Source organism: Bradyrhizobium sp. CCBAU 051011, from assembly GCF_009930815.1.
GTDB lineage: Bacteria > Pseudomonadota > Alphaproteobacteria > Rhizobiales > Xanthobacteraceae > Bradyrhizobium.
Genome location: NZ_CP022222.1, coordinates 3,248,134 through 3,305,447 on the forward strand (window position 1 = coordinate 3,248,134; position 57,314 = coordinate 3,305,447).

The window sequence follows — 57,314 nt, forward strand, 5'->3', positions numbered from 1 at the left end:
GCGCGACCGCGCCGAAAAAACCAGATTTGGAATCATCCCGCCGAACAGCAACGGATGCTCCGCATAGCAGACGAATACGACTGGTTGGCTGAGCAGGCAGCAGAATGGCAGCGTTCGGCCGAAGTACTCAACCAGTCGATGAGACCGGAGAGATGAGTTCACTTGTCAGCTTCCTGTCGACCCTTTGGCCAATCGAAAGAACTAAAGCGCCCGCCGATCCTAGCTGGAGAAGTGACTCGCGATCATGCCCGCGTCGTGGATACCCTCACAGTGATGTTTTTCCTGACCTTCGACTGTGACTTGTTCTTACCCTATCAAAGCGAGCTGTAATAACGAGCGATGGATTCGGTCGTGATCTCTCGTGGTCTGGCGTCAATTGTTGAATCACTCCGTGGCTTAAAATCAAATAGGCTGCAAATCTCCGCATTGATAGTATTGTCGCTATACGCAGAGCAGTCATTGATTTGGGTCAACCGGCGACGCCGGCACCGCATTCGGCGCCGTCAGCTGCGTGCTGATGGTACGGTCCCAGATCGGGCCAGCCCGGCTCTTACCAGTTTGATTTACCGCAAGGCGCCCTCCGCAACGCATTGACATTAACTTGCCAAGCAGAGCGATTGCGGCACGGGGCATTTCAATGTTTCGTCATTTGAAGGAGGCGGCATTGATCGCCCACAGGGAGAGCAAAGTAACAATCGAGGCGCTGCAAACCTGCGAAGACTTTCGATCGACGAGTTTGGTCAAATCTTGGCGGCTTTACCATCCGACAATTGGCCGAATCTCACGAAACTCTTGCCCGGAAAGACGCCAGATTCGGTGCAAAAAGAGTGGACGGGATCATCCGGCGATACACTGCTCCGCCAAAGCAGCAATTTCATGAACTTTTTGACAGCCACTTTTGCGGCGTAAGGGGCAAGTCAATCCACAGAAAAATGTCCTCGATTTCGGCTGCGGTTGGGACGCTTGCTACGCCTGTCAGCTTTTTTCAATGACGCGCAGTTCAATCACAGTTGCGACGCATGGCCCGTTTCGCTTCAGCATAGGGCTCATCGTCCGCAAGCGCCGAGCCCGCGGCGAACCTCGCCCATTACAAACGCTTGCCGGTCAACTACCAACTTTAGCGATTGGTGGAGAAGACGGACACGTGGCACTCGTGATCCAGTTCCAATGATGAAAGTCCTGCCGGGCACGATAGCCCTCATCGCGACGCTGCGGGCTCTGTCGCTGATCTACCTGCGCGGCCCTACACCAAGGCGCCCACGATGGTCATTCGGATCCATGATTGGAGCGGTCCCACCTGGAAGGCTGGTCGAGCGCCTGGCCGTGATCATAAGAGGAACTGATGTCCAGAATTTTGGCTGTCGGGACGGCATTGCCGCCTTTCCGACTTTCGCAGTCTGACGCCAAGGTACTAGCGGGTCGCCTTTTCGGATCTAGAATAAAGACGCTTAAGAGATATCTTACAGTATTCGATCATGCGGTAGTCGATCAGCGTTTCTTTTGTGTCGCGCCCGAATGGTTTCTAAGCGAGCATCGCATAGGTGAGACAAATGAAACATACTTGGAGTGGGCCAAAGAGCTGGCATGCAAAGCAACACTTCTCTGTCTCGACAGAGCCGGCATGAAGCCCGAGCAAGTCGATCGAATTATATTCGTTTCGTCGAGTGGGATCGCTACGCCTAGTCTCGACGTGGATCTGATCTTGAAACTCGGATTGCGAACAGACGTAAGACGGACGCCGGTTTTTGGCCTTGGATGTGCTGGGGGAGCATCGGGAGTTGGTTTGGCAGCAACGATTTGCCGCGCAACGAACGAACGCATTCTACTCGTCGCTGTGGAGCTGAATTCGCTTACATTCCAGCGAAATGATCTCACCCCTAAGAATCTTGTCGCTACAAGCCTTTTTGGGGATGGCGCTGCCGCGATTCTAATTGGCCCAGCTGAAGGCGGCGCAGGCAAATTGGAAATTGTGAAAAGTACGAGTTTGCTTTACCCGGACACAAGTCCTCAAATGGGCTTGCATTTCGGCGACTTCGGATTTGAACTTGTATTCTCAGAGCGCGCTCCGTCGATCATAAGCGAATTGATGCCACTTGCGCTGCCACCGTTGCTAGCGGATGATAGCATTCATCTTAATCAGGTGAAGAGCTTAGTCTTTCATCCGGGCGGGAGAAGGGTATTGGAGGTTTTTGAGCGGAGTCTCGGGAGATCGTCTAAGGACTTCTTTTCCAGCTATGAGACTCTTCGACGTCATGGAAATATGTCCAGCGCAACTGTATTATTCGTTTTAGATCACGTGCTTGAGCATGAGAAGCAGGCGCCAGGATCATACGGAATATTGGCTGCGTTCGGACCAGGGTTCTCGGCCGAACTATCGCTATTGAGATGGGCTGAGGGCGAAGCGGCCGGTCTGTGTTAGCAGGTCGGGAGGGTGAGGCAGCATCGGAGGGGACGATGCGGCCGAAGAAGCACAAGACGACCGGATCGAACGATCTGTTCCGGGCGCGACTGTCGCCTGTTTACGGGAATCGAGCTGCTAATCTTCACGCAGTACCACGTCGTCTGCACCGATAGCGATCCTGATGTGCATTTCGGACAGCAGAAGACAAAGCAGATGCTGAACAAGCTGCGGAAAACATTTGGTCCTGCTGACTGGACAATTACGTCGAGCTTTTTAACGAATTGTTCTTTGTGAGAAATGCGTTTGCGCATTCATTCGTTGAGCTCGAGGACATCCGATATAAAGGTGTCACTCTGAGCAATTGCTTCGGTGAGACCTGCTTGGGCAGGAGCTACAGTTCGGACCAGGAAAGTCGATCATAAATTCACTGATGATGCCCGTTCGTTTGTTCAGCCGCTGGTCGAGGTCTTTAGTCGATTTCAGCTGAGCAAATTGACGACAAAAAACTATTTCGACTCTACAACTCTGTTCTCAAACGACGCAGCCTAACGTAGAGTAGGTGGGCCGAAAAGGCCAATGGCGAAGGTCTTCTCCGACGACAGGAAGTGGGCTGGTCGTCCGTGAAGAATTCCCAAGCCGTTGATTTGGAATCCGGAAACGGCATTTTGCAGTAATTGAATTTGCCGGAAAGCGGGCCTTTGGAGCGGGATTCCTTGCAAACTTGATTTGTGATTCACTCGCGCAGAACCGGCTTTGGCGAGAGATTCGATGCGGCCACGAGAGCGGAGCGAGACGGGGGAACAGGATCTTTTCCGCTCCCGGCTCGATCAGATCATCGACATGAAGCATCCGCTGGTGAGGCTGGGCCGCACGGTGGATTGGGGCTTTCTGGAAGGGCGGTTCGGCGAGGTTTACGATGATGATCCCGGCCGGCCGCCGCTGCCGACGCGCTTGATGGCGGGGCTTTCGATCCTCAAGCACACCTACGACCTGTCCGACGAGGTGCTGTGCGAGCGGTGGGTCGAGAACCCCTATTACCAATACTTCTGCGGCGAAGAATTCTTCCAGCACCGGTTGGTGTTCGATCGCTCGTCGCTGACGCGCTGGCGCAATCGCATGGGCGAGGAACGGCTGGCGGCGCTGATCCAGGAAAGCCTGTCGGTTGCCGTCAAGACCGAGGCAGTCAAGCCGTCCGAACTGTCGCGGGTGATCGTCGACACCACGGTTCAGCCCAAGAACGTGACGTTCCCCACCGACGCGAAGCTTCTAAACCGGGCGCGCGAGAAGCTGGTGCGGCTGGCGCAGCGCCATGGGGTGATTTTGCGTCAGTCCTATGCGCGGGTGGGCAAGTTCGCCCTGATCGAGCACCAGCGCTATGCCCACGCCAAGCAGTTCAAGCGCGCCAACCGGAAGCTCAAGACGCTGCGGACCTATCTGGGCCGCGTGATCCGCGACATCGGCCGCAAGATCGAGGGTAACAGCGGGCTCGAGGCGGCGTTCGCAAAGCTGCTGGCGCTGGCGCGGCGCGTGCGCGAGCAGCAGCAGCGTCAACGTGGGCCGAAGGTTTATTCCCTGCACGCGCCGGAGGTCGAGTGCATCGGCAAGGGCAAGGCCCACCGGCCTTACGAGTTCGGCGTCAAAGTCTCCGTCGCCACCACGATCGGCCACGCCAGGGGCGGCCAACTCGTCACCCATGTGAAGGCACTGCCCGGCAATCCCTATGACGGTCACACGCTGGCCACCGTGATCCCGGACATGGAGGCGCTCATCGGCAACATCATCGCGCGCCTCCTCGCCGACAAGGGATATCGCGGCCACAACGCCCCACCCGATTACAAGTTCAGGGTCTTCATCTCCGGCCAGAAGCGAGGAGTGACACCAAGGATCAAACGCCAATTGCGCCGCAGGGCCGCTGTCGAGCCCGTCATCGGCCATCTCAAAGCCGAGCACCGCATGGGCCGCAATTATCTCTGGTTCCGTCGCGGCGATGCAGCCAACGCCGTCCTCGCCGCCGCCGGCTACAACTTCCGCCGCCTCATCCGCTGGCTCAGGCTTTTGCTGCACCTCTTCCTGACCGCACTCTTCTCCGGCGGTCGGCTTAATCCAGCGTGAAATCAATCTTCTTCACGGACGACGGGCTGGTGTAGTGACGACGGGAGCGCCGACCACCGTGGACGTTCACCAGTTGCGAGAGCGCGCAGCAAACACCCCCAGCGCTACTCCTGCTCGGCTCGTCTATGTAATGCCACGACTGGCGCTGGGACGTCTGCGTAGACGTTTAGCGCGCTTGCTTGGCAAGCTTCTAGGAAGGATGCGCGGTGGAGGTACATTCCGTGGGCATGTTAGCAAGTGCCCACCAATTCTCATCCGAACGTCTCGAAGAGTTAAGACGCATATACAAGCGAGTTTTGGGGGGAGATCACTGCAGCAGAAGCCTCTGAGATAGCCCATCGCCCAATTGCGCTCTATAAGCTGCTTTCCTACCGTTTGCTTAGCGAGCACGAGACGCGATCTTCTTCGCCCCCACCTCCGGCTCAAAGCGCTCCCGAAGAAGTCTGATATTGTGCAAGATGCGCTGGCCATCTTCGGGTGTTTAGCTCGCGCCACAAATCTTGTGCCCACTCGGCACTTTTACCATCCAAAGTTCAACGTCCTCTTCGACTCCCCAGTGGCCGTCGAACTGACCCGACGGCGACTTAAGCACCGCCGTCGCGACTTGCTTCTAAATGATCTAGACTAGGACGCCGGCAGCGTAATTTGCACACTGATGCTGCCATTGTTATCGAAGTAGCCAATACAGCCATCCATCAATCGGATTGATTGTGACGTAGTTGTTAGATGTAGTCCCGCCGAGATACATCGACCGATTGACCTTGCCCCACGGGCTTAATCCAGCTTGAAGTTCGTTCTGGCCCACAACAAGGACCAGAGCATGAAGCGCAGCCGCTTTTCGGAAGAGCAGATCATCGGGATTTTGAAGGAGCATGAGGCCGGGGTTTCGGTTGCCGATCTGTGCCGCAAGCATGGCGTCAGCGACGCCAGCATCTACAAATGGAAGGCCAAGTTCGGTGGGATGGAGGTGTCGGAGGCCAAGCGGCTGAAGACGCTGGAGGACGAGAACACACGGCTGAAGCGGCTCTTGGCCGACGCCATGCTGGACAATGCTGCCTTGAAGGACCTGGTGGGAAAGAAATGGTGACGCCCGCGGCCAAGCGGAAAGCTGTCGCCCATCTCAGAGGCGCCTTCGGGATGAGCGAACGGCGGGCGTGTAAAACCATCGGCTGCTGCCGCATGACCATGAGATACCAGACGACCCGGGCCGACGAAGCCGGCCTTCGCCAGCGCATGCGGGCAATCGCCCAGGAACGTCGTCGTTTCGGCTATCGACGCCTGCACGTGCTGCTCAAGCGGGAGGGCTATCTGGTCAACCACAAGAAGCTGTTCCGGCTGTACCGGGAAGAGAGGCTCGCGGTGCGCCGCCGTGGCGGCCGCAAGCGGGCGATCGGGACCCGGGCGCCGATGACGGTGGCGAGGGCGCCGAACGACCGCTGGTCGCTCGACTTCGTGTCGGATCAGCTCACCGACGGCCGCCGCTTCCGTATCCTCACCGTTGTCGATGATTGCACGCGCGAGTGCCTGGCACTGGTGGCCGATACCTCGCTCTCCGGCACCCGTGTGGCGCGGGAGCTGGACCGGCTGGTGATCGAGCGCGGCAAGCCCAAGACGGTGGTCAGCGACAACGGCACCGAACTCACCAGCAACGCCATCCTGACATGGACTGATCAGAGCCGGGTCGCCTGGCACTACATTGCGCCGGGCAAGCCCATGCAGAATGCCTTCATCGAGAGCTTCAACGGCCGGCTGCGGGATGAATTGTTGAACGAGACGATGTTTACCTCGTCGTCCGTGAAGAAGATTGATTTCACGCTGGATTAAGCCGACCGCCGGAGAAGAGTGCGGTCAGGAAGAGGTGCAGCAAAAGCCTGAGCCAGCGGATGAGGCGGCGGAAGTTGTAGCCGGCGGCGGCGAGGACGGCGTTGGCTGCATCGCCGCGACGGAACCAGAGATAATTGCGGCCCATGCGGTGCTCGGCTTTGAGATGGCCGATGACGGGCTCGACAGCGGCCCTGCGGCGCAATTGGCGTTTGATCCTTGGTGTCACTCCTCGCTTCTGGCCGGAGATGAAGACCCTGAACTTGTAATCGGGTGGGGCGTTGTGGCCGCGATATCCCTTGTCGGCGAGGAGGCGCGCGATGATGTTGCCGATGAGCGCCTCCATGTCCGGGATCACGGTGGCCAGCGTGTGACCGTCATAGGGATTGCCGGGCAGTGCCTTCACATGGGTGACGAGTTGGCCGCCCCTGGCGTGGCCGATCGTGGTGGCGACGGAGACTTTGACGCCGAACTCGTAAGGCCGGTGGGCCTTGCCCTTGCCGATGCACTCGACCTCCGGCGCGTGCAGGGAATAAACCTTCGGCCCACGTTGACGCTGCTGCTGCTCGCGCACGCGCCGCGCCAGCGCCAGCAGCTTTGCGAACGCCGCCTCGAGCCCGCTGTTACCCTCGATCTTGCGGCCGATGTCGCGGATCACGCGGCCCAGATAGGTCCGCAGCGTCTTGAGCTTCCGGTTGGCGCGCTTGAACTGCTTGGCGTGGGCATAGCGCTGGTGCTCGATCAGGGCGAACTTGCCCACCCGCGCATAGGACTGACGCAAAATCACCCCATGGCGCTGCGCCAGCCGCACCAGCTTCTCGCGCGCCCGGTTTAGAAGCTTCGCGTCGGTGGGGAACGTCACGTTCTTGGGCTGAACCGTGGTGTCGACGATCACCCGCGACAGTTCGGACGGCTTGACTGCCTCGGTCTTGACGGCAACCGACAGGCTTTCCTGGATCAGCGCCGCCAGCCGTTCCTCGCCCATGCGATTGCGCCAGCGCGTCAGCGACGAGCGATCGAACACCAACCGGTGCTGGAAGAATTCTTCGCCGCAGAAGTATTGGTAATAGGGGTTCTCGACCCACCGCTCGCACAGCACCTCGTCGGACAGGTCGTAGGTGTGCTTGAGGATCGAAAGCCCCGCCATCAAGCGCGTCGGCAGCGGCGGCCGGCCGGGATCATCATCGTAAACCTCGCCGAACCGCCCTTCCAGAAAGCCCCAATCCACCGTGCGGCCCAGCCTCACCAGCGGATGCTTCATGTCGATGATCTGATCGAGCCGGGAGCGGAAAAGATCCTGTTCCCCCGTCTCGCTCCGCTCTCGTGGCCGCATCGAATCTCTCGCCAAAGCCGGTTCTGCGCGAGTGAATCACAAATCAAGTTTGCAAGGAATCCCGCTCCAAAGGCCCGCTTTCCGGCAAATTCAATTACTGCAAAATGCCGTTTCCGGATTCCAAATCAACGGCTTGGGAATTCTTCACGGACGACTACCTCGCTGGCCCAGGCCCGCGTCGCGCTCGGATGCTGGCGCGCCGATTACAACGATGCACGCCCACACTCGCGGCTCGGATGGAAGACGCCGTCCGAGTTCGCCTTCACCTGCCATCCGCGCCGGGATCTGGCGCTGCGCTATGCCGAGGGCTCCGCGCCAGCTCCCGTCGCTACCACCGCCCAACCGGGCAAATCCAATAGCCGGAGCGAACTCAGGATTGGATAAAACTTGGGGGCAAGGTCACGATAGTTGAATATTTGGTTCTCATCTCCCCAAGACAGCAAGTTATCTATCTTGCGATGGCTAACCCATTGGTGTGTTAGGACCGGCAGCGAGTGCTTGGTACGTACCTGAGCCGGTCGGCCCGTAGAAAGCCAATCCATTTCCATTCGTCCAGCCACGACTGTCACAAGGTGCCGCTATTTTGCTTGTGACGAAGACTTTCTGACCAGCCTTAACTGGAATTTTCACATAGGCTGATGCTGGTAGACAGCCGGCAAGAGTTACTTCGCTCACAGCCCCTGCAGGGCGGGCTTGTTCTTCGAGAGCCTTTTCCGGCACCTCACCAGCGAATGCCGGGGTTGCGAGGGTCAAGAACGCGAACGCGGCAAAACATCTTTTCATGAAATATCTCCCTATTTCAAACGAGGTTCGACAAAGGTGTGTCCTCCCGTTACGAACGTCGCAAACGTCTCCCAGAATATCGCTCAGCTACCTGAGGAATGCGAACAAATAACCTACTAAGTCTGGTAGCGTCGGCAGGTCCAGCCTCCTGCCATTCCGGCCGCTCGTGCTCACAATCAACATCAACTGGGGATACCTTCTCGCGGTACAACCGCTTCGGTCGAAGATGGAATCGTTGATTAATGACATCGGAATTGGACCGACCAAGCACTCGGCCCATTATTGGTAAACCTGGAGTTTCACATCGTCTCCTCGCGCTCTATGGACCCTCTCCCAGCCCTTGCCGAGCGAGATTGGGCAGCCTCCGCCACCACCTCCGACTCAAAGCGCTGCCAGAGACGTCTGATATTGTGCAGCATATGCTGGCCGTCCTCGGTTTGCATGTCGCGCAGGATTTCTTGTGCCCACACGCCTTTTACCATGCAAAGTTCGAACGTCCTCGTCGACTCCCATCCCAAGATTCATGAAGAGCTCATGATGGCGACGTTCACTTGCACTCCACTTCGTCCGTGATATCGCTAGTGAGCAGTTGGCTTCGGCCTCGCCCAGCGAGGGGTGAGAATATGGAACGGGCCATCAGAGCAATCTTCTGGCAGCCTTCGCATATCCTCGAACACATTCTTTCCAGGAGCCAATCTTTCTCTTCGAGACGAGTGTATTGATCATTCGCAACAGGGAAGGGTTCGCCAGAGCTTCGAGGCCGTCACGATGCCGATAGAACCCGAAGCGGACGATGTCGAGTGAATGTCCACTCGAGCGATGTCGAAGCCCTGCGAAGGGCGATTTCTCCTGGCAGATTCCGCGGCACAGTTGGTCGTTTTCCCTTCGGATATCAACTCTACAACATTTGGTAGTAGACGGTTCCAGCCATACGATGCTTCCATCACAATTACGAATCGTCGGCGGTAATTCGATTGCTGGCGCTGCCTGGGGCGTTACTCCTAAAACTGGGAGCCCACCTTGCGCCTGCCGAAATATTCAAGAGCTCTGGCCGAAAGCAGTATTTGCCTTCACACGGCGTGAACCATGTATAAAATCGACCGCGAGCGTTTTCTCGACCTTACCGAGAATCATGACATCCCGACAGTGCCGCAAGTCGAGGCAATACTGGAGGAAGCGGAGAGCGAGTCACTCAGCTACGCGAAGCTCAATTCACTCGTGAACGCGATCCACTCAACCGAGTTCCAGGCCATTCGCGACAAAGTTCTTGCAAAGTCCGAATTTGTCCGTCGCAAGATTTATGGCGGCTTGGTTGTTTCGATGGCACCGGTGGAAGTAACAAATCGCTGCGCGTCTGATTGTAATTTCTGTGGCTGGCGCTCCGACAACAATGAGATGCGCCGGCTAAGCCTGGACGAGCGGCTCATTGTTGTGCAGGTTGAGTACCTACTCGCGAAGGGATTCCAGCACATCGAACTTGTTGGTGGCGATGATGTAAAATTCGTAAGAGATCAGCTTCCCGTCCTTGTTCAACGAGTAAGGCAGATAATGGGCGGAAGTCTCGCAAACAGAGTACTGTTTTGCACGATGGCGCTGACGTCACGGCATTATAGAAGCCTGAAGAACGCCGGCGCTGACGGCATCATCATGTGGCAGGAGACTTATGACCATGAAGTCTATAACTCCCACATTACGAAGGGTCCCAAGGCTCGCGGCATCGATGACAGCTACAAGGTCGTGAAGAATGGTGATGGATACCGCTTCCGGCTGGAGAGCCAGGATCGCGCGCTACGAGAAGGCTTATCGGCTTCAGTTGGAGCGATGCTAGGCCTAAATCCAAATATCGGGTTCGAGATAATTGCAACCGTAGATCACGCCCGATATCTGGAAAGTTCGTACCAGCCCGCTGATCCTATTATCGTAGGCATGCCAACTTGGAACAACATTACTACGCCGCGCACCGACAAAAGACCAGCGCGCACTCTTCCGATCGACGGCTATTTTGCATTCTTCGCATCGATCTACTTTCTCGCATTGCATCGCTACCGCGCATGGATATTCCCGAATTGCAGGGTGAGCCTACCGATCCAGATCGACGCCGTTCGTGCGGCCGGTGTTTATACCTCAACTGAAGTAAAACTTGGGCCGGGTGGATATCTAAACTCGGCAATTTCCAAGCTTCCGGTCGAGCAACGAGCTGCCATCATGCAGATGCTGAAATCGACATTCAAAGGAGAGTTATCAGCAGAAAATTGGCATGATGAGCTCGACAACCTTGAGCAGTTCAAGCACGACTTTCACCATCACGAGACCTACGTAAAAGCGTTGACTGACGCCGGCTTATTCATTGGCAGCCAAACGGCGCCTAGTTCGGCGAACCATTGATCGGGAGCGTGTTGCTCACTCCAGGTCGATCATGTTCGCTACGAGTCGATCAACTGCACGTGCCGCGGTCCAAATCGCTCACGAATAAGCAGGTAGCCTTCTGGACGATCCGTTGCCATTCCGCTTCGGGCTTGAGCGTTCAGACTGGGCCCGCCCTTCGCAAAGCGCTCGCAAACGCGCTCGTGTTGCTTGACCATCACGGCGGTCAGCATTTTTATGGCTGCTCGTTCCGCTTCGAAGCCGCGCAACTTCGCAAAGGTGGAACGCAGTTGCTGCAACATCGAGGAATGGTCGCGAGCCCAAAGTCCTGTGAAGGCCTCATCCACGCCGAGCATCGGAACAACCACGTGTTTCTCGTAGTCGTTCCTGGACATATTGCCGGCAACCTTGAACGCGACTGCACACGCCCTGGTTATTGATGAGAGCCGCTGAAACTGACGAGCAGTGGCCACATGATTGTCGGCTGAAATAGCACGTTCCATTAGTTTGAGGCTGCGCTCGAGTTCGCGGCAGAGTACGAACAAGCCTTGATGACCAGTAATCCAGTTGGTGAGGGCTTCGCCGGCATGGGCCCTCCTAAGTTCCTCGTACTTCATAGGGCCATTCATGTTCGTTCTCCGTAGTTTTCTACAATCGATTGAACGGCCTCGCCCAGAATCGCCTCCTCAACATCTGTTAGGACGCTCTTGGAGCTTACAAGTGCGGCGCATCCACTCATAGTCCGAAGAAGCGCCACCAATCCGGCAAGGTCTGAATCTTTTTGGATACGCTGGACCAAGAAGAACCAGTCGTAGCGATCCATTTTGGAGCCTGAACTCGGCACCTTGTCCTCAAGAGCGACTGCGTTCACATCGGCGCCGAGAATGAGCCTCAAAGATTTCATTTGGCTTATGAGAGATGGCGAGGAGTTTCTAATGGTCTCGACTACCGCCTGCGCGCGATCTGGCGACAGATGCCTCATCAGGTCCGCCGATACCTCGATTGGAAGCATTAGATGTGGCATGGCCATAACTTAGCCTTTCTAGATCACTCCACGAGTTTCATCCAGCCTGCACAACTACACCAGAGCCGATTCAAACAAACCACGTCCGCAGACCAAGATCTTGGTTCCTGTCGCAAGCTCTGATCAAGACCAGCGGACTATGGAGCGAACTTTAATTTCAGTTTCTTGTCGACGAGCTGTTTAGTAGGCGGAGATGGCTCGATCCAAAATCGGGCAATTCTCTGGGACACTGGCAGAAAGCAAACCCGCTGCTCGTAGACGGTTGCTCGCCTTCGCAAGACCAAGAGCAAACACGGCTGGAATGCAGATCCAAGTCGACAAAACGGGACCCTCACAAGCATTGAACGCTTTGCGGTCTACACAACTAGGCGCACGCACCAACCGCCACAGCTCGGATCGGCAGGAAGACTGCGAGCCGTCGCCGGCAACGACACCGCGTTCACCGGCAGGAGCCTGGCAGATCAGCCGGGAGGCTGAAGGTTGTATCAGCGCTTAAACGGAGTGCTTTTAGTCTCATATAGCGGCTGCCTCGTCCAGCGGATCTGCCCCCAACTGATAACGCGGTTGCTGTCTGCGCGAATTTCGTCGCTCGCACGCTAGCCTCTCTGGCAGGCGAGACAGAAGCCGACGCCGCAACACAACCAGAGCACACGCCGTTCAGTCATATCTTTCCCACACAAGGGTCCCGGATTGTATCCCCGAAAAGACGAACAGGCGCCTACCAGGATTGGTCGGCCCATGAACGCCCCCCCCCGTCCCTGCCTCCTATGAAGGCGCAGGGTGGGCCGGTGATGCCGCCGCCTCCTGCGAAAGGCGGGGACGGCCCCTGGTCGGCGGAGAAGATTGCACTGTTCCAGAGTTGGATCGACGGCGGCTATCAGCCCTGAGCTGGGCGCCGTGCGCCGATTTTCTCGAGGAGCTTTCATGCAGAAGCTGACATCGATCTTCTGTTTCGTCACCTGTTCATCTTTATGCGGATCATTGGTCGCGGTCGCTCAACAGCCTCCGGTCGGTTACTTCGATATACCGCCAGGCTTCGATTATCCCGCAAACAAGCAGACACTCGAGCAATATCGGACATCGGCAAACGTTCCCGCGCAGCGCCTCCACGTCTGGAACGTGTTTGCGGGCATGACCCGGACGACGCCGGATGGGAAGTACCCGATCTTCGAAACATGGTTTTCGGAAGATGAGCTCTTTAAGGTCGGGCCGGAGCCGCAGGCACGCCGCATCGTGCGGCGCTTCAAGCAGCCCGCCCAGTTGTCGGCCATACCCGGAGAACTCGTGCCGCAAGCTGCGGGGACTGCTCTACTGTCGGAGGTGCTCTACAACTACGCGGGCTACAAGCACGTACGCACAAATCAGCTCTATCTCACCGTGGTGACCTGCCACTGAACTTTCATCCAGCGGCAGTTAGAGTCTCGGAGTGCATTCTCACCCGCCCGGCATCAGCCGCCGAGTTCGTCTACAAGTTCGCGACCGGACAGGATTCGACCCATCCGGTGAACATCCGGGCGCAGGAGGCGATCGACCGTATCCACGAGGCGACCAGCGGCCGGCTGGAGATCAGGCTCTTTCCGGCCAATCAGCTCGGCTCCGACACCGAGCTCCTGACCCAGGTTCGCAGCGGCGGTGTCGAATTCGCGGCCGACGAGGCTTCCGTCACGACGCCGGCCCTCGAGATCGTCAGTCCGGACCCGCTGCATCGAGTCAGGCGATCCGTCGAACCGCTTGTCCTTGCTCTGCATGGCGTCGGCGGCCACGCGGAGGCATACTCCAGAAACTTCGGCCCGCACGCAGAACACTTCTGGTTTGTGGCGATCGACATGCTCGGACATGGGTGGACAGCCAAGCCGGCCATCGACTACCAGGTGAAAGACTACGCAAATCATGTGCTCGCCGTCCTGAAGACGCTCGGCAGGGACAAGGCGATGATCAGCGGTGAATCGCTCGGCGGCTGGGTCGCGAACTATTTCGCCGTGCATCGTCCTGATGCTGTCGAGAAGCTCGTCCTCAACACGGCCGGTGGCTGGACAGCGCACCCTCAGTGATGGCGCGTCTGAAGACGCTGTCCAACCAGGCCGCCTCCGAGCCTTCTTGGGAGCGGATCAAGGCTCGTCTCGAATTCCTGATGTGCGACAAGAGCATGGTCTCGGACGATTTGATCGAGACACGCCGAGCGATCTATGCACAGCCGGGTTTTGCCGACACGATGAAGCGGATCATGTGTCTGCAGGAGATGGAAATCCGTGTCGGTCGCGGCGATGACGTTCGCCAACTGCAGGGCTAGATTGCGCGTGCCGCGCTGGACCGTGGTCGTATTGACGCCGACAGCATCGACGTAGAACAAGGGTCGATTGGTCGTCGTATTCGAGAGCGGCATGATCTTGAAGCCGATCGTCGCGAGCGCGTTCGGTGTCATTTTCGACATCGTCTCCGTGAAGCCCACGAAGGCGCGGCCGTGGCCTTCACTAAAACATACACCCCGGACGTATGCGTCGGAGTTCTGCGCGGTGATGTTCCAGAAGCTCGACATGTTGAGCATGGTCTTCTGGTCCACAATGTAGTCCCGATTAGGATGAGAAACTTGCGGCAGGGGATAGATGCCATCCACGCTGTGGGACGGCAAAGCCGTTGCGCGGGCATCGGGTCCAGGAGACAGGACCACGACTGGGAGGAGCCGGCGATGGCGCGGAGCGCGGGCGGCTCCCTTTGTTGCAGCGGCGCCACGAAAAAGGGCCGGCCTCGCGGACCGGCCGTCAGGTGGCTGTAGTGGAAGAGGCGTGGGGCCGAGGCCCCGCGCTGACAGTTAGTCCAACGCCGACATCTGCGCCTTGGCCGCTTTCCGGCCGACGGTGTCGGTCGTGTTGTCGACGGGACGCTCGAAAGGCTTCCAGGTCTCGCCGACGAGCTTTTCGTAAGCGGCGACGGCGCCTTCAGCGGCCATGCGAAGCGCGTGAGCCTGCACGCCCATGTCGGCGGCGAATCCACTCTTGCGCTGTGCCCGGCTATCGAAAGCTGACCGGGCCATAAAAGATCCTCATCGCGGCTGTCGTTGGCGAGCTTAGCGGTCGCATCTCGCGCTTCAGTGACTGCTCGGGTGTAGAAGCGGCGCCGTAGCGGATCCGACATAAGCACCGACGATCCGTTGAAGGTGGATCTGCATTGCGCGCCCACTCAGGTATCCTTGAGCGCGTCGGCAGTTTCGATGATAAGCCGCTCATGCAGATCGCGGATGCCGTCAGCGTCCAGGATCGCGAGCCCGAAGCTTTCGGAGATGCGCTGTGCCTGTGCCGAGTCTGGGCAGGCGAGCCGGGTGGTGACCTTGCGAAGCGGGATAACACGGGCACTGGCGCGATAACGAGCAGTTTTGGTCATGATGTCCTTTCTCGGTTTCACCCTCGGGAGCTTCAGCCCTCGCCGTCAATCCCTCGGGTGCGGTCGACAAGAACCGCCTGAGGCGGGCCGCTTCAGGGCTCGATAATGCGAAGCTGGCGCCGCGTGTCATGCTGCGCCGCCTTCATCCTCGCCAGCAGCAAGCGCGATGAGACGCTCAATCATGGGACCGCCTTTGCTGGCCAGGCCGGGAGGGGCGCACCGTACGAGCGCTTTTGGCAGCCAACCAATTTAGGTAGGTGTTCTGCGGGGCTCTTTGAATTTAGAGTTCAGTACCTCTATGCCAGCACGCTAGGGGCGGGCTGGTCAGCTTTGTGCCTTGAAGCTGACGACTGGAGTTAGCGGCGCGTGGCAGGGACAGCGCTGTACCGGTCCACCTCGAAGCGCCGAGTCACGTTGCCGCTAACTTCGATGATGAGTCGTAGCGCCAAAGAGACGAGCGAGCGAGCTTAATTCTCCGCGGTGTTCCCGCCCTCAACAAGGAAGGCAAGTCCAAAATCGGACAAAAGCACGAGGATGTCTGATGTCTAGTTCTGACCCTGACCCGGCCTTAGTCAGTGCTGTACGGGCACTGGCCACTGCAACCCTGACGGTAGCTCTTGTCGGGACTTCAGGCAAGCCCTGGTCGCCGCTGGAAGTGCTCGACGTCTATGAGGACTTTTATCACCTCCTCTATCCGAACGCGGGAAGCGGAGCCTATCAGGCGTGGAGGACCACTTCCGACGAACGCCTGAAGAAGGTTCGCGGCCCGAGTAGCTAATTATGACGTGGACATACGAAACGCATCCCGCGTCAGCCGGAATTATTATCGTCCAGGAGAATGCGCCTCCTGTTTGATGGTCGGGTTCTAGGCCAATTCATTTCCCCGGTTGTAGCCGCAGAAGAACTATCGAATCGCGGATGCCATTCTGGAGAGCCAACGAAGATGGGTATCCCTGAATATCTGTCGAGTGGCAATGCGTTCCGTACCTCGTTAACCACCGCCGCAGTCATTGACGAGCATGGAAACGCCGTGAAGCCTTCAGAGCCACCGATGCTAAACCGATACACGATCCGACGCGACGCTCTCGGATGGACTGTAGTTGATACCCTGACGGCCCTGGTAGCATGCGAGGGCAATGTCACGCTCACAGGGCTTTCGAATGAGGAGGCACACGGCTTGGCAATTGCACTCTCGTCGCTCCATCGCAAAGCCTCGCAGGACCATTGATAGCTCTAAACGGGTAGATGCCAAAAACGCGAAAAAAGGATAGTGGACTTCCCGTTGCCTTGTATTTATCGCTCAAGTACTTCCTGACTTTGGCCACCGATGATCCCAGGGCGCGAAGCGCGCCTGCTAATTGTTGACCGGACACGTTGAGCGCTTTCAGTATTCCTTTTTCCATTCCTCGTTAAGGTTGGTCCTGCTGCGGTCGGGATTACCCCGCTTTCGAGATCGTCAGCCATCGCAACTCCTGCTTGCTTGTCCCTGGCCTCCCGTTCTTCCTCTTCGCAAAATCAACGTACGTTGGGTGTCACCTTCTGCATTTGACGGGTGGGCGAAAGACGGCACCATGCTGGTACCTATCAGGCGCGGGGCGGCGTGCTGCGGGACATGCGCCTGATTGATCTTGCGTTCGAATTGAGGCGACGCGAGGGATTTCGAACCCGGGGGCAAGTGTGAGCCTAACGCGGCAACTAGCTTTTGCTCCGCCGCCTTCGTGTACCGCTCCACCTCTTCCAAGCTATCGTGGCCGTTGATGCTGGCAACAACCTTCAGCGAGAAGCCAAGCTCAGCCAGTCGACGAGCAGCGGCAAATCGCAGTGTGTGGGAGCTGCATTGCGTGGTTATAGTCGACAATAACGAGTTGCAGTCCTAGTTGGCATTTCAAGCGGCGCGCGGGCGGGTTGAGCGATAGAGATGGCGCCGGCTTTGCTCAATAAGTAGCGCCAGCCGGCGGATTTTCTGGCGGCAATCGAACCTTGCCAAACGTAGTCTCGTCGATGTCGCCACGCCTGATATCGTAGGAGGGGATCTCCGTCTGCTCCGAGATTACGCGAGCGGCAAGTTGCTCCGACGACATCTCCAAAGAGAAGAAAGCAACGATGCCACCAGCCACCGGTTTAGCCGAGCCATCGATTCTTTACCTCATCATCATCGCTGTTCGCCGTCAGGGCCTATGAGACAAATTGAAGGGTTATGCGGAGGGAGGATTTCTGGTTCATCGTAGCCACCAGGAGCGAAGATGAAGCAGAATCCGGACCGGGCAAAGCGACGGCAGAACAAGTGTTAAAGGACATTCGGCACCAGACACGCCGGCAGTATTCGGCGGAAGAGAAGATCCGTAGCGTGCTGGAAGGACTGCGGGGCGAGGAGAATATCGCCGAGCTGTGCCGGCGCGAGGGCATTGCCGCCTCAATGTACTATGGTGGTCCAAGGAGTTCCTCGAAGCCGTTAAACGTCGCCTGGGGGCGACACGGCGCGTGCGGCAAGCTCTGGCTAGATGAAGGATCTGCGTCGTGAGACGGCCGTCGTCTTCTCCTTGAACTCGTTCGCCGCCTGATCACCACTAGGCCGGGCTGGTGATGAGGTCATGCGCCTTGAGCAACCGATAGACCGACGCTTCGGAGACAAAATACTTCCGTTCGTCGGTGAACCGCACGGCCAGCTCACACGGCGACAGCTGCGGAGTTTCCAGCGCCAGGTGGATGATCTGAGCTCGCACATCGTCCGGAATGCGATTCCAGACCCGCTCCGGTCGAGATCGATGATCGGCCAGCGCGGCGCTGCCGCCCTCGCGGTAACGCTCATACCAGCGATAGAAGGTGGCCCGTGGGATGCCAGGCTTGTCCAGCGTGCGCTTGGCCGGAAGATGCGATTGCTCAACCAACTGGATGATCTCGGCCTTCTCGGTGCGTATTTCGCAAAAACGGTGTCATTCGGCCTGCAATATTGCCCCCCCCCCGTAAATTTGAACGCCGATTGACAATTGCCCCGCAGCTCCTCGATCGCGCGATTCAAGACCGCCCTGTTAGACACGCGATGTCACCCAGCTTATTGCATCTGCGATGGAGGGATGGGCTGGAGGCCGCCGGCCCGCTTCGCCAGCCGCGCGCTCAGTCGTCCTTTTCCGATGTCGGCGATCATCGCGAGAAGCTGCGTCGGATCGACCGGTGTTCCGCTTCTCCAGTCCTTGATCCGCTTCGAACGGGTCGATCCGAACCCCTTTCGTCCAAGATGTCGAGCAGGGGCTGCAGCAGTGCTGGCGTTGCGGCGATTGAGACCTCGAAGGTTCTATCGTTGAGAAAGACGCCGTAGTTCGCCGCAAAGGCCCAAACGCCGCGTAATCAAGTGTATCCCACTGCGCCCGCAGTGCGGGGTCAGCGGGCGGCTGCCCCGACGCCTTGGCTCATGGCCTCCCAAATGTCCAAGGTGCGGTTTCGCCCCAGTGGGGGTTTCGTGCCATCGAGCGGATCCCAGTCGGTGACGACGGCGAACGAAATGTTCAGCGCAGTGGCAAGCTTTACGTAAGGCCGGAAGTTGGTCCCAGCCACGTTGCAGACTGTGATGCCGAGTTCGTCGAGCCGAAAGCCCATCGTGGCGGCGAAGACGGGGACGAGCGCCTCCTCGGCGTCGCCCTCGACGAAGATCACGCCGCGGGCGAACATCAGCTACGCGCGGGTCGCGTCGAGGTACCCCTCTAGGTCGTCGATCTCCTCCGGAGAGACCGGCAGTTTTGCCAGCGAATACGCGGTCGTGATTCCGGTGCCTGATCTAAGGAATACGATCGAGCGGAGCGGCGCGACAGCCGCGAGAGTCGGCGAGTGACTCGTCACTATCATCGCCTGCGCGGGGTCCGACTTGCCGAAGAGCTTCGTGAAGACGGAGCGTTGAAGCTGGGGATGTAGGTGCGCTTCGGGCTCCTCTATGCAGAGCAGCGAATAGTTGCGCTCGTTCTTCCTCCGCCTCCAATCGAACTCGGCGAGCTTTAGGGCGATCAGGGCAACATTCGCCGAGCCGAGGCTCGCCTCGGCGATGCCGCGCTAGCCGCCGTCAATATACATCGCTATCGCGCGGAAGACTCGAAGCGGGTCAGACGGCGCAAAGCGGAGTCGAGCGTCGATATCGTGTGCTCTTCCCGCGAGAGCAAGAATGTCGGCCCTTAACGAGTCCTCGAGCATGCTAACCGAGGGGAAGGCCTCCAAGGTCTGGGCCGCGAAAGAAAGTTGCGCGGCGACGCTGTCCAGATCAGCCGCGCTGACGCTGGAAATGGCCTCCTCAAGCAGATGCCGCAGCGGCGAGCTTCGCCATGAGCCGAGCTGGCCCTCCGCGTCGCGTAGCGCATCGAGAATGTCAATCGCGATGCGGCGTCGCACGCTACTAGGAATCGTACGCGCCTCGTCCCCGCCACCGAAAACAAGAAACTCAAAGTCGGCGTCCGACTGCGGTGGCCTCCCGACGTCTTGCTTCTTGCGGAAGAGGTACGTAAGCCTCGCGACCATCGGGTCGTGTGGCGTGCGGAAGTCCGTCAGCAGAGCCGTGAGCGCCGGGTCGCCCGCGAACTCAGAGAGCTCGATTGAGACCTCGATAGGTCGATCGTAGTCCGGCCGACCGTTGTCCCAGAAGTCGGACAGGTGCAATTGTCGCGCCGCATCCGGCATCGTTGGATCGAGCACCAGCCTGAAAGCGAAGAGGAGATTGCTCTTTCCTGCTCGATTTTCGCCGAGCAGAACGATATCGCCGACAGCGGCACGTCTATCGACTGGAAATTCCGGAAATTGCTTATCGCAAGTCTGCTCAGATGCATCGAGTTTCTCCCGACGAATCGAGCGCAATGCACGCCGACCGCCGACGATCCCGGTTACCGCGAATCTTGGACAATGTACAACTGTAACGGAGTTAGCGGTTGTGCCCGAAGCTGTCTATTTCTCTCGCCGCCCAACCAATTCTGGTAGGTGCCTTGCGGATCTTCTCGGGGATACAGATCCTGCACGAGCAGAAAGGATCCAAAAACCAATCAAAGGACCAAACCAAAGTAGAACCTACGCGGAAAGGACCAACATTCATCGATGGTATTTGGGACGCGGTCAGCGTCTTTGCGGGTTTGATGGAGCGGAAACACATTGAGCACCGACGCTGCGAGTTTACGTTCTCATCGTCAGTCCCGTTTTAGTCTTTGCTGTTGCGCACGGGCGACAGCTCTCTGCATCGGAGCGCCGATCATGTCTGCACCACCCAAACTTGGCATCCTGGCCATCATCGGAACCGGAATCCAAGGAGGACGGCAGTTGACCAGAGAGGCGATCACGCGGATCAAGAGTGCCGACGTGATCATGTTCTGCGTGTCCGAGCCACTAACCCGTGACTGGCTGCTTGAGCTGCGCCCAGACGCCGAGGATCTCTCGCGCTTCTATGCGGATGGCAAGGATCGGCGCACCACCTACGAGGAGATGGTTGAGAGCATGCTCGAGCCGGTTCGCCAGGGCAAGTCCGTCGCGGCGGCGTTCTATGGCCATCCAGGCGTCTTTGTCTCGCCCTCACATGAGGCCGTCAAGCGCGCCCGGCGCGAGGGCTATCGCGCCTTCATGCAACCTGCCATCTCCGCGGAGGCTTGCCTTTACGCTGACCTTGGCATCGATCCGGCGGAGCACGGCTGCCTGTCCTTTGAGGCGAGCGAGTGGCTCGTTTTCGGCCACAGGCTTGATCCGAGCTGCGCCGTGATTCTATGGCAGGTCGATTGCGTCGGCGAGGCCAGCTATCAGAGCGAGGGCTACAACGTTGCGCATGTGCCGCTCCTCATCGAGAGCCTCCTACGCTATTATGACGCTGATCACATTGGATATCTCTACCATGCACCCGTCCTGCCGATCGGCCGCTCAAAGGTTTGGCCGGTGAAAATCCGTGAACTGCACGAGACATTGCGGCGGTACAGAACCGCCGGGACGCTGTTCATCCCACCGGCGGCAGAGCCGCCAGTCGACCTCGATATGGCGCGCCGCCTTGGCATATCTGCCGACGAACTTGAAAGGGATATTCACATGCCGCCCTGGGGTGTCGATCCGCGCTTCCAGGTTGTCATGGGCAACACGGCCGAGCCGGAGCCTCACCCGTGACCAGCGAGCCAGCGACGCCTGGCTGCGTACAGCGGAGAGTCAATTTCTCCACGGGTGCACTATGGGATGCCTTTATCAGCGTCCGCCCGGAGGTTTGGCGATTTGAGATTCCCTTGCCCCTCCTCGATCCCGCGCCTCTTGCGGAGGTCTCCGCTTACGACTGGGCAGCGATCGTCCGCTCCGATCTCGTGCTTGACGCCGAGGATGCGCAGGCGGGTTTCTTTGCAAGAGTTGAACAGGCGCTGGGGCAGGGGCCCGGTTTCGCGCTGCTCAGCCGCATCCCCGTCGAGACCCTTTCCTTCCGCGAGGCGCGCTTGCTCCACATCATAATGGCGAAGAGGTTTGGACGCTTGCGCCCGCAGGATGTCTCAGGATCCTACCTCTGCGACGTGGTCGACCCAGACATGCCCGGCCATATGCAGAGCGACGAGCAAGTTGCGCTCGGACGACGCTGGAACGACTTGCCCTGCCATACCGACCACGCCTTCGGCCGTGACCCTCCGCGCCGCCTCGCCTTCCTCTGCTTCCGCGCGGCGGAGGCGGGCGGCGCGGTACGGCTAGCTAGTGCGGCGACGCTGCTCGCACGTGTCGCGAAGATGGCGCCCAGCCTTGTTGAGGACCTGCGGCGCCCCGTTCCCTTTGACGTGACGCGACAGATTGACCCTGCCGACGAGGCGCTCGACGCTGTCGCGATCCTCGACTCCGATGCTGACGGCACTCGTTTGCGCTATCTCTATCACCAGATCGCTTACGCGCGCCTCGACCCGCGACAGCGCGCGGCGGTGGGAGCTTTGGAGATGGCTCTTGCCGAACCAGGGCTCATCGCCGAACTCATGCCCTCACCAGGTGACACGCTTTTGATCAACAACGGCATCGTCCTGCATGGCCGGGGCGCTTACCGCAATAGGCAGGTGCCACCTACTCCGCGCCATCCGCTACAATTGGCACCGGCCGCATGGCAGTAACGGTTCGATGCCACCGATCAGCAAACTCGCTCTAACTAGGAACAACCTGTTGAGGCTCCACAACTAGAGCCTTGCCATATCGGTCTTCATTGTTGCTTCCCTTCTCAATGAGAGGATCAATCAGTGATGGCGGTCGGCAGCTCCTGCCGCCGGGTAACGAGAGCGCTCAAGAGTCGTGCCAACCGCGGGCGAAGAGACCCCGAACAACCGTCCTACATTCTATTCAACAACTTAACTGCGAGCGCGGCAGCCTGTCGGTCGAATAGTCATGTCTCGCAGATGCGACAAACGACAAACCAAGCAATTGAGAGCAACGCAAGTCACGTCGGAAGAGCTACAGCCGGAAGCGGGGGGTGGCGTTAAACGCGAGCGATGTTCTTTCGCAGATTTCGGTAAGTCGCGCCACACCATTTCCGGAACGGGCGCTCTGGACTGCGGGTGATCAGCTCTCAACGGACTTGCTCCTCATGGCCCAGGCGTTACTTGCCGGGCTTCTTCGATACCTTCGCATTTCGGGGATGTGCTACATGCATCGTGGATGAAGACATGGGCATTGAAGCGGCAAGCTACGTTCAAAAGCCCGTCAGGATGAAGCGGCTGCAACATGACCGAGTTGCTAAAACTCGCTTCGGACTAAGGCCTCCCGTGGTCGAGCCCAAGCGTAATTACGCCATCGTCTGCAATACCAGAATGGACGCCAATTGGCGTCTCAGGAGCTTGGCGAGGCGACGCCGCTGAATCGGTCAAGCTGAAACGCCTTCGGCGCGATCAGTTTCGCATCGAGTGCCAGATCCGCGAGCATCGTACCGATCGCGCTGGCGAACTTCGCACCGTGGCCGGAGCAAGGCGATGCGACGACGATGCGTGGGTCGGCCGGAAGTCGATCGATGATGAATTCGTCGTCCGTGAAGAAGATTGATTTCACGCTGGATTAAGCCGACCGCCGGAGAAGAGTGCGGTCAGGAAGAGGTGCAGCAAAAGCCTGAGCCAGCGGATGAGGCGGCGGAAGTTGTAGCCGGCGGCGGCGAGGACGGCGTTGGCTGCATCGCCGCGACGGAACCAGAGATAATTGCGGCCCATGCGGTGCTCGGCTTTGAGATGGCCGATGACGGGCTCGACAGCGGCCCTGCGGCGCAATTGGCGTTTGATCCTTGGTGTCACTCCTCGCTTCTGGCCGGAGATGAAGACCCTGAACTTGTAATCGGGTGGGGCGTTGTGGCCGCGATATCCCTTGTCGGCGAGGAGGCGCGCGATGATGTTGCCGATGAGCGCCTCCATGTCCGGGATCACGGTGGCCAGCGTGTGACCGTCATAGGGATTGCCGGGCAGTGCCTTCACATGGGTGACGAGTTGGCCGCCCCTGGCGTGGCCGATCGTGGTGGCGACGGAGACTTTGACGCCGAACTCGTAAGGCCGGTGGGCCTTGCCCTTGCCGATGCACTCGACCTCCGGCGCGTGCAGGGAATAAACCTTCGGCCCACGTTGACGCTGCTGCTGCTCGCGCACGCGCCGCGCCAGCGCCAGCAGCTTTGCGAACGCCGCCTCGAGCCCGCTGTTACCCTCGATCTTGCGGCCGATGTCGCGGATCACGCGGCCCAGATAGGTCCGCAGCGTCTTGAGCTTCCGGTTGGCGCGCTTGAACTGCTTGGCGTGGGCATAGCGCTGGTGCTCGATCAGGGCGAACTTGCCCACCCGCGCATAGGACTGACGCAAAATCACCCCATGGCGCTGCGCCAGCCGCACCAGCTTCTCGCGCGCCCGGTTTAGAAGCTTCGCGTCGGTGGGGAACGTCACGTTCTTGGGCTGAACCGTGGTGTCGACGATCACCCGCGACAGTTCGGACGGCTTGACTGCCTCGGTCTTGACGGCAACCGACAGGCTTTCCTGGATCAGCGCCGCCAGCCGTTCCTCGCCCATGCGATTGCGCCAGCGCGTCAGCGACGAGCGATCGAACACCAACCGGTGCTGGAAGAATTCTTCGCCGCAGAAGTATTGGTAATAGGGGTTCTCGACCCACCGCTCGCACAGCACCTCGTCGGACAGGTCGTAGGTGTGCTTGAGGATCGAAAGCCCCGCCATCAAGCGCGTCGGCAGCGGCGGCCGGCCGGGATCATCATCGTAAACCTCGCCGAACCGCCCTTCCAGAAAGCCCCAATCCACCGTGCGGCCCAGCCTCACCAGCGGATGCTTCATGTCGATGATCTGATCGAGCCGGGAGCGGAAAAGATCCTGTTCCCCCGTCTCGCTCCGCTCTCGTGGCCGCATCGAATCTCTCGCCAAAGCCGGTTCTGCGCGAGTGAATCACAAATCAAGTTTGCAAGGAATCCCGCTCCAAAGGCCCGCTTTCCGGCAAATTCAATTACTGCAAAATGCCGTTTCCGGATTCCAAATCAACGGCTTGGGAATTCTTCACGGACGACGAATTCGTTGCCCTCGTCCGGTCGCAAGTCTGCTCGGAGCGTGTTCGTATAAAGACAGATATCGCGCTCGACGATTGGGCCCGCCGCACCGGGGACCAATTCGGCGAGCGTCAATCCCACAGTCTCCAGTTCTGTGTCGGTTGGCGGCGGGTGCCAGGCGTCTGCCCCCACGACTGGCCCATGGTCGTGCTGCGCAGCCTTTACGCCTCGTCCCTCGAAATCAGGAAAGCCGTATACCAGCCCTTTCTCCCCTTCGACAATAAACGCCGGAAATTCCCCGTAACGCACCAATTCGGGTTTAGCCGGCTTGAACCAACCGACCGTCTGTCGCGTGATCTTTAAATGTCGCGCGAGTCCCGGGAGTAGGCCGGCAATCCATGGTCCTGCAGCGACAATGGCCCTCTCGGCTAAGATTACCTCTTGGGGCGTTGAAATACGGATGCCGGCGGCCACCGGCCGTATTCGGGCCGGAGCCAGAATGATGCGGTGGTCGGCTCCCTAGCGAAACGCGCGGATCGCAGCTTCCGCCAACAGGATCCCGCCGCTTTCCTGGACGACTACATCCCATTCTTCAGGAAGCTGGAACGCCGGAAACGCGGCGTTTGCTTCCGCTCCCGTGGCCAAACCGGAAACGGCCTCCTTGAGTGCGCTGGCTCGGGAGTCGGCCACCATCTTCGATCCTGGAGGTCCTGCTTCGAGTACGCGAGTCGGCATGAGGATTGTCCGACCGCTGGCGGCCTCCAACATCCGCCATCCCTTGAAGGCAGCATCGCTAAGCTCCGTGTAAGTCGCGCTCTCGGAATTGAAGCGTCGGTACACTCGGCATGATCCATGCGATGAGCCGCGAGCCTCGCCCAACACAAGAGGGTCGAAGCCGAGCACGTCGGCCCCACGACGCGCCAGCGAATGGAACGCAGAGCTGCCAATCAGGCCGAGGCCGACGACGGCGATTTCACAAACACGCATCCCCGCTCCCTCTTCCGCCGTCTGGCACGCCCCATTGATCTGCCACGCCGCCGCCCTTCTGAGGACCCCGTACTTGGTGGACAAGCCGCAGCCGCGGCAGGAGCACAACAATCCCTGACACTCGCGCAGCATTCGCAATGCGCCTTGTCAGCCTTTTTCTTGTTATGGGTTTACGACCCGCCCGTGATCCAAACGGAGCGAGGGGCTCTACCAAGTAAGAGCGAGCGGGGCTTGCCCCCTGGGCGAAGTGCCGCTCGCGCCCGCGATCGCCAGCGTCTCGATACCTTAAGTCGTTGAGTTCGTCGCCTGCCAAACCTTGTAGGCTCACTCCAAATTGATTCAGCAAGCTGTGGGCGCGTGAGACGCTGACGCAGCGATAATCGCGCGTCACTCAGAATGCAGATGGCGCCAGGATTGCGCCGGATCATGATCCCGGCGGGCTCGCGATGACCTTCGGGCAAATCCTTCTCGTTGCGCCGCATGCGTGGGTTGGAAAAGGAACGGACAGGCGCGCACCGTGCACTCTCGCGCTAGTCAGCTTCTCGAAAGCCAACCTTCCTAGAATTCGAAGCCGGTCTCTAGATGACGATGCCGCCCACGACTGAACTGGTCACGAACCTAGGGTACCCGCTGGGCCGATCGGCAAGAGGCTTCGTTCCCATAAGAGCAAGGAGAGCATTATGGATTCCAATCGGATAAACGGTGCCGGCTCGCCAGAGTCCCCAATGGGGTACGTCTGCTCACAGGAGCATCATGATCTTTTTAGGCAGGCTGTGAACGACGTCAGGTCATCGGCTGCCGTCCCTGTACCGGCAAAGGTCCCGATTTGGAGTTCGAGCGCTCCGTATGGGAACTTTTCACGCGATGGCTACTCCTGGAACAACGACGTGTGGGGCAGTGGTGCCGGGCCTCAGACCATTTCGGTGTATGGAGCGAACCGGTGGAGCGTGTGGTCAAACCAGCCTGGAACTGGTGGCATCAAGAGCTATCCGCACGAGGCTGTCCATATCGGAAAGCCGCTCAGTGCAATCAACACTTTGAGCTCGACCTTCAATCAGGACGTTCCTAAAAGCGGCGCCTGGGACACCGCCTATGATATTTGGGACAGCTCAAACCAGCATGAGATCATGATCTGGACAAACTACACCGGAAACTCGGACGGTAGCGGCAACGTTAAGCCCATTTCTTATCATTATCGGCAGGATCCCTCCGGGGCGGCGATCCCGGTCTACACTAACGTCGACGTGGGAGGGACGACCCTGGAACGTGTTTGAAGGGAATAATGGTCACAATGTCATCTCGCTCGTGCCCACTTCGAAGAGCAACAGCGGGACAGTGGACATCAAAGGCATCCTAGAGTGGATCAAGTCGAAGGGCTACTTCGGCCCAGGCGGAATGAACTTCAAGTTCAATAACTGGACCGTGACCGCCAAGTGAAGATCCAGTTCTGAGTTCGCCCCGGCTGTTGGATTTGCCCGAACCCGGCGCGGAGAGCGCATCGTCGCGCCGGGGCACACGACCTGGAGCGGATCATGACTCGAAATAAATCAGCCTGTTACCGCCCAAAGCGGAGCATTGTCGCGCGCAGGCGCATCATTGAGAAGCTTGCGGAGTAGATGGGCGCGGACCATGACACGGCGCGTGACCACCTGTGGCATTTCAAGAGCATCACGACCAGCGAAGCACAGACGTCGCGCTGATGGAAACTCGCTCCACCCCGGGGGTGGCGCTGAAGGGATGGAGCGAGCTCGCCAGGTGCAACGTCTAGGAGAGCGTTGCGAGGGGCCAATACCTTTCCGATCCGGGCAGCATTGCGGGGATAAAGAGAAAGCAGAAGTGCATGTCGGATGGCCGGCTGGTGACCTGCCACTGCGTATTTCCTCCAGATCGAGTTAGAGTCCGGCCCGAAGAAGGACGGACAGATGAAGCGAGCAAGGTTCACGGAAGAGCAGATTATCGCTGTGTTGAAGGAGCATGAGGCTGGGGCAAAGACAGCGGACCTGGCTCGCAAGCATGGAATCTCCGAGGCGACGATCTACAATTGGAAGGCCAAATTCGGCGGCATGGATGTGTCTGAGGCCAAGCGGCTGAAGGCGCTGGAAGACGAGAACGCGAAGCTGAAGAAGCTCCTCGCGGAGCAGATGCTTGATGCGGCCGCCCTTCGCGAGCTTCTTTCAAAAAAATGTAGGGCCAGACACCAAGCGCGCTGCGGTCGCGCATCTGCAGGCTGTCATGAGCCTGTCGGAACGGCGGGCCTGTTCGATCGTCAGCGCTGATCGGAAGATGATCCGCTACAGCTCCAGCCGCCCTCCAGACACGGCTCTGCGTGGTCGATTGCGCGATCTCGCCAACGAGCGGCGGCGTTTCGGATACCGCCGGCTGTTCGTCTTGCTGCGGCGGGAGGGCGAACCGTCGGGCACCGTGCGCAAGCGGCGAGCCCGCCGCAAGGCCGCGGGGACAGGGCCCCGATCGTGGTGGAGGCTAAGCCCAATGCCCGCTGGTCGCTGGACTTCGTCCACGACCAGTTCGCTAACGGGCGGCGCTTCCGCATCCTCAACATCGTCGATGACGTGACCAAGGAATGCCTTGGCGCCATTCCGGATACCTCGTCGTCCGTGAAGAATTCCCAAGCCGTTGATTTGGAATCCGGAAACGGCATTTTGCAGTAATTGAATTTGCCGGAAAGCGGGCCTTTGGAGCGGGATTCCTTGCAAACTTGATTTGTGATTCACTCGCGCAGAACCGGCTTTGGCGAGAGATTCGATGCGGCCACGAGAGCGGAGCGAGACGGGGGAACAGGATCTTTTCCGCTCCCGGCTCGATCAGATCATCGACATGAAGCATCCGCTGGTGAGGCTGGGCCGCACGGTGGATTGGGGCTTTCTGGAAGGGCGGTTCGGCGAGGTTTACGATGATGATCCCGGCCGGCCGCCGCTGCCGACGCGCTTGATGGCGGGGCTTTCGATCCTCAAGCACACCTACGACCTGTCCGACGAGGTGCTGTGCGAGCGGTGGGTCGAGAACCCCTATTACCAATACTTCTGCGGCGAAGAATTCTTCCAGCACCGGTTGGTGTTCGATCGCTCGTCGCTGACGCGCTGGCGCAATCGCATGGGCGAGGAACGGCTGGCGGCGCTGATCCAGGAAAGCCTGTCGGTTGCCGTCAAGACCGAGGCAGTCAAGCCGTCCGAACTGTCGCGGGTGATCGTCGACACCACGGTTCAGCCCAAGAACGTGACGTTCCCCACCGACGCGAAGCTTCTAAACCGGGCGCGCGAGAAGCTGGTGCGGCTGGCGCAGCGCCATGGGGTGATTTTGCGTCAGTCCTATGCGCGGGTGGGCAAGTTCGCCCTGATCGAGCACCAGCGCTATGCCCACGCCAAGCAGTTCAAGCGCGCCAACCGGAAGCTCAAGACGCTGCGGACCTATCTGGGCCGCGTGATCCGCGACATCGGCCGCAAGATCGAGGGTAACAGCGGGCTCGAGGCGGCGTTCGCAAAGCTGCTGGCGCTGGCGCGGCGCGTGCGCGAGCAGCAGCAGCGTCAACGTGGGCCGAAGGTTTATTCCCTGCACGCGCCGGAGGTCGAGTGCATCGGCAAGGGCAAGGCCCACCGGCCTTACGAGTTCGGCGTCAAAGTCTCCGTCGCCACCACGATCGGCCACGCCAGGGGCGGCCAACTCGTCACCCATGTGAAGGCACTGCCCGGCAATCCCTATGACGGTCACACGCTGGCCACCGTGATCCCGGACATGGAGGCGCTCATCGGCAACATCATCGCGCGCCTCCTCGCCGACAAGGGATATCGCGGCCACAACGCCCCACCCGATTACAAGTTCAGGGTCTTCATCTCCGGCCAGAAGCGAGGAGTGACACCAAGGATCAAACGCCAATTGCGCCGCAGGGCCGCTGTCGAGCCCGTCATCGGCCATCTAAAGCCGAGCACCGCATGGGCCGCAATTATCTCTGGTTCCGTCGCGGCGATGCAGCCAACGCCGTCCTCGCCGCCGCCGGCTACAACTTCCGCCGCCTCATCCGCTGGCTCAGGCTTTTGCTGCACCTCTTCCTGACCGCACTCTTCTCCGGCGGTCGGCTTAATCCAGCGTGAAATCAATCTTCTTCACGGACGACTACCTCGATCTCGGGACGGCGCGTCGCCCGCGAACTGATCGCGATCGTCGCACGACGTGGCAAGCCAGAAATGATCGTGTCCGACCATGGCACAGAGTTCACCTGCAACGCCATGCTGGCCTGGAGCAAGGACACGGTTATCGACTGGCACTTCATTGCGCCAGGAAAGCCGATGCAGAATCCCTTCATCGAGAGTTTCATGTATAGACGGCCCCGCGGATGCAAGGGATTTTAGCAGCACTTTGGATGACGGTCGGGTGCGTTCATGTATACGGCCTGTTAGTGCGACCGATACCATGGTCGCTGGCCCTCATGGAGATCGCGGATCGAGGCCTCATCAACGGGTCGCGCTTGTTGCGCTTAAAGCTCTTCGGGCTTGCGCGATCCCCAGCTCCGCCGGTTTCCATCATGCTGTCATTTGCCCTCACACTATAAGTTGGCCAACATACGCGGAAAGTCAGGCCGTGAGCTTAGGCCGATAGAATTTCCCGGTCGTCATCATTGCCCAGACGATCCGGGCCAACTTGTTGGCAACGGCGATGGCGACGACCATGGGTCGACGTGGCCAAGCACGTTTTCCAGGTTCACGGGGCGGATGCCGAGGGCGTACCCGTGTTCAACCGGAAGCTACGGCGCAGCGAAGTTCTGCCTTTTTTCGAGAAGCTGCCACCATGCCTGGTGGGGATGGAAGCATGCGGTAGCGCCCACTATTGGGCGCGCGAGATCGCAGCTCTCGGTCATGAGGTGCGGCTCATTCCGCCAGCTTATGTCAAACCCTTCGTCAAGCGAGGCAAGACGGATGCGGCGGACGCGGAGGCCATCAGCGAAGCGGTGACCCGAAAGACCATGCGCTTCGTGCCCATTAAGACGGCCAAGCAACAGGCTGCCGCGATGGTGCTGAAGACCCGCGCTCTTCTAGTGCGGCAGCGAACGCAGGCGGTCAACGCGTTGCGCGCGCACCAAGCCGAGTTGGGGATCATCGCCACCGCCGGCCTGGCAAAGGTTGAGGCGCTGATCGCAATCGTACGGGACGAGGCAGATGCTCGCCTGCCCGCAGCGGCGCGCTTCGCGCTCATGGCTATTGCCGACGAGATTGAAGCTTCAGCCAACCAGATCGAGAGGCTCGAGCGCGCAATCGTCATTGAGGCCAAGCACGACGAGGACATGCGCCGGTTGACTACCATCCCTGGCGTCGGCGCCATTACGGCGGCGACCATCAAGGCGCTTGTGCCGGATCCTGGCGGGTTCAAGTCGGCTCGCCACTTTGCCGCTTGGCTAGGACTGACGCCACGGTCTCATTCAAGCGGAGGCAAGGAGCGGCTGGGACGAATATCGAAAATGGGGAATCCGGAACTCCGTGCCCTTCTCGTTGTCGGGGCAACAGCCGTCTTGCGAGTTGCCCGAAACGACGCTCAGGCGCGACCGTGGCTGAAGGCGCTATTCGCCAGACGGCCCTTCAAGGTTGTCGCGGTCGCGCAAGCCAATAAGACTGCGCGGATCATTTGGGCCCTTCTGAACAAAGGCGGGACGTACCGGCGTCCCGACCCGCTGTCGACTACCGCGGCCGCCGTCTGATGGACGCAGTGACCGCCAAGGCGATCTGAGCGGCGCAGGCCGGCAGAGGGCAAGGTGCAACAACAGCCGATGAACCATGGCGAAATCCCGAAACGAGTGAAGCTACTGCCCCCAATGCGCTCAAGCGCGTAAACTTGATTTATAGCTCCTGGTTCCGCGGATCTCATCGAGGCCAGCGGCCATGTGCCGCGCGCAAAGGCCGGACATATGACCGCACCGTCCCAATGTGTGAAATCGACTGAAAAAGCTCTTGCCACGCGGGCCGTTCCACATAGGGGGGCAAGGTCACCCGAGCCAACGATCCGCCTCCAGGACTACCGTGATCTGGCGGGGATTATCACGGCTGAATGACATCGAACTGGGAGCTGTGATCGAGGCAAAAAAAGTCTGTTTGCCGCTAACCCAAATTTTCGGCGTTCGGCCTGCCCGCCGCCGCCAACGTTAAAACCAACTGCTAATTGACATTTATCTCTTTTGGGCGCTATCCACTTATGGTAGCGCCGCCACTGGTCCTTTGTACCGTATGCGACGCCTTGTAGGTTATCTAACGGCTGCGTGTATGTTATTTGACATTGGATCGCCCTCTGTTTCAAGCTAGCCCGCGAGTTTACTGGTCGGAACTGGTTTGGCGGCGTGCATGAAGAAACACTCTCATGAAGAGAAAATACTGAAACTCGCTGAGGCAGACGAACTGGCCCGAGCAGGCAATTCTCAGGTGGCCATTTGCAAGGCGCTTGGCGTGAGCGTCATGACGCTCCATCGTTGGCGAAAACTGCCGCTCAGCAAGGACGGGGGGCAATCTTCGGAGGGGCGTAACGCGGGCAGGAACCCGCCTTCCACCCTCCCTAGCATAGATGAAATGCGTCGTGCGTTGGAAGAGCTCACGGTCGAGAACCGGCGCCTGCGCAAACTTGTCGCGGACCTTATGCTCGAGAAGATGACACTCGAAGAGGCTGCGCCACCCAGCCTCGGGGCTGTCCGAGTACGCAATCCCTGATCCGAATTTTGTTCATCTCACGGCTCAAAATCCCGCCATGGTCCAAATTATGCAGAGGTTGAGCTAAACGCGGCCCGATGATTGGTTGCTGCCGCTGCGTACTGGGCCGGTTCCGGAGCGCTCGCACCGTCCCAATAATGACTAGTTTGCGTTGACCTGCCACTGAACTTCATCCAACGGCAGTTAGAGTCTCAGGGTTTTTGCAGGGAGACCGAACTTTGGACCACCCAGAACGAGAGTTTTTCGCCCTTGATCACGTTGGCGGGCTGGATGCGCCGACGTGGTTTTGCAGCAAGATCGGCGGTCTGTTGCCGATCGCCCCATGGGGCCGCGCCAAGTCTCCACTTCTTCCTGGGCGTCCGCAAGGCTGAGGAACCAGTGAGTGTTGAGGCATTCGGCCCGGAAGCGACCGTTGAAGGCCTCAATGAACGCATTGTCGGTCGGCTTGTCGGGCCGCGAGAAGTCCAGCGTGACGCCGCGCTGGTAGGCCCATAGGTCAAGGTCGCGCGACACGAACTCGCTGCCTTGATCGACGCGGATCCTCGCCGGGAATCCCACTTCCTCGCAGGCCCTTTCCAGTATCGCCACGACGTCGCTGCCGCGGAAGGTGAACCGTGGCGCCAGCACCGGTGAGAAACGGGACAAGAAATCGACGGTCGTGAGCACGCGCAGCTTATGTCCGGTCGCCGACTGATCGTGGACGAAATCCATCGCCCAGGTCTCGTTCGAGCGCGTCGGAGGTCGGCGATCATCGCGCAACTTGGCCTTGACCCGGCGCTTCGGCGTCTTGTTGCCAAATTGCAGGCCCAACTCGCGATAGATGCGACTGTCTTGTTCTGGCCGTGGCGCCATCCCTCGCGGCGCCGCAGAACGTGGACACGGCGATAGCCGTAGCGAACGCGGACATGGCAGATCTCCTTGATCCGATCTTCGAGGGCTGCCTGGCCGGAGCGAAGAGACTTGTAATGGTAGGTCGACCGGTCGAACTCGAGGGCTTCACAAGCCTTGCGGATCGAGACCTGCCACTCAGCGCAAACCTCGTCGACCAGCTTGCGCTTCCGGCCAGGCTTCATAGCTAATGGGATGGTCTGCCCCGCCGAACCCGCGCATACTGCGCGGCGAGTTTTCGACCGAGAAAGGACCAGAAAAATGTTGCGCAACAAGCGTCAGCCCGCCGCCGTCTTCGGCATCGATATCGGGAAGCATATTTTCCATGTCGTAGGAACCGACGCAGGCGGTGGAGTCATCCAAAAGGAAAGCTCCGCCGCGACACAGTTTTGCAGTTCTTCGATGCCGCGCAGCGTACGGTCGTCGCGATGGAAGGTTGCCCAGGCTCCCAATGGCTGGCACGCAAGTTACAACAGCTCGGGCACGTGGTCCGAGTGATTCCTGCGCAGTTCGTGTAGCCCTACGTGAAGTCCAACAAGAACGATATCATCGATGCGGAAGCGATCGCCGAGGCGGCCCCCGACCCGCGATGCGCTTTGTTGAGAGCAAATCGGAATCCCAAGTCGACATCCAGGCGCTGCACCGCATCCGAGATCAGAAGGTTGCCCTGCGAACTCAGCTCGTCTGCCAAATGCGGCGTTCTGCCTCGAATACGGGAGCGCAATCCATCAGGGCATCGGCAAATTCAAAGCCGACTTCCCTCGCGTACTGACCGACGAGGATGAGGCGCACGCTTCGTCGGCTGTTCGAGGACTTCGGGCACATCGAACACCGCATCGCCGAGATCACACGTGAATCGAGGCTTTGGCGGCGAGTGACGAACGAGCGCGGCGGCTCATGACTGTTCCCGGGATAGGCCCACTCGTGCCGACGGCATTCGTCGCGAGCGCCGGCAATGCTAGTCAGTTCCGAAGGGCCAAAGACCTCGCCGCGTGGCTTGGGTTGGTCCCTCGCGAACACTCAACGGGTGGTAAGACGACCCTCCTTGGGATCAGCAAAAGAGGCAATCATTACCTGAGGCGACTACTGATTCACGGCGCAGGATCATGCGTCCTAAACGTACTTCCGATCGCTTGGGTTCGTGGTTGACCGGCCTCGAAAAGCGCATACATGCCAACAAGGTCACCGTGGCTCTGGCCACAAGGATTGCGCGGGTCGCCTGGGTCATCCTCACACGGTCCGGCTCTACCTACGAGCGGCGCATTCCCGTAGGCCCGGGCAGCAGACTGCGAGGTTCGGCGCCGCGCAAGCCCTTCGCCGAAAACGGGCGAATGCCCGATTAGCTATCTGGGAACGCGGCGTGCTGATCTCATCATGGCCTGGCTGCAACCGCAACCCACTCGCGAGAGGCCGATACGTTTACGCAGACTGTCGAAGTCGGATCGCTCAAGAGCCTTGCACAGGCGGGGCAGACCATACATAATCGGCGGATCACGTCCTGCAGCTCTGCTTGTCGAGCGACAGATCGGCCACCAGCTTCTTCAGCTTGGCGTTCTCATCTTCGAGCTGTCTCAACCGCCGCATCTCGGTCGGCAGCAGACCGTCATACTCTTCCAGTTGAAGTAGTCGCCTGGCTGATCCCGGCCTTACGGCAGATCTCTGCCACCGCAACCCCGTCATGGCCCTGCTTCAGGATGAACGCCTTCTGGGCGTCTAAAAACTTCAAGGCCTTCATGGTCCGTCGCTCCTCCCAGCCGAGGGGAATCGGCAGCGAAAACTCTAGCCAAAAATGGTCCAGTTTGCCGGACTCAGGTCAGCGCCTGCGCACAGAGTGCAGGAACTACACGGCGACGCAGTGGGACCCGAGCATCCCGTTTGGTTCCCAACACCAAAAGGGGTATCGCTCAGAAGACCTGCAGGCGCAGACTTTGCCGACGACACGTTTGATCTTGTGATCACGCAAGACGTATTCGAGCACATCTTTCGCCCGGATCTCGCTATCAGCGATATCGCCAGAACGCTAAAGATCGGTTGCTTTCGTCTGCACCGTCCCGATCGTCCAAATGATGCGTCCATCGGTTCGGCGGGCCTCATTTGCTGATGGCGAAATCACCCATCATCTCGAACCGCAGTATGTCTCAAAAGAAGGGTCGCTCACCATCGATTGGGGCACGATATCGTAGCCCATCTGCAGCACCACTCTGGCTTGAGCTTTGTGATAATTCAGATCGGCAACATCGATCTGGGCATCCGCGCCGATCTCAACGAGGTTCTGGTTGCGTCAAGAGATCGGTCCCGGAAGTTTAGTTTGTTCAGTAGTTCCGTCCCGCTGCCATTACAGGGGATGTCCCGGGTTCTGTTGAATTTCTGAAGAGGCGGCGTTGCCCACCTTGAGCCAGTAGGCTCGGGTGCTGATTCCACAAAGGAGAGCAACGCGATGACGAGAGATATCACAACGGCTGGTTGCCGGCGACCGGGGCTGTAGTCGAAGCGTTTGCGGAAGTGCGAGCGAGCTTCGATCGGTTCTGCCTTAGCAGGGATCGAAGCGCTCGGCACGATGATGGAGCCGGATGTCACCGATCTTAACCGCATCGATGTTACTGCAGCCCCAGCGCGAGGGGTACTCGTTCGCGTGATCCAGAACCATCCGAACCGCACGGGCCCGGACTTCGGGTGAAAAGATGTCGACCCCACAACGCGTAGACGCGCGCAGCCGAAGCGCTTGATTCTTCCCAATTCCGGAAGCAACGATTCTCCCGCGGCACAAATCAAACCAATCCTGCGACGCCATTCCCGATGCAGATCTCCCGGACGTACTCGATACCATCGTGCCTTCAGTGGACACGAGAAATCATCCTAGCCGGCGGGGATGAGGTGCGGTTCCTTTTATGCGCGGGCACTGGTCCGCGCCTACGCCCGCCGGGTCCCTTCCACCCCGCGGCGCATCTTCCAGGAGCGAAGATGAAGCAGAATCCGGACCGGGCAAAGCGACGGCAGAACAAGTGTTAAAGAACATTCGGCGCCAGACACGCCGGCAGTATTCGGCGGAAGAGAAGATCCGTATCGTGCTGGAAGGCCTGTGGGGCGAGGAGAATATCGCCGAGCTGTGCCGGCGCGAGGGCATTGCCGCCTCAATGTACTATGGTGGTCCAAGGAGCTCCTCGAAGCCGGTAAACGTCGCCTGGCGGGCGACACGGCGCGTGCGGCAAGCTCTCGCGAGGTGAAGGATCTGCGTCGTGAGACGACGGCGCTGAAGGAAGTCGTGGCCGACCTCACCCTGGAGACCCGGTTGAAAAAAAGCATGACCGAGGATGGGGACGACGAGGCATGAGATATCCCGCGTCCGAGAAGGCCGAGGTCATCCAGTTGATCGAGCAATCGCATCTTCCGGCCAAGCGCACGCTGGACAAGCCTGGCACCCCACGGGCCACCTTCTATCGCTGGTATGAGCGTTACCGCGAGGGCGGCAGCGCCGCGCTGGCCGATCATCGATCTCGACCGGAGCGGGTCTGGAATCGCATTCCGGACGATGTGCGAGCTCAGATCATCCACCTGGCGCTGGAAACTCCGCAGCTGTCGCCGCGTGAGCTGGCCGTGCGGTTCACCGACGAACGGAAGTATTTTGTCTCCGAAGCGTCGGTCTATCGGTTGCTCAAGGCGCATGACCTCATCACCAGCCCGGCCTATGTGGTGATCAAGGCGGCGAACGAGTTCAAGGACAAGACGACGGCCGTCAATCAGCTCTGGCAGACCGACTTCACCTACCTCAAAATCACCGGGTGGGGTTGGTACTATCTCTCGACCGGGCTCGACGACCTCTCGCGCTACATCGTCGCTTGGCGGCTTGGTCCCACGATGGCCGCCTCCGACGTCATGGCCACGCTCGACCAGGCACTCCTGGCCTCTGACCTCGACCGCGTCACTCAGCGGCCGCCGCCCCTAGTCAAGCGGGTACCCGGTGAGCACCTGCTCAACGTGCGTCGCTCAGGTGAGACGCGGAGCCTTTTCGGCCTCGTCACGTCCCCAGCCGGCGTCCGCGATCGACGTGTCGATCAGCTCGCCGCGCAAGAGCGCGAGCGGCGATTTGTAGTACAGCGCGATGTTGTGGAGGGGATCCGTCAGGACTTTGAAGACCCATACCAGTCCGGTCTGACCGTCACGGGTGACGAAAAGCTGGATCATCCGAAGGAGGGCGCCGCCGATGCCGATGACGAGCCATACCGTGCCGACGTGCCGGATGAAGTCAAGCCACCCGGCAGGCGGATCGAACATGCCAAACAGCGGAAAGACGTACAGTGCGAGCGGCGTCAGGCCCCAGATAATCAAGAGCACAATCTTCCGCATCTGGTTGTAGCCGATCTTGACCGCCTCCTTGTACTCGTTGCTGACTTTGTTCACGTCATCGTAGCCGTTCGGCTCGAAGCAAAAATGTCCGGTCTGCCGCGTCAGCATCGCAAGCCAGCCGACAAGCCCGGCCATTGCAGGGTCCTTGAACAAGAGCGCATAGCAACCGAGGAAGATGAAGGCGCTGATCAAATGCAGCGTCTGATTAATTCTGCTCTGGTGATAGTAACGGTAGTCATCCCACCGCAGTGTTCGCAGCATGTCTGACAAATGGCTCATCATCAATCCTCGATCGTTTTGACGGCGCTGCAGCCATAGGCCGAGTCCGTGACGGCTGCGTGAATGTCAATCGGCCTTTAGATCGCGGTTTGTTGTCAAGCTCCCATTTGGAACCTCCAATGGCACGATGATAGCGCTCGTGCCGTCGGGGCTGGTCAGGGTTGCGCAGACGGCGCGAGCGCGGCTGAGCTGAGTGGTTAGTTCAGGCACTGTATAGGGCTTATAGTTGACCTTGGCATCTCGTTTGATGCCGTGCGGGGGTGATCATTGGCGTCCACAGGCGAGACGCCCAAACACCGGGCCGATAAAACAAACGAGGAATATCGATCACCTGGGAGATGGCGTCTCATGGCGCAATGAGGCGCCTTATGCAAAACCGATGGAACTAGGCTGGCAGGCGTTTGGTCATGCCGGGGATGCGCTCCCATTCGGGGACGGCGTGGCGTGTGTGTCGCCGCTCTAGGGACGGCGATGGATTGTCGGATGTCCGCTCACGATAGAACGTTGGCAAAGATCCCGAATGAGGAAAGATGAAGCGGCTACGTCAGCTCGAAGAAGAGAACGCGAAGTTGAAGCGGATCGTCGCCGACCTGTCTTTGGACAAGGCCATGCTGCAGGATGTTCTTTCAAAAAAGCTCTGAAGCCTGGCCGCAAGCGCGAACTTGTCGACAAGTTGCGCCGCGACTGGAAGGTCTCGATCAGGCGTGCCTGCTCCACCCTCCGGATTGATCGTGCACTTTACGTCTATAAGTCGGGCGACCAGGCCGACCTCAAGCATCGCATCAGAAGCATCTGCGAGACCCGGGTGCGCTACGGTTACCGGCGCGTCCACGTATTGTTGCGGCGGGATGGCTGGTCGGTCAACGTCAAACGCATCCACCGGCTTTACAAGGAACTGGGCTTACAATTGCGCAACAAGACACCCAAGCGCCGCGTCAAGGCCAAGCTGCGCGATGACCGCAAGCCAGCGACGCGATCGAACGAGACCTGGGCGATGGACTTTGTTCATGATCAGCTGGCAACCGGGCGAAGGATTCGGGTGCTCACGATTGTCGATATCCTCTCCCGTTTCTCGCCGGCGCTGGAGCCACGGTACACGTTCCGCGGCATCGACGTCGTGGAGGTGCTGGAAAGAGTCTGCAATGAAGTGGGATTCCCGGCGACGACCCGTGTCGATCAAGGCAGCGAGTTCGTGTCGCGCGATCTTGACCTGTGGGCCTATCAGCGCGGCATCACGCTGGACTTCTCCAGGCCGGGCAAGCCGACAGACAACGGCTTCATCGAATCGTTCAATGGCAAATTCCGCACCGAGTGTCTCAACACGCACTGGTTCATGAGTCTTGACGATGCCCGTGCGAAGATGGAGGATTGGCGTAGAGACTACAACGAGATCCGACCCCACAGCGCGATCGGCAACAAGGCGCCGATATCGCGATTGAATGGCTCATCGGCGCCCCCGCCAGCATGAGCCTAACCGCGGAAAATTCCAGCTGGGGCTGGCCTAGTTTTGGGGAGCACTTCATAACACTCCGAGACTCTAACTGCCGCCGGATGAAAATGCAGTGGCAGGTCACTGGTCCAAAGTTCGGTCTCGCTACAAAGCTCCGAGACTCTAACCGCTGGATGAAATTTAGGTGGTAGGTCACAGAATCTCGCAATGACCGCGGGACAATTAAGCCAACTTGACAGCGCCTCAAACCTGCTAACGCGCTGATTTGATCCTTGACAGGAATTGGGGCCCAGCTTAACATTCACTATAACGCTTATTCACATTCGTTAACGCCCTAATGTTAGCGGTGTGTGTGCGGGGCGAATGCAATCTGTTCGCTCCAGTACAAGTCGGAGCACTAGCCTGAAGCACGTTCGGTTGGCGCGTCGCGTCATCATTAGCGAAACTTGAAAGAGGGTTGCCATGGCCGTCTCGTACCTGACGAAAACTGAGCTGGACCAGTTTCTCCACCATAACGGAAATCACATTGAGGCGAGCGTCAGGTCGGCACTGATCGACTCGTTAGAACGTAGCGGAGTGTATAGCGATCATCCTGGGGATACTTCGAAGGCTGCGTTTCAGTCTGGACCGTTCTCCGGAGGGGCCGTTCCAGCAGGCATTCAGGTTCTCGACGTTGCGCAGTCAACCACCGTCGAGACCACGCCGAACCTGAAGGCGATCATTCTCGATGACGCTGGAGGCAAGACGCTCAACGTGATCGGCGGCCACAATGACGTGTTCATCGCCATGGGAAAAGGTTCCGACAGCGTGAACCTGTATGATTACGGGAACGACACGGTCTATGGCGGCAGCGGCAACGACGCGATCCGCGGCGGGCACGGTAACAGCTCGCTGTTCGGCGGCGCCGGCAACGACAGCATCTATGGTGGCAGCGGCAACGAGACTTTGTCCGGCGGCAGCGGTAACGACTATCTTGAGGCGGGCACCGGCGCTCAGTTGCTAGAAGGTGGCAGCGGCAACGACGTGCTGCAAGACCTATCGTCAGCAGGCCGCAGCACGCTCCTCGGTGGCTACGGCAACGACACGCTAATCGGCGTACAGGGCGATGTCTTTGAGGGCGGCAGCGGCAATGACGTCTTCTGGGTCTACGGCGAGTCAGGATTGAACTCGACGCTGCAGGGAGGAGGCGGCAACGATACGTTCCATCTTCAGACCCACACTGGAAATGATACGATAATAGGCGGCACAGGCTCGGACATCGTGGATTTCGCAGATCGCTCCTCCTTTGATGTTACGAAGATCGATTTCGACGATAAAACCAACTCCTACACGCTGCACTTCGGCGACAACCAGACGGTGGTGGTCAGTGGCGTCGAATATCTCCACTTCACCGATGGAGACGTGCAGTTGCCGAAGCTCTGAACCGGCGCCTGCAAGCTGCGCTGAGAAAGCCCCGCTCGTGGCGGGGCTTTGCCTTTGAGCTCAGCGCTTTGGCATCTCATGGACAAAGTCTTTTCACTGGTGGCTATGTTGTGGTTTGTTAATGTGATTATCTGGCCCTCTCACCACACCCGGTGCAGGAACGGATGTCGTCTGTCACGATGAAGCGATTGCTCAACGCGGGCTCAGGATCCGGTACGGCCCAGCGCATCGCCCGGATGATTCTCGACCAGGGTTGGGAAGAGGCCCGGCTCGACATCGACCCGGATGTCAAACCAGATGTGATCGGCTCGATCCTTGAGTTGAGTGGCGCGTTCAAGCCTCAGTCCTTCAACGCGGTTTGGTCATCGCATGTGCTCGAGCACCTCTATGCGCACGAGGTCTATCCCACATTGCGGCAATTCCACCAGATCCTTAAGCCTGATGGTTTCGCCTTAATCATGAGCCCGGATCTGCAATCGGTCGCTCAATTCATAGTCCAGCATGGCATCGGCGCAATAGCCTATCATTCGCCGGCGGGGCCCATCAGGCCGCTCGACATGCTCTACGGCCATTCGCGCGCGATCGAGGAGGGGCGCGTCCACATGGCCCACCGCACCGGATTTACGGCCGAGCGACTCGGTAATCTCCTGCTGATGGCCGGGTTTCCGACCGTTTCCGTCAGCAGCCAAAATTTCGAGGTCTGTGCGCTCGCGCTGATGCCCGAGGCCGACGGCGAGGCCATCCAGAGGTCTTTGTTAGAATCCGGCTTCAATTTTCAGGAAGCCCAGGCCTGAGGTATCTGTGAGTGCGGCCAGCCATTCCTCACAATTTGAACGATAAGTGCGGCTGGCTTTCTTTGCCGCTCAATGTTATACTCGTAGTTGAACGTGAGCGTCTTAACATAATTGGCAGATCGCTTGACCCCCATGACCGTCCACGGTGCCGATGACCGGAACCTGGCCGATGCGGCACCCGCATCGGCACTGGGGTGCCTGATTATCGTCGCACGACAGCACGGGCTGCACCTCACGTCCTCACAGCTCATCCAAGACAACCTTCTGCCGGACGAGAACGTCACACTGCATCAGCTTGTCCGCTGTGCGGAGAAAGCGGGCATGCGCGCGAAGTGCGTCAAGCTCGATTGGGGCGGACTGTCTCATCTGAAGAAGGCGCTTCCGGTCATCGTTCGGCTTCGGAATGGGAGCCACATGGTGCTCCTGCGTGTCGAGGGAGACGCTCACAATACGCGCATCGTGCTGAGGGATCCGAATGCCGCGGAAGACGCGCTGCTCGTGATCGACCAACCACGATTCGAAGATATCTGGTCCGGCGATCTCGTCCTAATCAAGCGCAATTACGAGATATCGGACGAAGCGCAGCCGTTCAGTTTCGGCCTCGTAGCCGCGCTGTTGTTCCGCGAACGCCGCATGGTCCGCGACGTCGCGATTGCCGCCGCGATCCTTGGGCTTCTTGGCCTGGCGCCGATCATGTTCTGGCGCTTGTTGTCGGACAAGGTGATCTTCTACAAGGCGTACAACACGTTCTATGTGCTCTGCGTCGCGATGCTGGTGGTCATAGCCTTCGAGGCGGCGTTCTCGTTCTTGAGACAGTTCCTTGTCCATCGCTTGACGACCAGGCTGGACGTCAAATTGTCGACCTACGTCTTCGAAAAGGTCCTCAATCTTCCCATCGACTACTTCGAGCAGACGGCGGTCGGCCTCGTCGCGCGCGACATTCGCGAAGTGTTTCGCATCCGATCGTTCCTGATGGGGCAATTGTTCGGCACTATTCTCGACTCTACGACGCTGATGTTCTTCCTGCCCGTCATGTTCTTTTTCAGCCCCGTCATGACCTTCGTGGTTCTCGCCTTGTCGGGCTTGATCGTCGCCTGGCTCGTCCTGATGTTGCCGAATTACCGCAAGGCGTCGACAGCCGTGCTGGCCGCGGAGGGCGCGCAGGGCGCATTTTTGGTTCAAACCTTGAATGGCATCCGGACGATCAAGTCGCTCGCGCTAGATACGCGGCAGCGCCACATGTGGGATGTTCTGGTCGCACGGGTTGCCAGAGCCCGGCTCGTCGAAGGCATGACTGGAAACGCCATCCAGTCGGTCGTGCGTCCGCTGGAGCGGCTGGCCGTCAGCGGCTCCTATGCGCTCGGCGTCTATCTCGCGCTTGAAAGCAACGATCCGGTCTATATCGGGGCGCTGTTCTCATTTCTGCTGTTGTCGCAGCGCGTCTCGGGTCCGCTGATGCAGATGGCGCAGCTCATCAATCAATACGACGAGGCGCGAAGTGCGGTTGCAATCGTCGGCAATCTGGTCAACCGGCCGGCCGAAGAGGGACGTTCCGGCCATGGCGTGCGTTCGCCGCTCGAGGGCAAGGTGGAGTTCTCCGGCGTCACCTTCAAATACAAGGGAGCGCTATCGACGACGCTGAACAACATCTCCTTCGAAATCCCGCTGGGGACTACTTTGGGCGTGATGGGCAAGAGCGGATCCGGCAAGACCACGATTACGCGGCTGTTGCAGCGGCTGCATTCCGACTATGAGGGATTGATCAAGATTGATGGCATCGACGTTCGCGAGTACGACATCGACCATCTCCGTCGTAACGTGGGCGTGGTGCTCCAGGAGAATTTTCTGTTCAGTGGGACCATCCGCGAAAACATCACCGCGGCCAAGCCGGACGCGTCGTTCGATGATGTGGTCAGGGCGGCGAGGCTGGCGGGTGCGGAAGAATTCATCGACAAGCTGCCGCGTGGCTACGAGACGCATATCTATGAAGGTTCGCCGAACCTCTCGGGAGGGCAGCGGCAGCGGCTTGCGATCGCGCGTGCGTTGATCGTCAACCCGCCGATCCTGATCCTCGATGAGGCGACAAGCGCGCTCGACGCCGACAGCGAAGCGATCGTGAACGCCAACATAACGCGCATCGCGCATGGCCGGACGCTGATCATTATCTCGCATCGCCTGTCCTCCCTGACAAAGGCGGATGCAATTCTCGTGGTTAATCGTGGTGTGGTCGACGATATCGGGCGGCATGAGGAGCTCCTGGCGCGCAACGATATCTACAGCTCGCTGTGGTATCAGCAGAACACGCATTTGGTGCCGGCGACCCGCAACGATCAGTCAAGATTCGGGAGTCCGACGCTTGTCTCCTGATGGTGCGCTTGCGACTGTTCGCCAATTTCAATCGGAAACGGATGCGATCCGAGAGGAGGCTGAGCCTCTGGTCGCGCGGGCAACGCTGTTTGTGCTCTCGGCCTTCCTGGTCACGATCGTTGCCATTCTCGCTCTGACGCGGATAGATCGCGTCATCACCAGCGCTGGGGGCCGAATCGTGCCGGTGGGACAGATCAGCGTCCTTCAGGCGCTGGATCCATCGATCATTAAGACGATTGACGTGCGGGAAGGCGAGCAGGTGCAACCGGGACAGCTTATTGCGACCCTGGACGCGACCTTTACGTCGGCGGACCTGACCCAGGCAAAATTGCAGATCGCTAGCCTCGAGACTCAGGTGGCGCGCGATGAAGCCGAGCTGAACCAGCATCCGCTGGTCTTTGCGAGCAAGCCAGATCCGGACTACCAGAAATACGCGGCCTTGCAGCGGGCGCTCTATGATCAGCGGACGGCGCAATATACCGCGCAGATCAATAGTTTCGATTCGAAGATCAAGCAGACCCAGGCGACAATGGAGAAGCTTCGCGGGGACGATGCGAGATATCGGCAGCGTGACGAGATCTTGCAGAAGATCGAGACCATGCGCACGACGCTGGCCGAGCACGGCACGGGCTCGCAGCTCAATATGTTTATCTCCCAGGACACAAGGCTTGAATTGCTGCGGACCCTGGAGAACACCCATAGCAGCCTAATCGAAGCCCAGAATACGCTCGCCGCGTCAATCGCGGACCGTGACGCCTTCAAGCAGCAATGGTTTGCGCAACTGAGTCAGGACCTCGTGACGACCCGCAACAAGCTCGACGAGGCCAGAGCCTCTTATGAGAAGGCGCTCAGGCACCAGGATCTGGTCCGATTGACCGCCGCCGAAGGCTCGGTCGTGTTGACGATGGCAAGGCTCTCGGTCGGGTCGGTGCTGAAGCCCGGCGATCCCTTCATCACCCTGATGCCGACCGACACCAAGCTCGAGGCTGAAATTCGCATCGCCTCGCGCGATGTCGGTTTCATCCGGCCCGGAGACCCCTGCACGATGCGGATCGATGCGTTCAATGCCGCGGAGCATGGTACAGCCGATGGCAAAGTGCGCTGGATCAGCGAGGGCGCCTTCACCACCGACGACGATGGAAAGCCTATCGAAGCCTACTACAAGGCGCGGTGCTCGGTGGAGTCGACCAACTTCAAGGATGTGCCGAAAAACTTCCGCCTGATTCCGGGCATGACGCTTGCGGGAGATGTCCATGTCGGCACGCGGGCGGTCGGAATGTATCTGCTTGGCGGAATGCTGAAAGGCATCCGGGAGGCCATGCGTGAGCCATGACGGCATTGACCCAATCGCTCCTCCAATGGCTTCGGCCCGCGTCTCATGGATCTGAAGAAAGGCGGCTTGGTCCGGCGGAGGCAGCGTTCGAGCGCGGTCACTATCTGGAAGCGCTTAAGCTCTGGAAGCGCGCCTCGCAAAACGGCGACGCGGAAGCGGACTATCGGATCGGCATGCTCTACGCGAAGAACCAGGGGGTAGTGGGCAGCATTCCGGATGCCGTGGTGTGGTGCGAACGCGCGGCGCAGCGAGGTCACGCCGAGGCGCAGTATCAACTCGGTCTGATATATCTGTACGGAGTCAACGCCAGCCTCGGGCCGAATAGGCCGGAGACCTGGCGTCAATCCTCCGCCGCGCGATTGGGCGATACCGCGTCGAATGTGCATCACCTGATTCCCGCACGGGACCAGTGTCGCGAAGGATATTAGCTCCGCGTTTCGCTGGATATCGGCCGCGGCCGAGGCCCGCAAAGCGGATGCTGCAGCGTGTCGGCGCCGTGTTCGAGGATAGGCGTATGCCTATCCTTATCGCTATCCTTACGACTATCCTTTGACATTGTGACCTCGCGACAAACCATTCCGCGAGATCTTCCTAGCCGACCAGATCAGCCCTCAGCGCGTGGTCTCTGCATGAGGCTCACGATCGAGCGCTTTCAGTACTCTTGGCTAGAGCACACGATCATACCACTTGCTGCGCGCGGCGGTTACACGAAGGCGGTGAATGCAGGACTGCGTCAATCGAAAGCGGATGCGGTCGTTCTGCTCAACAGTGATACGATCGTTCCTCCTAGAGGCATTAGGAAGTTGCGCAGTGCTCTTTTCAGCTCGGATGCTCGCGGAATAGTTGGTCCACTCTCAAATGCTGCAAGTTATCAGTCCGTGCCTAGCGTTAAGGGAGCTGTCGGACAAACGGCCATCAATCCTTTACCCGAAGGCATGACTGTTCACGATTTGGATCAGCATCTTGAAGCGAGCTGGAATGGGATCTATCCGCTGACGCCCCTAGTCCACGGTTTTTGTCTGTGTATTCGACGAGCAGTGCTGGAGGCGATTGGCGTGAGAGTGCGTTTCCATTTGGATATGGAGAGGAGAACGATTTTTGTTTTCGTGCGGCGGATGCTGGCTTTGAACTGGCCATTGCCACGAACACGTACGTTTTCCATGCAAAGTCCAAGAGCTACTCCGATGCCGAACGAACCAAGTATATAAAGGCAGGCGCCGAGGCATTGTTCAAGAAGCACTCGAGAGGACGCGTAAAGTCTGCCGTGACGTTTATGGAGTAAGCGGCAAGGAAACCCCGTCTGGCGGAGTGGGTAAGCGATCGGCTATCGGCTGCTGAGTTTGTGAGCCGATGTGAGCTTCTATGTCTGCGCCTAGTTCTGGAACTAGAACCTTCCATATGATCGAAGCGGTCGCCGACCGTCTTGAGGGAGCGCCGCGGCAGCTTCGCCGACGCTGGTCGGACGAGTTCAAAGCGCAAGTTGTGACAGAGGCGCTGGAGCCTGGCGCGAGCGTCTCGGCGATCGCCCGCCGGATCGGCATTCACCCGTCGCAGCTGTTCGCCTGGCGCCGTGATGCTCGGGCCGAGCGGCATTATCGCTCGCGGCACTCGAGTTGCGAGGGTGTGGTGGCGTCTGTGGCAGGCACAGTGATTGAGATTGCCATTGGCGAGGTGGTCGTGCGTGCCGGCGTGGACGTCGACGAGGCGCACTTGCAGCGGGTGATCCGGGCGGTGCGTTCGGCATGATTCCCTCGGGTGTGAAGGTGTTCCTCGCCAGCCATCCAGTCGACTTCCGCAAGGGTATCGATGGCCTTGTTGCGCTTGTGCGCGATGCGGGCTCAGATCCGTTCGACGGTGCGCTTTATGTCTTCCGGGCCAAAAGAGCCGACAGAATAAAGATCGTATGGTGGGATGGGTCCGGCGTGTGCCTCTATTTAAAGCGTCTTGAAAAGGCGAAGTTCTGCTGGCCGCGGATCGGGCATCATCGGGTGCAGCTCAACCCGGCGCAGTTGATGGCACTGGTGGATGGGATGGACTGGAAGCGGGTCCGGACCGTGGCGGTCAAGCCGCCGGAGATTGTTGGGTAAAAGCGCTGCGGCGAAGTGAATCAGTGAGCTGAAAGGGCAAGAGAAACGGGGCAAAATGTGCTCTGGTCGGGCCAATGACGCCGCCCGATCTCAACCTCCCGAATGACGTAGAGATGTTGAAAGCCATGGTGCTTGCCATGGCCGAGAAGGCGGCCCGCGCCGATGCTCTGGAGAGCGAAGTCGCCGATCTCAGGGCGCGCAACGCCGATGCCGATGCGCGCATCGAGCGGCTGACGCAGATCCTGAAGGCCTTCGACCGCGCCCGGTTCGGCCGACGATCGGAAAAGCTCGGCTCTGTGAACGGCGACGATGAACAGCGGGCCTTTGTCTTCGAGGAGATCGAGACCGGCATCGCCGCGATCAAGGCCCAGGTCAGCAAGGGCCGTGAGCAAGCGGAAGGCAAGCGTGCACCGCGCCGGCGCAAGGGCTTTGCACCCCATCTGGAACGGATCGAAACCGTCATTGAGCCGGAAGAGCTGGCTAAGCATGCCGGCAAGCAGAAGGTGCTGATCGGCGAGGACGTGTCGGAGCGCCTGGATGTGGTGCCAGCGAAGTTCCGTGTGATCGTCACGCGCCGTCCCAAGTATGCCTTCAAGAACGCGGACGGCGTAATCCAGGCGCCGGCCCCGGCCCATATCATTGAAGGAGGCATTCCGACGGAAGCGCTTCTGGCCCAGATCGCCGTCTCCAAATATGCCGATGGCCAGCCGCTCTACCGGCAGGAGGCCATCTACGCCCGCGACAAGGTCGGGCTCGACCGCCAGCTGATGGCGCAATGGATGGGCAAGCTCGGCTTCGAGCTGGAGATCGTAGCCGACTACATCTTCAGCGAGGTCAAGAAGGCCGAACGGGTCTTTGCCGACGAAACCACCTTGCCGACACTCGCTCCGGGCTCCGGATCGGCGAAGACGGCCTACTTATGGGCCTATGCCAGAGATGACCGAACCTTTGGCCGCAGCGGTCCCCCGATGGTGGCTTATCGCTTCGAAGACAGCCGCTCCGGCGAATGCGCGGTCCGGCATCTCAATGGTTATCGCGGCATCCTGCAGGTGGATGGCTATGCCGCCTATAACAAGTTGGCGCGACCCGATCGCGGCAATGATGGCATCACCTTGGCTGGCTGCTGGTCACACAGCAGACGCAAGTTCTACGAGCTGCATGTTGCAGGAAGCTCGAGAGTGGCAACGACGACGGTCGAGCGGATGGCAAAGCTCTGGCAGGTCGAGAAGACCGTGCGCGGTCAAAGCCCCGACGCACGCGTTGCCGCGCGCCAGCAAGCCTCCGCAGCGGTCGTCGCAGATCTCTTCGACCTCTGGCAGCAGAGCTTGCGGCGGATCTCCGGCAAATCAAAACTGGCCGAGGCGATCCGCTATGCCGTCTCGCGCCGTGCCATCTTCGAGCGCTTCCTGACCGATGGTCGCATCGAGCTCGACTCCAACATCGTCGAACGCGCCATCAGGCCACAAACAATTACGAGAAAGAATAGCCTCTTCGCTGGCAGCGACGGCGGCGGGCGAACCTGGGCGACCATCGCAACGCTGCTGCAGACAGCGAAGATGAACAACGTCGATCCGTTCGCCTGGCTCACCCTCACGCTTCAGCGTATCGCCAACGGCTGGCCGAGCAGCGAAATCGACGCGCTTATGCCATGGAACCACGCCGCCTGACGGCCTCAGCTTGCCGCTTACCGAGGAACGGCTGGCGGCGCTGATCCAGGAAAGCCTGTCGGTTGCCGTCAAGACCGAGGCAGTCAAGCCGTCCGAACTGTCGCGGGTGATCGTCGACACCACGGTTCAGCCCAAGAACGTGACGTTCCCCACCGACGCGAAGCTTCTAAACCGGGCGCGCGAGAAGCTGGTGCGGCTGGCGCAGCGCCATGGGGTGATTTTGCGTCAGTCCTATGCGCGGGTGGGCAAGTTCGCCCTGATCGAGCACCAGCGCTATGCCCACGCCAAGCAGTTCAAGCGCGCCAACCGGAAGCTCAAGACGCTGCGGACCTATCTGGGCCGCGTGATCCGCGACATCGGCCGCAAGATCGAGGGTAACAGCGGGCTCGAGGCGGCGTTCGCAAAGCTGCTGGCGCTGGCGCGGCGCGTGCGCGAGCAGCAGCAGCGTCAACGTGGGCCGAAGGTTTATTCCCTGCACGCGCCGGAGGTCGAGTGCATCGGCAAGGGCAAGGCCCACCGGCCTTACGAGTTCGGCGTCAAAGTCTCCGTCGCCACCACGATCGGCCACGCCAGGGGCGGCCAACTCGTCACCCATGTGAAGGCACTGCCCGGCAATCCCTATGACGGTCACACGCTGGCCACCGTGATCCCGGACATGGAGGCGCTCATCGGCAACATCATCGCGCGCCTCCTCGCCGACAAGGGATATCGCGGCCACAACGCCCCACCCGATTACAAGTTCAGGGTCTTCATCTCCGGCCAGAAGCGAGGAGTGACACCAAGGATCAAACGCCAATTGCGCCGCAGGGCCGCTGTCGAGCCCGTCATCGGCCATCTCAAAGCCGAGCACCGCATGGGCCGCAATTATCTCTGGTTCCGTCGCGGCGATGCAGCCAACGCCGTCCTCGCCGCCGCCGGCTACAACTTCCGCCGCCTCATCCGCTGGCTCAGGCTTTTGCTGCACCTCTTCCTGACCGCACTCTTCTCCGGCGGTCGGCTTAATCCAGCGTGAAATCAATCTTCTTCACGGACGACTAGCGAGCCGCGGGTGCGGCTAAGTTAGGTCTTAGCTGCACCCACAATCTTGGTACGTAATCTCTTTGGGGGCGGATTGGTGCCCAATCGAAATATCATCATGCTGTCGAGTAGCTCGATTGAGACCAGCCTACGTCGCAAGTCGGATATTTCAGTCTGATGTTGATTGATCCATTTGGCATCGTCGAATGATTCGGACGTTCCGGCTGCAACGAACCATTCATGCAATGTATCGAGCTGCTGAATCAGAAAGTTCGACAGGTCGGCTTTGCTTGGAGGTGCCTGCCAATACGCGGCATGAGTATCCTCAATGGCGTAGGCGCATCTAGTTGATCGTATGAGTGCCTGAAACGATGCTATCTGGTCGGAGACGAGGTGACTTCCATCGTCGATAACGATGTCGAAGCCCCCAAATTGTGCCGAGAGGTCTGACAAGAACCGTTGATCGCCTTGGTCTCCGATCGCGACCTTTATATTCGCTTTTTCGTACGTCTTGCAGCGTGGATTCTTGTCGACACCTACAATAACGCTATCTGATGAAAAGTATTCACTCCAGAGGCGAAGAGAGCCACCGCGGTAGACGCCAATCTCAAGCAAGGTAACTTTTGGAGGAAGTCCGAGAAAGAGTTCAGAGTACTTGGTGATGTAATGTTCCCACTTATCGATGTCAGGGCGCGAATGCTCGTAGAATCGTTCCGCCAGTGTCGGCGATCGATTGGTAAAAGCGCGCGAAACAAGTCGACGTAGTCGCATCACAATCCATTCTGCAGCGTTGACTCTTTGAAGCGGTCGGCTACTTATACTGCCTTCCCTGTGGAGATCTATATACGAATGCTAGAGTTGCAACCAACTCTGTTGCGCTTCTGGAGGGCGACCCTTGTCTTCGCAGTGCTTTGCGTTCTCGGACTTGCATGGGCTACAGATGAGAAAAAGCCCGCGATTGTGCAGGTAGATGCTGTTTGGACCGGCACGAATTCACGATTTTCAAGTCTGACCGTGGGTGAGCGCGCGTTCATCGTATACTACAGCGCACAACGAAAATTCAGCGTTGCTTCCATAGATCTTGTCTCGGGAGCGGTGGAGCGTATTGAGCTTCCAGGTCGAACGCCTGGCTGGGACAGCCACGATGATACTAAGCTAGCTCTTGACGACCATGGAAGGCTGCATGCCATCTTTGTGAACCACGCTCAGCCTTTGAAATACTTTCATTCCGCGTCCCCGCTTTCGATCGCAGACTTGTCACCGGCGTCAATGACGGGAAGAAACGAGGGTCACGTGACCTATCCCTCTTTTCAGAGGCTTGGAAAACGTCTGTTTATGGTCTTTCGGAACGGGGTAAGTGGTAATGGGGCGTGGTACGCGAATGTACTCAATGGTAAGAACTGGAGTCGCCTTTCCGAAGCGCCTCTCTTCTCTGATAGGATGGAAGATGGGTCCGTGAGTGCATACCCGACGCCTTTCGTAGCAGGGCCGAACGGACGTGGCATCAAATTTCAGAGTCTGCTTTGTCAAGAGTAGCGATCTTGCTTCGTGGAAAAGAGCTAATGGTGATCCACTCTTCGGCACGATCAATCCAACGAATTGCGATGTCGTAGATGATGTGGGTGAGGGGCAAGGCCTAGTCAACAATGCCCAACTGAACGTAACCACGGACGGTACTCCGCTCATTGTCTACACAAAATTCGACGAACGCCGGAGAAATGGTATATATCTGGCGTATAAGAACGGAGGTTGGAGAACTGTAAAGCTGATTTCCTCCAGCACCTCAATCGATATTGTTGGGAGGGGATCGTTCCCTGGACTTCCAGCGTTCTCAGCGCCTACCATCGCAGGCGGAGTCGGCAAGGTTCACGTGAACTTTCCGAGTGAGGCAGCCGTTGACGTGAGCTTCAACGCAAGCGCTCTCGGTCTTGCCGATACCAAATCAAACGATGTTCCCAAGTTCACATTTCCCGCAATATCTACCGACGATCTCTACGAGCCAGTAGCGCTTTCGTCAGTTGCGGAGCCCTATCCTCCGCACAGGTACGACGTCGTTTTTCGCTGGGTCTCGCAAGGACCGCATTCAGACATTCCTCGATCTTGCACCGATTCTCAGCCGCACGGCTTGCATGCCGAGACCTGCACAGCTGTTGGCCTATATCTTTAAGCGTTAGACGATTTGGGCAAGCGCGGGAGGACTTGGCCTGCCAGTCTCGTCCGCTTCGCCGCACGCGGGAAGCCTGCCGGGCGGCTACTTGGTCAACCCCTGCCGGTTCGCCGCATACCGACGCTCCAGGATCGCCTGCCACCACGGCTTCTGCTCGATATACCAGCGCACCGTCTTCTCGATGCCGCTCTCGAAGTTCTCCACCGCGCTCCAGCCGAGATCGCGTTCGAGCTTGGAGGCGTCGATGGCGTAGCGGCGGTCGTGGCCGGGGCGGTCGGTGACAAAGGAGATCAGGCGGCGGCGCGGGCCGTCCGTGCTCGGGGCGATGTCGTCGAGCAGGTCGCAGATCGTCTCCACCACATGCAAATTGGTCCGCTCGTTGCGGCCGCCGATATTGTAGGTCTCGCCGACGGCTCCGTGCTCGAGCACGAGTGTGAGGGCCTTGGCGTGATCCTCGACATAGAGCCAATCGCGAACATTCTTTCCGTCGCCGTAGACGGGAAGCTGCTCTCCAGCCAGGCCCTTGATGATCATGTGCGGGATCAGCTTTTCAGGGAAGTGGTAGGGGCCGTAATTGTTCGAGCAGTTGGTCAGGAGCGTCGGCAGCTCGTAGGTCTCATGCCAGGCGCGCACCAAGTGGTTGGATGAAGCTTTGCTTGCGGAGTAGGGTGAATTGGGCGAGTAGGGCGTGGTTTCCGTGAAGAAGCCTTCCTCGCCGAGCGAGCCGAACACTTCATCCGTGGAAATGTGTTGGAAGCGGAACCGCGCCCGCTTGTCCGGAGATAGTGTCCTCCAGTAGCGAAGGGCCTCCTGGAGCAGTGTGAACGTCCCCACAATATTGGTCTGGATGAATTCGCCGGGGCCGTCGATCGAGCGGTCGACATGGCTCTCTGCGGCAAGATTCAACACAGCGTCGGGCTGATAGTGGTCGAACAGTCGGCGCAGCCCCGGCGCGTCGCAGATGCATTGCGCCTCGAAGGCGTAGTTGAGGTTTTCCGTCGCGCCGGGCAGGGAACCAAGATTCGCGGCGTAGGTGAGCTTGTCGAGGTTGACGACGCGTGCGTGGCTGTTGCGCAGTAGATGACGTAAGACCGCGGAGCCGATGAACCCGGCCCCGCCCGTCACGAAGATGGTCAATCCCTTCAAACGCATGATCAATCTACTCCGTGTGCCGAATCATGCTGCTCTGTGCGCGCGTGCGACAGATTGTAGATATTCGCCGTAGCTGCTCTTGGCGGTTTTCGCGGCCACTCGCTCGAACGCTTGAATCGTAATGTAGCCCTGCAGCAACGCGATTTCCTCTGGGCAGGCGATGCGTAGGCCTTGGCGTTGCTCGAGGATCTGGACGAAATGGCTGGCTTCGACCAGCGAGGAATGCGTACCGGTGTCGAGCCAGGCAAAGCCGCGACCGAGCACGTCCACGTAGAGATCGCCCCGATCCATATAGGCCTTGTTGACGTCGGTAATCTCGATCTCACCACGAGCCGACGGCTTGATGCGTGCGGCAATGTCGACCACGTCGTTGTCGTAGAAGTAGAGGCCGGTCACCGCGACGTTGGACTTCGGTTGTTTCGGCTTCTCCTCGATTGAAAGCGCGCGGCCGGCCTGATCGAGCTCGACCACGCCATATTGCTCGGGCGTGTTGACGACATAACCGAAGATGGTGGCGCCCTTATTGCGCAGAGACGCCTTCGTTAACATTCCCGGCAAGCTGTGTCCGTAAAAAATGTTATCGCCTAACACAAGGGCGACCGGATCGTCACCGATGAAATGCCGTCCGACGATGAACGCGTCGGCAAGTCCGCGCGGCGTCGCTTGCGTCGCGTAGGAGAAACGCAAGCCGATTTCGCTGCCATCGCCGAGCAGGCGCTCGAAAAGCGCCTTGTCCTGTGGCGTGGAGATGATCAAAATTTCTCTGATTCCGGCGAGCATTAGCGTGGAGAGCGGATAGTAGATCATGGGTTTGTCGAAGACCGGCAGAAGTTGCTTCGAGACGACGGTCGTCACGGGATAGAGGCGAGAGCCGGTGCCACCTGCGAGAATAATGCCTTTCATTGCGCCTCACAGCTGCTTATCATTTCACCCCACGATTGACTTATCATATCATAACATATAACATCAGAAGTACAAGTTGGCGACGGCACCGGAGCGCCGGTGCCGGTTCAGCAAATTCGCAGTGCCTCGAAATGAATGTGATCCGGACCGATCTTCCTGAAGTCCTTATCATTGAGCCCAAGTTCTTGGGTGACGACCGCGGCTTCTTCGTCGAGAGCTATCAGTTTCCCCGTTACGTCGAGCACGGCATCACGCGGCCCTTCGTGCAGGATAACATGTCCCGCTCGCGCTATGGCGTACTGCGTGGTCTGCATCTGCAAAATCCCCTCACACAGGGCAAATTGGTGGCCGTGCTGCGGGGCAAGGTCCTCGACGTCGCCGTCGACATACGTGTTGGGAGTCCGAATTTCGGACGTCACGTTGCCGTTGAATTGAGTGAGGAGAACCGGCGGCAATTGTGGATTCCGCGCGGCTTCGCGCACGGTTTCCTGGTGCTCTCGGACACCGCGGACTTTTTCTACAAATGCGATGATCTCTATAGCCCCGAGAACGAGGTCTCGATCCGCTGGAACGATCCTACGATCGGCATCAGCTGGGGCATCGAAAAGCCGTCGCTGTCGGCTAAGGATGCGGATGCGCCGCTGCTTGCTAACTCGCAAACTCTTCCAGTCTACGGGCAAATCTGATGCGGATATTGTTGACAGGCACCGACGGCCAGGTCGGAGGCGCCTTGCGACCGCTCCTGGTAGGGTTCGGTACGATCATTGCGCCTGCCATCACTGAGTTTGATCTGTCGAAGCCCGACAGGCTTGTCGGAGTGCTCGACACCTTCAAACCCGATCTCATCATCAACCCCGCCGCCTATACCGCCGTTGATCGCGCGGAAGACGAGCGCGAGCTCGCGTTCCGCATCAATGCTGAGGGCCCCGAGGCGATCGCCAAATGGGCCGCGAAACATCGCGTGCCGTTGGTGCATTTTTCCACCGACTATGTCTTCGACGGCTCCGGGGAGGCGCCGTGGCGGGAGGATAGTCCAACAGAGCCGCTTTCGGTCTATGGCGCGAGTAAGCTTGCCGGCGACAGGGCTATCCGCGCAGCCGGCGGACCGCATCTGATCGCGCGCACCTCCTGGGTATACGCTGCCAAGGGCACCAACTTCCTGCGCACCATCGCGCGGCTTGCGGCGGAGCGCAAAGAGCTGCGGATCGTTTCCGACCAGATCGGCGCGCCGACGACGGCGAGGACGATAGCCAGCGCCGTTGCCGATATAGTGCTGCCAAATCTGGCGAACCTGAACAACCTCTTTGCGCGAAAAGGCGGGGTGGTCAATCTCGTCTGCACGGGCGAGACCAGTTGGCATGGCTTTGCGAGCGCCATCGTCACCAATCTAAGGTCGCGCGGCCTGCCGGTCGAGGTGGAGAGAATCGTTCCAATCGCAACGGCCGACTTCCCGACCAAAGCGAAGCGGCCCGGCAATTCGCGGCTCGACGTGTCGCGCCTGAATAGACAATTCGGAGTGGTCACGCCAACCTGGCAGAAGGCCTTATCGCTCGAACTTGACGATTTCGTTGCCTTGCAGCAACAAGCAGCGCGTGTTGAAGCGGCGGGTCCGCTGCAGCAGCGAGCCAATTCGTGATTCAACGGCCGATCGAGAGAAGCGGCGCGCGGCGGCTTGAAGGACGATGAGGCGTCACCTCAAAACCCCAATGGCACATCGCGGGCCTGCGCCACATGTTTGTAGCGAGGGCGACGCGGCCCCGGCGGCCAAGCGAGGCCGCTGTAGGGAACCCCGTCGCGCGAGAGCTGCGGATTGTAGTTCGGGTCCTCGTTGAGCCACTCCCCCCAGCGCGCCCGAAGCAAATTGAGCTCGCGCTCGAACCGCCCGCGCCGGTCGGCGCGATCGTCGGCGCCGCGGCTCGCGGATTCGGCGTGAACCAGCTTCGAGTGCGGCGTGAAAACGATGCGCTTGCCCGCCTGGCGCAGCCGCAAGCAATAGTCGACGTCGTTGAAGGCGACCGCAAAGCGCGCTTCGTCCATCCCGCCAACGTCAAGATAGTCGCTGCGTCTCGTCGCAAGGCAGGCTGCAGTCACCGCGCTGCATTCGTGCGCCACTAGGAGCTGGTCGAGAAATCCGGGATCATCAACGAATCTATCGGTAAAGGCGTGCGTCGCCGCGAAATTCATTCCCAAGACGACACCACCATGCTGAACGACGCCGCCGGGCCAGGTCAGGAGCGCACCGACCGCGCCGACGTCAGGCTCGGCCAGCCGCCTGAGCATCTCTTCGAGCCAATCATCGCAGCTCGCTTCGATGTCATTGTTGAGGAGACAGAGCACGTCGGTGTCGAGCGTCGCCGCGGCTTGATTGTTCAGTCTTGCGAAGTTGAAGGGACCTTCGACTCGCAAGGTCCGCACGCCGCGTCTCGCCAGGTCCGCAAGGTAGGCGAGGGTGTCCGGGGCGGCACTGTCATTATCGACGACAAGAATATCTGCACGGCAGCGCTTGACAGCGGGCGCGATGCTGTCGAGGCAGGTCCGCAGCAGCGGGAGACGATCGCGGGTCGGGACGACCACGGTCACGCGCTGTGGTGCAATCGCTCGAGCAATTCGAACTGCAGGAAAGAGGTTGCCTTGTTGCGGGATCACGTCCGCGCGGACGCCGCGCGCCTCGAGATGCATCTGGCTCGCCGTGGCAAGCTGATAATTGGCGTTCGTTCGATCCAGCTTGGGAAGCGTTGCCAGCGTGCCCGGCAGGTGAAGAATATTGTCTTCACGCGGACCAGTGTGATCGAGCAGGCAGTTGAAGAGGCGGTAAAGATTGTCGGGACGGGTCTCGAGGCTGGCGAGAAGGGCGCTGCGTCGCACTGCGAACAGATGTGCACAATAGCCTTGCTCAAGCATTCTCTCGTAGTCGAATGCGGGAAAGGCCAGCGGCCAGAGCCGGCCGTCGGCAATAAAATCGAGGTCGCCGTACAGCGCGATTGCACCAGGATATGCGTCAAATGCGGCTGCAATGCGGGCCAAGGCATTCGGCTCGAGCACCACGCCTGCCATTGTGATGACGA

General features: G+C 59.2%; 45 protein-coding genes and 17 pseudogenes (1 of these 62 running past the window's edge). 37 read left to right on the top strand and 25 right to left on the bottom strand.

Annotated features, from left to right (window positions below):
* Positions 1 to 1,342 precede the first annotated feature (1,342 nt).
* The 3 genes and pseudogenes from ACH79_RS15330 to ACH79_RS15340 form a co-directional block, all read left to right on the top strand.
* Positions 1,343 to 2,419, top strand: a complete 1,077-nt coding sequence (locus ACH79_RS15330) for a type III polyketide synthase (RefSeq protein WP_161851760.1) — start codon at positions 1,343 to 1,345, stop codon at positions 2,417 to 2,419.
* A 750-nt stretch (positions 2,420 to 3,169) separates the two neighbouring features.
* The gene (locus tag ACH79_RS15335; protein WP_161851761.1) at positions 3,170 to 4,513 is read left to right on the top strand and encodes an IS5 family transposase; all 1,344 of its coding nucleotides are present in this window, start codon (positions 3,170 to 3,172) and stop codon (positions 4,511 to 4,513) included.
* Between the two features lie 820 nt (positions 4,514 to 5,333).
* Positions 5,334 to 6,301, top strand: a pseudogene (locus ACH79_RS15340) (IS3 family transposase); the annotation flags it as partial.
* Positions 6,302 to 6,323: 22 nt separating this feature from the next.
* Here ACH79_RS15340 and ACH79_RS15345 read toward each other — a convergent pair.
* Positions 6,324 to 7,667, bottom strand: coding sequence for an IS5 family transposase (locus ACH79_RS15345; protein WP_161851761.1), 1,344 nt, complete (start codon positions 7,665 to 7,667; stop codon positions 6,324 to 6,326).
* Positions 7,668 to 7,823: 156 nt separating this feature from the next.
* Between ACH79_RS15345 and ACH79_RS15350 the strand changes: the two are divergent.
* Positions 7,824 to 8,051 (top strand): annotated as a pseudogene (locus tag ACH79_RS15350) (integrase core domain-containing protein); the annotation flags it as partial.
* 78 nt (positions 8,052 to 8,129) lie between these two features.
* Here the strand turns inward: ACH79_RS15350 and ACH79_RS43520 are convergent.
* A complete protein-coding gene (locus ACH79_RS43520; protein ID WP_210255656.1) occupies positions 8,130 to 8,450 on the bottom strand; it encodes a hypothetical protein in 321 nt (106 codons plus the stop codon).
* 1,086 nt (positions 8,451 to 9,536) lie between these two features.
* On the opposite strand from ACH79_RS43520, the gene ACH79_RS15355 reads away from it, so the two are divergent.
* Positions 9,537 to 10,835 carry a hypothetical protein gene (locus ACH79_RS15355; protein ID WP_161851762.1) on the top strand — a complete coding sequence of 433 codons (1,299 nt, stop codon included), beginning with the start codon at positions 9,537 to 9,539 and terminating at the stop codon, positions 10,833 to 10,835.
* 38 nt (positions 10,836 to 10,873) lie between these two features.
* Here the strand turns inward: ACH79_RS15355 and ACH79_RS15360 are convergent, their stop codons facing one another.
* On the bottom strand, positions 10,874 to 11,443 hold the full coding sequence (locus tag ACH79_RS15360; RefSeq protein ID WP_161851763.1) for a hypothetical protein: 570 nt from the start codon (positions 11,441 to 11,443) through the stop codon (positions 10,874 to 10,876).
* Complete coding sequence (locus ACH79_RS15365; RefSeq protein ID WP_161851764.1) at positions 11,440 to 11,796, bottom strand: hypothetical protein; 357 nt, start codon at positions 11,794 to 11,796, stop codon at positions 11,440 to 11,442. The genes ACH79_RS15360 and ACH79_RS15365 overlap by 4 nt, the downstream gene beginning before the upstream one ends.
* A gap of 966 nt (positions 11,797 to 12,762) precedes the next feature.
* On the opposite strand from ACH79_RS15365, the gene ACH79_RS15370 reads away from it, so the two are divergent.
* The 3 genes and pseudogenes from ACH79_RS15370 to ACH79_RS43935 form a co-directional block, all read left to right on the top strand.
* Complete coding sequence (locus tag ACH79_RS15370) at positions 12,763 to 13,233, top strand: hypothetical protein (protein ID WP_161851765.1); 471 nt, start codon at positions 12,763 to 12,765, stop codon at positions 13,231 to 13,233.
* Positions 13,224 to 13,502: pseudogene (locus ACH79_RS42950) on the top strand (TRAP transporter substrate-binding protein); the annotation flags it as partial. The gene ACH79_RS15370 and the pseudogene ACH79_RS42950, both read left to right, overlap by 10 nt.
* A 120-nt stretch (positions 13,503 to 13,622) precedes the next feature.
* Positions 13,623 to 13,889, top strand: a pseudogene (locus ACH79_RS43935) (alpha/beta fold hydrolase); the annotation flags it as partial.
* On the opposite strand, the gene ACH79_RS43940 reads toward ACH79_RS43935, so the two are convergent.
* The gene (locus ACH79_RS43940; protein ID WP_246738549.1) at positions 13,883 to 14,452 is read right to left on the bottom strand and encodes a hypothetical protein; all 570 of its coding nucleotides are present in this window, start codon (positions 14,450 to 14,452) and stop codon (positions 13,883 to 13,885) included. The pseudogene ACH79_RS43935 and the gene ACH79_RS43940 overlap by 7 nt on opposite strands.
* 195 nt (positions 14,453 to 14,647) lie before the next feature.
* Positions 14,648 to 15,216: pseudogene (locus ACH79_RS15385) on the bottom strand (hypothetical protein).
* A gap of 541 nt (positions 15,217 to 15,757) precedes the next feature.
* Here ACH79_RS15385 and ACH79_RS15390 point away from each other — a divergent pair.
* Positions 15,758 to 15,994, top strand: a complete 237-nt coding sequence (locus tag ACH79_RS15390; RefSeq protein WP_161851767.1) for a hypothetical protein — start codon at positions 15,758 to 15,760, stop codon at positions 15,992 to 15,994.
* Between the two features lie 367 nt (positions 15,995 to 16,361).
* Here ACH79_RS15390 and ACH79_RS45080 read toward each other — a convergent pair whose 3' ends face one another.
* The 3 genes from ACH79_RS45080 to ACH79_RS45090 all read right to left on the bottom strand — a co-directional run bounded on the left by ACH79_RS45080 (position 16,362) and on the right by ACH79_RS45090 (position 17,297).
* Positions 16,362 to 16,619 carry a DUF3606 domain-containing protein gene (locus tag ACH79_RS45080; RefSeq protein ID WP_161851768.1) on the bottom strand — a complete coding sequence of 86 codons (258 nt, stop codon included), beginning with the start codon at positions 16,617 to 16,619 and terminating at the stop codon, positions 16,362 to 16,364.
* 53 nt (positions 16,620 to 16,672) lie between these two features.
* Positions 16,673 to 17,074, bottom strand: coding sequence for a tyrosine-type recombinase/integrase (locus ACH79_RS45085; RefSeq protein WP_161851769.1), 402 nt, complete (start codon positions 17,072 to 17,074; stop codon positions 16,673 to 16,675).
* A gap of 76 nt (positions 17,075 to 17,150) precedes the next feature.
* Positions 17,151 to 17,297: a hypothetical protein gene (locus ACH79_RS45090; RefSeq protein ID WP_371419458.1), complete on the bottom strand. Its 147-nt coding sequence runs from the start codon at positions 17,295 to 17,297 to the stop codon at positions 17,151 to 17,153.
* A gap of 116 nt (positions 17,298 to 17,413) precedes the next feature.
* On the opposite strand from ACH79_RS45090, the pseudogene ACH79_RS15410 reads away from it, so the two are divergent.
* Positions 17,414 to 17,714 (top strand): annotated as a pseudogene (locus ACH79_RS15410) (transposase); the annotation flags it as partial.
* Between the two features lie 26 nt (positions 17,715 to 17,740).
* Here the strand turns inward: ACH79_RS15410 and ACH79_RS15415 are convergent.
* The 4 genes and pseudogenes from ACH79_RS15415 to ACH79_RS42965 form a co-directional block, all read right to left on the bottom strand.
* Positions 17,741 to 18,128: pseudogene (locus tag ACH79_RS15415) on the bottom strand (helix-turn-helix domain-containing protein); the annotation flags it as partial.
* A 466-nt stretch (positions 18,129 to 18,594) separates the two neighbouring features.
* The gene (locus ACH79_RS42955) at positions 18,595 to 18,882 is read right to left on the bottom strand and encodes an ATP-dependent endonuclease (protein ID WP_202639245.1); all 288 of its coding nucleotides are present in this window, start codon (positions 18,880 to 18,882) and stop codon (positions 18,595 to 18,597) included.
* A 3-nt stretch (positions 18,883 to 18,885) separates the two neighbouring features.
* The gene (locus tag ACH79_RS42960) at positions 18,886 to 19,251 is read right to left on the bottom strand and encodes an AAA family ATPase (RefSeq protein WP_202639306.1); all 366 of its coding nucleotides are present in this window, start codon (positions 19,249 to 19,251) and stop codon (positions 18,886 to 18,888) included.
* Positions 19,252 to 19,257: 6 nt separating this feature from the next.
* A complete protein-coding gene (locus tag ACH79_RS42965) occupies positions 19,258 to 20,049 on the bottom strand; it encodes a hypothetical protein (RefSeq protein ID WP_202639246.1) in 792 nt (263 codons plus the stop codon).
* A 288-nt stretch (positions 20,050 to 20,337) separates the two neighbouring features.
* Here ACH79_RS42965 and ACH79_RS15425 point away from each other — a divergent pair, with 288 nt between their 5' ends.
* From ACH79_RS15425 to ACH79_RS15435, 3 genes and pseudogenes are all read left to right on the top strand, one after another.
* Positions 20,338 to 21,327: an SAM-dependent methyltransferase gene (locus ACH79_RS15425; protein WP_161851771.1), complete on the top strand. Its 990-nt coding sequence runs from the start codon at positions 20,338 to 20,340 to the stop codon at positions 21,325 to 21,327.
* Positions 21,328 to 21,515: 188 nt separating this feature from the next.
* Positions 21,516 to 22,292 (top strand): TauD/TfdA family dioxygenase, encoded by a 777-nt coding sequence (locus ACH79_RS15430; RefSeq protein ID WP_246738678.1) that lies wholly within the window; start codon positions 21,516 to 21,518, stop codon positions 22,290 to 22,292.
* A pseudogene (locus ACH79_RS15435) lies at positions 22,261 to 22,359 on the top strand (IS481 family transposase); the annotation flags it as partial. The gene ACH79_RS15430 and the pseudogene ACH79_RS15435, both read left to right, overlap by 32 nt.
* Before the next feature lie 642 nt (positions 22,360 to 23,001).
* Here ACH79_RS15435 and ACH79_RS15440 read toward each other — a convergent pair.
* From ACH79_RS15440 to ACH79_RS15455, 4 genes are all read right to left on the bottom strand, one after another.
* Positions 23,002 to 23,217 carry a hypothetical protein gene (locus tag ACH79_RS15440; RefSeq protein ID WP_161851773.1) on the bottom strand — a complete coding sequence of 72 codons (216 nt, stop codon included), beginning with the start codon at positions 23,215 to 23,217 and terminating at the stop codon, positions 23,002 to 23,004.
* The gene (locus ACH79_RS15445; RefSeq protein ID WP_161851761.1) at positions 23,214 to 24,557 is read right to left on the bottom strand and encodes an IS5 family transposase; all 1,344 of its coding nucleotides are present in this window, start codon (positions 24,555 to 24,557) and stop codon (positions 23,214 to 23,216) included. The genes ACH79_RS15440 and ACH79_RS15445 overlap by 4 nt, the downstream gene beginning before the upstream one ends.
* 125 nt (positions 24,558 to 24,682) lie before the next feature.
* On the bottom strand, positions 24,683 to 25,165 hold the full coding sequence (locus ACH79_RS15450; RefSeq protein ID WP_161851774.1) for a hypothetical protein: 483 nt from the start codon (positions 25,163 to 25,165) through the stop codon (positions 24,683 to 24,685).
* Positions 25,166 to 25,210: 45 nt separating this feature from the next.
* Positions 25,211 to 25,810, bottom strand: a complete 600-nt coding sequence (locus tag ACH79_RS15455; protein ID WP_161851775.1) for an FAD-dependent oxidoreductase — start codon at positions 25,808 to 25,810, stop codon at positions 25,211 to 25,213.
* A 548-nt stretch (positions 25,811 to 26,358) separates the two neighbouring features.
* Here ACH79_RS15455 and ACH79_RS15460 point away from each other — a divergent pair.
* The 6 genes and pseudogenes from ACH79_RS15460 to ACH79_RS15485 all read left to right on the top strand — a co-directional run bounded on the left by ACH79_RS15460 (position 26,359) and on the right by ACH79_RS15485 (position 32,379).
* Entirely contained in the window at positions 26,359 to 26,952 is a 594-nt protein-coding gene (locus tag ACH79_RS15460; protein ID WP_246738550.1) for a glycosyl hydrolase, read from the top strand.
* Between the two features lie 648 nt (positions 26,953 to 27,600).
* Positions 27,601 to 28,293 (top strand): annotated as a pseudogene (locus ACH79_RS15465) (transposase); the annotation flags it as partial.
* 148 nt (positions 28,294 to 28,441) lie between these two features.
* Positions 28,442 to 29,784, top strand: a pseudogene (locus ACH79_RS15470) (IS5 family transposase).
* A 24-nt stretch (positions 29,785 to 29,808) separates the two neighbouring features.
* A pseudogene (locus ACH79_RS15475) lies at positions 29,809 to 30,006 on the top strand (DDE-type integrase/transposase/recombinase); the annotation flags it as partial.
* 362 nt (positions 30,007 to 30,368) lie between these two features.
* Positions 30,369 to 31,382: an IS110 family transposase gene (locus tag ACH79_RS15480; RefSeq protein WP_202639247.1), complete on the top strand. Its 1,014-nt coding sequence runs from the start codon at positions 30,369 to 30,371 to the stop codon at positions 31,380 to 31,382.
* Positions 31,383 to 32,019: 637 nt separating this feature from the next.
* Complete coding sequence (locus ACH79_RS15485) at positions 32,020 to 32,379, top strand: helix-turn-helix domain-containing protein (protein ID WP_161851777.1); 360 nt, start codon at positions 32,020 to 32,022, stop codon at positions 32,377 to 32,379.
* 253 nt (positions 32,380 to 32,632) lie between these two features.
* Here the strand turns inward: ACH79_RS15485 and ACH79_RS15490 are convergent.
* Positions 32,633 to 33,455, bottom strand: a pseudogene (locus ACH79_RS15490) (IS3 family transposase); the annotation flags it as partial.
* Positions 33,406 to 33,630 (bottom strand): hypothetical protein, encoded by a 225-nt coding sequence (locus tag ACH79_RS42970; RefSeq protein ID WP_202639390.1) that lies wholly within the window; start codon positions 33,628 to 33,630, stop codon positions 33,406 to 33,408. The gene ACH79_RS42970 and the pseudogene ACH79_RS15490, both read right to left, overlap by 50 nt.
* Positions 33,631 to 34,164: 534 nt before the next feature.
* On the opposite strand from ACH79_RS42970, the gene ACH79_RS45095 reads away from it, so the two are divergent.
* Positions 34,165 to 34,416, top strand: a complete 252-nt coding sequence (locus tag ACH79_RS45095) for a transposase (protein WP_371419406.1) — start codon at positions 34,165 to 34,167, stop codon at positions 34,414 to 34,416.
* Positions 34,417 to 34,750: 334 nt separating this feature from the next.
* Here the strand turns inward: ACH79_RS45095 and ACH79_RS15500 are convergent.
* Positions 34,751 to 35,002, bottom strand: a pseudogene (locus ACH79_RS15500) (transposase); the annotation flags it as partial.
* 54 nt (positions 35,003 to 35,056) lie between these two features.
* Here ACH79_RS15500 and ACH79_RS45100 point away from each other — a divergent pair.
* The 3 genes and pseudogenes from ACH79_RS45100 to ACH79_RS15515 all read left to right on the top strand — a co-directional run.
* Positions 35,057 to 35,368 carry a methyltransferase domain-containing protein gene (locus tag ACH79_RS45100; RefSeq protein WP_371419407.1) on the top strand — a complete coding sequence of 104 codons (312 nt, stop codon included), beginning with the start codon at positions 35,057 to 35,059 and terminating at the stop codon, positions 35,366 to 35,368.
* A 336-nt stretch (positions 35,369 to 35,704) separates the two neighbouring features.
* Positions 35,705 to 35,845, top strand: a pseudogene (locus ACH79_RS15510) (IS256 family transposase); the annotation flags it as partial.
* A 424-nt stretch (positions 35,846 to 36,269) separates the two neighbouring features.
* Positions 36,270 to 37,191, top strand: a pseudogene (locus ACH79_RS15515) (helix-turn-helix domain-containing protein); the annotation flags it as partial.
* 60 nt (positions 37,192 to 37,251) lie between these two features.
* Here ACH79_RS15515 and ACH79_RS43945 read toward each other — a convergent pair.
* Positions 37,252 to 37,890 (bottom strand): hypothetical protein, encoded by a 639-nt coding sequence (locus ACH79_RS43945; RefSeq protein ID WP_246738679.1) that lies wholly within the window; start codon positions 37,888 to 37,890, stop codon positions 37,252 to 37,254.
* Between the two features lie 520 nt (positions 37,891 to 38,410).
* Between ACH79_RS43945 and ACH79_RS15520 the strand changes: the two genes are divergently transcribed.
* The 11 genes and pseudogenes from ACH79_RS15520 to ACH79_RS15570 all read left to right on the top strand — a co-directional run.
* Complete coding sequence (locus tag ACH79_RS15520) at positions 38,411 to 39,358, top strand: IS3 family transposase (protein ID WP_202639248.1); 948 nt, start codon at positions 38,411 to 38,413, stop codon at positions 39,356 to 39,358.
* Between the two features lie 444 nt (positions 39,359 to 39,802).
* On the top strand, positions 39,803 to 40,762 hold the full coding sequence (locus ACH79_RS15525) for a calcium-binding protein (protein ID WP_161851779.1): 960 nt from the start codon (positions 39,803 to 39,805) through the stop codon (positions 40,760 to 40,762).
* Between the two features lie 236 nt (positions 40,763 to 40,998).
* Entirely contained in the window at positions 40,999 to 41,556 is a 558-nt protein-coding gene (locus tag ACH79_RS15530) for a methyltransferase domain-containing protein (protein ID WP_246738680.1), read from the top strand.
* 132 nt (positions 41,557 to 41,688) lie between these two features.
* A complete protein-coding gene (locus ACH79_RS15535; protein ID WP_161856377.1) occupies positions 41,689 to 43,923 on the top strand; it encodes a peptidase domain-containing ABC transporter in 2,235 nt (744 codons plus the stop codon).
* On the top strand, positions 43,913 to 45,256 hold the full coding sequence (locus ACH79_RS15540) for an HlyD family type I secretion periplasmic adaptor subunit (RefSeq protein WP_161851780.1): 1,344 nt from the start codon (positions 43,913 to 43,915) through the stop codon (positions 45,254 to 45,256). The genes ACH79_RS15535 and ACH79_RS15540 overlap by 11 nt, the downstream gene beginning before the upstream one ends.
* Positions 45,253 to 45,684: a tetratricopeptide repeat protein gene (locus ACH79_RS15545; protein WP_202639249.1), complete on the top strand. Its 432-nt coding sequence runs from the start codon at positions 45,253 to 45,255 to the stop codon at positions 45,682 to 45,684. Before ACH79_RS15540 ends, ACH79_RS15545 begins: the two co-directional genes overlap by 4 nt.
* Positions 45,685 to 45,885: 201 nt before the next feature.
* Positions 45,886 to 46,464 (top strand): glycosyltransferase, encoded by a 579-nt coding sequence (locus ACH79_RS15550; RefSeq protein WP_161851781.1) that lies wholly within the window; start codon positions 45,886 to 45,888, stop codon positions 46,462 to 46,464.
* Positions 46,465 to 46,654: 190 nt separating this feature from the next.
* Positions 46,655 to 47,002, top strand: a complete 348-nt coding sequence (locus tag ACH79_RS15555; RefSeq protein WP_246738295.1) for a transposase — start codon at positions 46,655 to 46,657, stop codon at positions 47,000 to 47,002.
* On the top strand, positions 46,999 to 47,343 hold the full coding sequence (gene tnpB / locus ACH79_RS15560; protein WP_071916490.1) for an IS66 family insertion sequence element accessory protein TnpB: 345 nt from the start codon (positions 46,999 to 47,001) through the stop codon (positions 47,341 to 47,343). The genes ACH79_RS15555 and tnpB overlap by 4 nt, the downstream gene beginning before the upstream one ends.
* Positions 47,344 to 47,417: 74 nt before the next feature.
* Entirely contained in the window at positions 47,418 to 49,010 is a 1,593-nt protein-coding gene (locus tag ACH79_RS15565; RefSeq protein WP_161851783.1) for an IS66 family transposase, read from the top strand.
* 22 nt (positions 49,011 to 49,032) lie between these two features.
* A pseudogene (locus ACH79_RS15570) lies at positions 49,033 to 50,022 on the top strand (IS5 family transposase); the annotation flags it as partial.
* A 47-nt stretch (positions 50,023 to 50,069) separates the two neighbouring features.
* Here the strand turns inward: ACH79_RS15570 and ACH79_RS15575 are convergent.
* Positions 50,070 to 50,798, bottom strand: a complete 729-nt coding sequence (locus ACH79_RS15575; protein ID WP_161851784.1) for a class I SAM-dependent methyltransferase — start codon at positions 50,796 to 50,798, stop codon at positions 50,070 to 50,072.
* Between the two features lie 78 nt (positions 50,799 to 50,876).
* On the opposite strand from ACH79_RS15575, the pseudogene ACH79_RS45105 reads away from it, so the two are divergent.
* A pseudogene (locus ACH79_RS45105) lies at positions 50,877 to 52,194 on the top strand (BNR-4 repeat-containing protein).
* 84 nt (positions 52,195 to 52,278) lie between these two features.
* On the opposite strand, the gene rfbB reads toward ACH79_RS45105, so the two are convergent.
* Positions 52,279 to 53,346 (bottom strand): dTDP-glucose 4,6-dehydratase, encoded by a 1,068-nt coding sequence (gene rfbB, locus ACH79_RS15590; protein ID WP_161851787.1) that lies wholly within the window; start codon positions 53,344 to 53,346, stop codon positions 52,279 to 52,281.
* Between the two features lie 24 nt (positions 53,347 to 53,370).
* Positions 53,371 to 54,249 (bottom strand): glucose-1-phosphate thymidylyltransferase RfbA, encoded by an 879-nt coding sequence (rfbA, locus tag ACH79_RS15595; RefSeq protein ID WP_161851788.1) that lies wholly within the window; start codon positions 54,247 to 54,249, stop codon positions 53,371 to 53,373.
* Positions 54,250 to 54,380: 131 nt separating this feature from the next.
* On the opposite strand from rfbA, the gene rfbC reads away from it, so the two are divergent.
* Both rfbC and rfbD read left to right on the top strand, forming a co-directional pair.
* A complete protein-coding gene (gene rfbC, locus ACH79_RS15600; protein ID WP_161851789.1) occupies positions 54,381 to 54,935 on the top strand; it encodes a dTDP-4-dehydrorhamnose 3,5-epimerase in 555 nt (184 codons plus the stop codon).
* Positions 54,935 to 55,885 (top strand): dTDP-4-dehydrorhamnose reductase, encoded by a 951-nt coding sequence (gene rfbD, locus ACH79_RS15605; protein WP_161851790.1) that lies wholly within the window; start codon positions 54,935 to 54,937, stop codon positions 55,883 to 55,885. Before rfbC ends, rfbD begins: the two co-directional genes overlap by 1 nt.
* Before the next feature lie 59 nt (positions 55,886 to 55,944).
* On the opposite strand, the gene ACH79_RS15610 is transcribed toward rfbD, so the two are convergent.
* On the bottom strand, positions 55,945 to 57,314 hold the 3' portion of the coding sequence (locus ACH79_RS15610; protein WP_161851791.1) for a glycosyltransferase. The gene runs 970 nt beyond the window's last position; 1,370 of the gene's 2,340 nt are visible here — the last part of the coding sequence; its start codon lies beyond the right edge, outside the window; its stop codon occupies positions 55,945 to 55,947.

Bases quoted from the DNA above. Each gene is read 5' to 3' on its own strand.
- tnpB (WP_071916490.1), top strand. From the start codon at position 46,999: ATGATTCCCTCGGGTGTGAAGGTGTTCCTCGCCAGCCATCCAGTCGAC.
- ACH79_RS15370 (WP_161851765.1), top strand. From the start codon at position 12,763: ATGCAGAAGCTGACATCGATCTTCTGTTTCGTCACCTGTTCATCTTTA.
- ACH79_RS42955 (WP_202639245.1), bottom strand. From the start codon at position 18,882: ATGTTCGCCCGCGGCGTGATCTTCGTCGAGGGCGACGCCGAGGAGGCG.
- ACH79_RS15455 (WP_161851775.1), bottom strand. From the start codon at position 25,810: ATGCTGCGCGAGTGTCAGGGATTGTTGTGCTCCTGCCGCGGCTGCGGC.
- ACH79_RS43520 (WP_210255656.1), bottom strand. From the start codon at position 8,450: ATGAAAAGATGTTTTGCCGCGTTCGCGTTCTTGACCCTCGCAACCCCG.
- ACH79_RS15445 (WP_161851761.1), bottom strand. From the start codon at position 24,557: ATGCGGCCACGAGAGCGGAGCGAGACGGGGGAACAGGATCTTTTCCGC.
- ACH79_RS15530 (WP_246738680.1), top strand. From the start codon at position 40,999: ATGATTCTCGACCAGGGTTGGGAAGAGGCCCGGCTCGACATCGACCCG.
- ACH79_RS15525 (WP_161851779.1), top strand. From the start codon at position 39,803: ATGGCCGTCTCGTACCTGACGAAAACTGAGCTGGACCAGTTTCTCCAC.
- ACH79_RS15550 (WP_161851781.1), top strand. From the start codon at position 45,886: ATGAGGCTCACGATCGAGCGCTTTCAGTACTCTTGGCTAGAGCACACG.
- ACH79_RS43945 (WP_246738679.1), bottom strand. From the start codon at position 37,890: ATGAGCCATTTGTCAGACATGCTGCGAACACTGCGGTGGGATGACTAC.
- rfbA (WP_161851788.1), bottom strand. From the start codon at position 54,249: ATGAAAGGCATTATTCTCGCAGGTGGCACCGGCTCTCGCCTCTATCCC.
- ACH79_RS15345 (WP_161851761.1), bottom strand. From the start codon at position 7,667: ATGCGGCCACGAGAGCGGAGCGAGACGGGGGAACAGGATCTTTTCCGC.
- rfbC (WP_161851789.1), top strand. From the start codon at position 54,381: ATGAATGTGATCCGGACCGATCTTCCTGAAGTCCTTATCATTGAGCCC.
- ACH79_RS45095 (WP_371419406.1), top strand. From the start codon at position 34,165: ATGACTGTTCCCGGGATAGGCCCACTCGTGCCGACGGCATTCGTCGCG.
- ACH79_RS45090 (WP_371419458.1), bottom strand. From the start codon at position 17,297: ATGTCGTCGGAGCAACTTGCCGCTCGCGTAATCTCGGAGCAGACGGAG.
- ACH79_RS15390 (WP_161851767.1), top strand. From the start codon at position 15,758: ATGTCTAGTTCTGACCCTGACCCGGCCTTAGTCAGTGCTGTACGGGCA.
- ACH79_RS15535 (WP_161856377.1), top strand. From the start codon at position 41,689: ATGACCGTCCACGGTGCCGATGACCGGAACCTGGCCGATGCGGCACCC.
- ACH79_RS15575 (WP_161851784.1), bottom strand. From the start codon at position 50,798: ATGCGACTACGTCGACTTGTTTCGCGCGCTTTTACCAATCGATCGCCG.
- ACH79_RS15360 (WP_161851763.1), bottom strand. From the start codon at position 11,443: ATGAATGGCCCTATGAAGTACGAGGAACTTAGGAGGGCCCATGCCGGC.
- ACH79_RS15330 (WP_161851760.1), top strand. From the start codon at position 1,343: ATGTCCAGAATTTTGGCTGTCGGGACGGCATTGCCGCCTTTCCGACTT.
- ACH79_RS15555 (WP_246738295.1), top strand. From the start codon at position 46,655: ATGATCGAAGCGGTCGCCGACCGTCTTGAGGGAGCGCCGCGGCAGCTT.
- ACH79_RS15365 (WP_161851764.1), bottom strand. From the start codon at position 11,796: ATGAGGCATCTGTCGCCAGATCGCGCGCAGGCGGTAGTCGAGACCATT.
- ACH79_RS15565 (WP_161851783.1), top strand. From the start codon at position 47,418: ATGACGCCGCCCGATCTCAACCTCCCGAATGACGTAGAGATGTTGAAA.
- ACH79_RS45080 (WP_161851768.1), bottom strand. From the start codon at position 16,619: ATGGAAAAAGGAATACTGAAAGCGCTCAACGTGTCCGGTCAACAATTA.
- ACH79_RS15355 (WP_161851762.1), top strand. From the start codon at position 9,537: ATGTATAAAATCGACCGCGAGCGTTTTCTCGACCTTACCGAGAATCAT.
- ACH79_RS45100 (WP_371419407.1), top strand. From the start codon at position 35,057: ATGGTCCAGTTTGCCGGACTCAGGTCAGCGCCTGCGCACAGAGTGCAG.
- ACH79_RS15460 (WP_246738550.1), top strand. From the start codon at position 26,359: ATGGATTCCAATCGGATAAACGGTGCCGGCTCGCCAGAGTCCCCAATG.
- ACH79_RS15335 (WP_161851761.1), top strand. From the start codon at position 3,170: ATGCGGCCACGAGAGCGGAGCGAGACGGGGGAACAGGATCTTTTCCGC.
- ACH79_RS15485 (WP_161851777.1), top strand. From the start codon at position 32,020: ATGAAGAAACACTCTCATGAAGAGAAAATACTGAAACTCGCTGAGGCA.
- rfbD (WP_161851790.1), top strand. From the start codon at position 54,935: ATGCGGATATTGTTGACAGGCACCGACGGCCAGGTCGGAGGCGCCTTG.
- ACH79_RS15520 (WP_202639248.1), top strand. From the start codon at position 38,411: ATGAGGAAAGATGAAGCGGCTACGTCAGCTCGAAGAAGAGAACGCGAA.
- rfbB (WP_161851787.1), bottom strand. From the start codon at position 53,346: ATGCGTTTGAAGGGATTGACCATCTTCGTGACGGGCGGGGCCGGGTTC.
- ACH79_RS15545 (WP_202639249.1), top strand. From the start codon at position 45,253: ATGACGGCATTGACCCAATCGCTCCTCCAATGGCTTCGGCCCGCGTCT.